Genomic DNA, 56394 nt, shown 5'->3' on the forward strand with positions numbered 1-56394 from the left:
CGAGGTCCAGGGGGGCACGAGGCGTCCGCCCGGGCCGGAGTGTGCTGGTCACGCGACGGGGCCATCCCTCGAACCTGGTAGCCCGGGTCTCCACGTCGGCCGTACCTCAGGCGAAGGGCACCCTTCAGTTCCCGATGTATGGCCGGTCGGGCAACACGTTGGCCGGATACACGACCCTGACCTCGCATCAAACGCCCCTATAGGGATCATGTGCCATATTTCGGATACATCTCCTGACGGAAGGCATGTCATGAAGTTCGCGGTCATCGGCGGTACCGGGCTGATCGGGTCGCAGGTCGTCACGAATCTGAACGCCGCCGGGCACGAGGCGGTGCCGCACTCGCTGTCCACCGGAGTCGACGTCATCAGCGGCCAGGGACTGGACGAGGCGGTGGCGGGGGCCGACGTCATCGTCAACCTGACGAACTCCCCGACCTTCGACGAAGCCTCCCTGGCCTTCTTCCAGACCTCGATGGACAACCTTCTGGCCGCGGGCCAGGAGGGGGGCGTCCGCCACTTCGTCATTCTCTCGATCATCGGCGTGGACCAGGTGCCGGAGCTGGACTACTACCGGGCCAAGGTGCTCCAGGAGGACATCCTCACGGCCGGACCGATCCCCTACTCGATCGTCCGCGCGACGCAGTTCATGGAGTTCATCGACGCGATCCTGTCCTGGACCGCCGACGGCGACACCGTCCGGCTGCCCGCCACACCGATCCAGCCGATCGCCTCCAGGGACGTGGCCGACGCGGTGGCAGAGGTCGCTGCGGGCGCCCCGCTGGGGGGTATTCGCAGCATCGCCGGACCCGAGGTCTTCTCCCTGGACGAGTTGGGCCGGCTCACCCTGTCCCACAAGTCCGACGGCCGCAGCGTCGTCACCGACCCCGCCGCCGGCATGTTCGCCGTCGTCAAGGGTGACGTCCTCACCGACAAGAGCGCCCACCTCGCCCCCACCCGCTACGCCGACTGGCTCTCCTGAACCTTCTCCGAACTGGGTTCTCCAGCTCCTGACGTGGCGTCACAAAGACGGATCCTACGAGCCTCCGGAGCCAGACCGCAGGGGTAGACGACGCAGTCGGAGAGCACCGCGAGCGGGTACATGCCGTCGGCTTCACCATGTTGGCGAGCTTGCGGTGCATGTTGACGCGAGCCTTGGAGATGACGGCGGCGCGGATGTCGGGGCGCCAGGTCGGGCGCTGCATGGCGGGCCACGGGTCGCCGTCGCGGTAGGTGTATCGCGTTGGTCGGTGCGGTAGTGCACCGCCGTCGAGCCGTGCCGGCTTCGGTGCTGCCTCCAGAACGGTGGCTTCGGCGATGCATTCGGGTTCCGGAGTCATGATGTCGCGCGCTGTGGTCATCACAGCCGTCCGGGAGGCCGAAAAAGACTCTTGCCGTGCCGGTGCCTGCCCGCCACCTGTGCGTACACCGGGACGCCCCTGTGCCGCCCCCGCCGTGTCGGCATGGGCATCCGGACGGCGGACGGGTATCTCCACCGGGCAGCGAATGACCTCGGGGTGGCTCCGCAAGGTGATTCGTCTTCTGCGGCGTCGAGTACGGACAGAGCCCAGTAGCGGTCGACGAGGCCGGGGAGCAGGGCCGGATGAGCCATCAGAACGGGGGCGCCTTTCACCGGCGGATCGGTCAAGGGGCCGTTCGCCTACCCTGCCGATCCGTGCCAGTGGCGAACCGTGCCTGCAGAAAGCCGCTTGGAGGGCCGCCGCCGGGGTAGGCGCCAGCCGCGACCGGCCGCTCGTCGGGCGCAGATTCAAGGAGCGATCCCATGCTTCTCATTCTCGGACTGATCATTCTTGTCGTCGCCGCGATCGTCGGACTGGTCGGAATCTTCGGCAACTTCGGAGCATCCAACAGCCTCACTGCCGGCGGTGACTTCTCGGTCTTCGGCTACCACGCCACTGGCTCGACCGGATCCCTCTTCCTCACGGGCATCATCGTCGGCGCCGTGGCCGCCTTGGGCTTGGCCCTGCTCATGCTCGGCGCACGACGCTCTGCGAGTACCCGGCGGGAAAGGCGTGCTTCTCGTCGTGGGACGGCTGTCGTGGACCGTGAGGGGGACGACCCGATCAAAGAGCATGACAACGCCCGTGCCGCCACGGACAGCCCGGCAACGGAGTCTCGCCGACGTCATGGCCGCTGGTTCGGTCATCGTGCTTCACCCCGCTGACCGAACGGCGCACGCCCGGGCTCGCCAGCGTGCGGTGGAGGCCCCGTAGGCAGCCGGCGGAGCGGGCCTGGCCGGCAGGAGTGTGCAGCTCACACGAAGCCGAAGGGCCGGACAGGTCCGCGTCCGCATCCGCATGCGGCCAGAGCGAAGCGGGATCGACGACTCGCTGCCGAGCGGCCACGGCATCGTCTACATCAGAGCGCCCCCGCGGCGAGGCGGAGGTGCGCGACCCCCGGCCAGGAGCTGAGAAGACTCTCCTACGGCCCGGCCAGGGCGCCGGTTCCCCGCACCTGCTTCATGCGCGCCCTCTGTCCTGTACCCCTCGCCGGACCCTGCCCAACGATGGCGGCGGCCGCTTGCCGGAAGACCTCCTCTCCTGTCCGCACCGGACGTGCACCGTCCTCCCAGGGACTCCGCGACCGCCCCGCGCCGATCGAGGTGGGCCCGGGGCACGGTCCCGTCGCAGCCGGGAGGCCAGACCGTACCCCGGTACCAGGCTCCTACCCGCACCACCCCGTCCCAGCGCCCAGCAGCAGCCCCCGCTGGTCCTGGGCCTCGGGAAGGACTGCGCCGTATGGCGGCCGGCCGGGACGGACCCTGGAAGTAGACCGCAGCGGTCCTGCGGGCGCCGTCGCCGGCAAACCTGCGCATACCAGGATCGGCTACGCACGAAACGAGGCGTTCATGTGCGGCCCTGGCCGCGCATGAAGCAGGTGCCGCAAGAAATGTTGAAGGGGAGGACCACTCGGTCGCCCGGCTTCACGACGGTCACGTCCGGGCCGACCTCTTCGAGATGATGACAGCCGACCGTGCCGGTCGCGCAGGGCGGCCTCCAGTGGCTCCAGCCCGCCGACTGCCCGCACCTGCGTGATCATCGGGGCCTGCTCCAAGAGATGGCCGCCCCGGCCTGAGCTAGCGCACCAGCCGGGCGCGCTCCCATGTGCGCGGTGTCGCGGGCCGGGTCCTGAGCTTCCCTGCGAGCGGCCCGATGAACGTACCGCCGGGCCCGGTCGCAGTGGAGGGCTCCGGGTCGCGAAGGGCGCTCACCACGCCGTGAAGGGTCTGCCGGTCGTCGAGGAACTCGGCGCCACCAGCGAACCCGCCACGTGATCATTTGTCGGACAGATCCTGGTGAGCGGGTGCCCAGAAGGCGCTCAGGTGCCCATCACCCGGGGTCAGGTCCTCCCACCCGCCCCGAAGGTCCACCACCACGACGCCCGACGTCGGGAGCTTCTCCCTCAGCCGTTCCAGCAGTTCCGGCGGCCCGGTCCCGCAAAGCGACGTGGCCAGCTCGTGGATGCCCGTATTGTGGCCGTGGCCGACCAGCATCACGCGGCCCAGCCCCGCTCCCCGCTCCGCCAGTACGGTGGCCAACACGTCCGGGGCCGCGTTGTAGAGCTCGTCATCGTAGACGGCGGGCGGAACGTCCGGCAGGGCCGGGGCGATCAGCTCCCATGTCTCCCGCGTCCTTCGGGCCGGAGAACACAGCACCAAATGGGGCTCGAAGCCCGACTCGGCAATCCAACGGCCCGTCTCCGGCGCATCAGCCCGCCCGCGGTCGCTCAGGGAGCGTTCGAAGTCCTCGGCCACATATTTGGGCACGGCCTTCGCGTGGCGGACCAACAGCAATCGACACCCTGTCGCAGAGTCCGCGGACGCGGACGAGGACGCGGACGCGGAAGTGGCGCGTGACGCGGGACCGGAGGGCATGATCATCTCCTTCGCCGCAGCGGGACGGGGGCACGACCACTTGCCTGCCCCGCATCTGGCCGCGTCAGTCGCGGATCCGCCGTACCGGCCCCGTCGGCACCGCTCAGAGGTCCAGCATGATGGCGTAGGCAAGGAAGAAGAGGGCGCAGACCAGAGCCAGCAAGCAGATCATCACGAGGGGAGCCATGGCCCACCCGCGCGTGAGGGGACGGTACGGGCCCGCGCCGGAGCCGGTGCTCGACTCGCCGGGCGGAGTCTCGCCCGGCGGTACGCCGCCGTACGGTCGGGACGTGTTCCGTGCGCCTGGATCTGGAAGCTGTGCGGACATCTCTGCCTCCTCGCCGCGAAGGCCGGACCCGCCCTTCCGGCAGGCCGGCCGCGGCTATCCGGCGGCTACCCGCCGCCCGGCGGCCCAATCCTCGGGACCGCCCGTTCAGACCCCGATCCGAGGCGGCCCGTGGGCACGGCACGTACAGAGAGGGCGCCGCAGGCGATCAGCGGCTGTGGCACACCACTTTCGACGGCACCCGCTGGAGCACGGCACTCGCGCCGACCACCTCGAAGCCGAACTCACCGGCATCGACTACATCGACGTGGACGTGTCGTTCCGAGAAGCGGCCGAGCGGTATTCGGCGTTGATGCGCTGGGCTTCTTCGAGCTGGTCTTCGAGGATGATGATGCGGCAGGCGGCCTCGATGGGGGTGCCCTGGTCGACGAGTTCGCGGGCGCGGGCTGCGATGCGCAGTTGGTAGCCGGAGTAGCGGCGGTGTCCGCCTTCGGATCGGAGCGGCGTGATGAGGCGGGCTTCGCCGATGGCGCGGAGGAAGCCCTGGGTGGTGCCGAGCATTTCGGCGGCCCGGCCCATGGTGTAGGCGGGGTAGTCGTCGTCGTCGAGACGGCCGAACGAGTCGTCTGCTGTCATTGAACCTCTCTGTGGAACGCATGGAGGGGCCCTGGCGCCAATGGCACCAGGGCCCCGAAGGAACTGCTACACCATCTGCCGGCCCTGATACTGCGCCGGCCTTCTGTGTCCGCAGACCCGACCGATACGCCGTCGGGGGTGCGGGGATCGCGGTTGCTTGACCGGAGACCACCTCACGATCGATGTCCTGCGGTACCCGGACTCAAGACTTCCGCCCGGGCGATCCTGATGGCGCCCATTCCTCCGTTCTTCCCTCGGTGATCAACTGCTTACCAAGCGGGGTACTGCGTACTGGCTGGTACTGCCCTGTTACTGCCACTGCGATAACGCGGCACTGCTTGCGGCGGCCCCTGATGACTGCGGGCCACCCGGTCCGGTCGTCAGTTCCGTCGCCGTACTGCACCTGCTCTGGCTTCGAAACTCCACCACCGCACCGTCCTGCGCACTGCAACTGCGGGTACTGCTGCCCGGCAGTTCGTCTCTGCCAGGCCCTGCGGTCTCTCTGGGCTACGAGAGAAACCATAACCACACCACTACCCAATGTCTACTCCAGCCAACATAGATTTTCGGGTGTCAGCTGCGCAGGGAATCAGGTCAGGCCGGGGAAGAAGCTCGGGCCGGGACGTCACACGCCGACGGCAGGGGCGCGCGACGATGCCCACCTCGGACCGCAGCCGTCTGCCTACGCCAGAGCGCCTGGGGATCGACCCCCAGGGCAGGGTCGCATAATTTCTATGCTGACAAGCGTAGGTTTTCTTATTTCTGAGCCGTATGTAATCTCGCTCTGCCACGTCGACAGAGGGGCGCGGCTGAGATTCGACACCGACCTGCTCCCTCCCGGCGCCCGGGCAGGGGGAAGCGATGAGGAGAAGACGTGGGTGACACGGCTTACGTGCAGGCGCTGCCCGACGAGAACGGCACCCGCATCATCGTCTGCTCCGGGGAGTTCGACATCGGCTCCCAGGGCGCCCTGGACCAAGCTCTGCATGCCGCCTTGGGCGACGGCGTCACATGGACCGTCCTCGACATGGCGCACGTCTCCTTCGCCGATTCGTCCGTACTCAACACACTGCTCATGGCCCACAGGCGCCAACACCTCGTCCTCGCCGGGCCCCTCGCACCCCAAATCGCAAGGCTTTTCGCAATGACCGGCGTCGACACGGTCCTGAACATCACCGCAGACCTCACCAGCGCCTGCACCCGATGACGCATGGGTACCGCGATCACGACGGCCGCCAGCGCCACGGCCGCAGCGGCCGTAGCCGGATCGCCCGTGGCCCTGGTCGGCGCCTTGCTCCTGGGCGTTGTCGTGTACGTGGTCGCCCTGCACCCCGAGCCGGCTGGGGCGCGGGTCAGGCGGCGTCGGGCTCGGGCCGGCGCAGTTCGGCCTGGCCGAAGAGGAGGCTCCCCTGCGGCCGGCCTTCAGCGACTGCACCACGCCGCCGGGGAACGGTGACACGAGCGGATCCGACGGCTTCGACGGTGACGGCGGGGTCGTCGGCGCCTGCCCAGAGCCGGTTCGATGGCCGCTGTCGCCCCGACTCCCACTCGCCCGGCGGCTACCGCAAGGAACCCCCGACCAGGTGAAGGGCTGCGTCCTCGAACTCCTTCGAGGGCCGGCCGACGGAACGGACCGGGACAGCCGCCGATCGGTGGAGGTGAGCAGGTTCCCTGCTGCGTCACGACGACCGGCCCGGCCACAACCCGCGTACCCCCGATGCACGCCCTCACCCGTTTTCGGTCCATGCGCGCGTATGGGGTCCGCTGTTCCCGGCCACCGCAGGCCCGGCCGGCAGGCTGTCGTGCCCGCAGTTGGTCTGCTGGCCGGCCTTCGGGCAGGAGGCCGGAAACATGCGGTGCCGGCAGTCGCGCAGCACAGCGCCGACAGCAGAGGTCAGGCCAGGCCCGGTGGCGGGCGGCTCGCGGCCACCCGGGTGACCTCCGACCAGCCCACGGCGCTGTACCGCCGCACGACACGTACACCGGCGCGAGGATGCACGGGCCGGTTCCCCATCCTCGTGGCTGGAGTCATTTCCGTGCTCGAACGCAAGCAGCTCAAGGGCCGTACGAAGGTCACCTTCATCCTGCCCGAGGACACACCGGACGGTCCCGTGAGCGTGGTCGGGGACTTCAACCACTGGAACCCGGCCGCCCACCCCCTGGAGCCCCGCGGCGACGGCACCCGCGCCGCGACCGTCGCCCTCCCCGCCCACAGCACACACTCCTTCCGCTACCTCGCGGGCGGCGACTACTGGTTCGACGACGAACACGCAGACAGCCACGACGGCACCAACAGCCGCCTCCACACCTGACCAGCCCTGCCGGCCACCCGCTCGTCGAAACCCGTGGCCGCCGGCACGTCCTCCCGCTCGGCCGAACCACGGTCGCGGCACCTTGCCGCCTTGATCCCAGGACCTGTCCAGCACCGAGACGAGGCGCCTGTGAGCAGCCCGATCGCTCTTTCGGAGAGTTCTCTTGCTGCCCTGCATCATCTGCGGGAGAGGCGGGAGATCAATACCGTGACGCTTCGCTACGCGGACGTCCCGGGCATCCTGGTCGCCGATTTCGAGGGAAACCTGACCCATGACGAGTTGGTACAGGCTCTGCCGGCGGACGAGCCGAGGCTTGTCGTCCACGTGCTGTCCTTCGCCAGCCCTGAGGGCACACGCAAGAACGCGCAACTGCTGATCTTCTGGATGCCGCCGGACGCCGGCGAGCAGGAGGAGACGTACACAGCCGGGTACGACGCCCTCAAGGAGTACCTCGCCGACGTCCATGTCCACCTCACCGCCCGCCGGGCCGACCAGCTCGGGTACCGAAGACTGGTCGCTCTGGCCGGCTGAGGATCTGCAGCCGCGACCCAGCGCGCGCAGGCGGCCGCCGCGCGTGTCCTGCGCGGCGGCCGCCTGGGCCTGCCCCGGGCGGAACCCGCCCTTGCAGGGGGTTCGGTGGGTACGGTCAGACCTGGCCCCGCCACTGTCCGGTGGCTGAGCCACGGTCTTCGATGAAGTGCTTGAAGCGCTTCAGGTCGCCCTTGACCTGCCGGTCGACGAAGCCGAGCTTGTCACCGATGTTCTCCGCCATCCCCTCGGGATCGAAGTCCATCATCAGCGTGACCTGCGTATGGGTGGGATCGATGGGCTCGAAGGTCACCAGGCCGGACTGCTCGCCCTCGCCTCCGACGGTCACCCACGCCACCTTGGTGTCCGGAATCTGCTCCGTGATCTCCGCGTCGAACTCCCGCTCGACACCGCTGATCCTCGTCACCCAGTGCGTGAGCGTGTCCGTGCGCTGCTCGATCCGCTCCACCCCGTCCATGAACTGCGGAAACGACTCGAACTGCGTCCACTGGTCATACGCCGTACGAACCGGAACGTCGACCTCGATGGACTCCTTGACCTTCGACATGACCTGCTCCTTTGTTTTGGGGTGGTGAATTGGGGTGGTGAAGCGGGAATCGGGCGGTCTCGGGCCTGCCCGACACCCGCAGGGGCACCCGCATCGTTGCCCTCACGCCGTGCGCCTGCCCCGCCAACCAGGTAGCGACTCCCCGAATGAGCCCACTTCCCGGACCAGGCGGACCCCAGCAGTCGCGGCCCGGGCGAAACCCTGAAGGGCTGGTACAGGGAGCCGACCAACCAACCAAGCGGGCACACGCGACCCAGCGGTGTGCACCCGAGGCGGAACGGTACGGCTTCCCGCGCCCAGCTCTGCCCGGCTGCCGCCCACACCGTTTCCCTCTCGCGGAGGCCGTTTGCGGTCCCCCTGCGAGGCCGCTCACCGCTCACGGGATGCCGGGTGAGATGGAGCCGGGCGGCAGCGACCGGGGTTTCGAAGGCCTCATAGCGGCCACACGCGCAGGAGGAACAGACCACGAGGGAAGGAGCACTCCCATGACGGCGATGGTCCTGCTGATCGCGCCAATGATGCTGGCTCTGCTGCTGGTCCACCGCAGGGGCGGACACCGTGCCCGGCACCGGGCGAACCGGTTCTGACAAGCGTCCCGCCCCGTCCGGTCCGACGTCACGCGAGAGCGCAAGCGAGGTGAACGCGGTGTCCATGCGTGCCAAGGGGTGGGCCACTTCCTTCCCCGTACACCGAGGCGTGCGCGAGGCCCGCCGCTGGACCGCGGAACGGCTGGACTCCCTGCGGTGGACGACGGACGCCCCCGACACCGCGCATTCCGTCCTGCTGACGGTGTCGGAGCTCGTCACCAACGCGCACGTCCACGCCCACAGCGGTGCCGGGCTGGTACTCACCTGGGACGGCCGGTGCCTGCACGTCAGCGTCGCCGACAGCGACCCGTGTCTGCCGGCCCCGCGCGACCCCTCACGCGAGGCGACTTCCGGACGGGGACTCGCCATCATCGACGCCCTCGCCGATGCCTGGGAGGCCCATTCCTTCCACGGCGGCAAGACGATCACCGCCTGTTTCCATCCCCTGGTGACACCCGCCCCGCACGCCGCGAGGAGTCACTCGGGGCCGCCCTCCGGCGAATCCCCCGACGCGTGACGGTCCGTCCCCGCGCGGTGGTGGGAGTTCCTCACGCCGGTCATCCGGTCGGTCCGTCCGTGGTCCCGGGCCGACCGGATGTTCCCAAGAGCGGCTCGGGTTCGGTCCCGGAGATCTCGGGCTCCAGTCCCTCCCCGAGGGTGGTCCGACGGCGTCCGATGTCAGCCCGCCAGGCTTCGAAGACGAACGTCGTGGCCGTGACCACGACGAGCCCGAGGAGCCAGCCCCCGACGACGTCGCTGACCCAGTGCACACCGAGCGCGACACGCGTGTAGCCGACTCCGAGCACGCTCGTCACCGCCAGCGCCCAGGGCAGGGGCCGCCAGACGGGCGGCACCAGCGGAAGCAGGACCAGGAGGAACACCGCGCAGGACACCATGGCGGTCATGGCGTGCCCGGAGGGAAAGGAGAACCCGGGCGCGTGGGCGACGGGGTCGGGCAGGTGCGGGCGCGCGCGTTCCACCGCGTTCTTCGTGAGGAACCCGAGGAGGGCGCCGGCCGTCTCGGTGACGGCGGCCCAGGCCGCCAGGCGCCACGCGCGATGCCTCAGGAGCCACACCACCAAGCCGGCCACCAGGAGCCTCAGGGTCACCGGGTCCCACAGCGCATCCGTGAGGAAGCCCAGGACCCGCACCCGCGCCGGGCTTTCGAGGGCGGCACTGTGGAGCCGTTCGGCCGTGTCCCGGTCGAGGCGGTAGAGCGGGGGCCACCGGGATTCGACGAGCACGAGGGCCAGTACGAACGGCACGGTCACGGCGGCCGTCCCCATCACCGTCAGCAGCAGTCTCGTCCCGAAGGCCGTGTCTGGCCCGGAACAGCGGGCCGGGAACGCGCGGGCTGCGCGGCGTCGGGAGCGAGGCGGGCGCTGTGGCATGGGTACGCGGCTTTCGGTCGGGGCCGTTCGGGCGACGGGGCGGACGGTGGTCGTCAGACTCCGGGGTCCCGTGCGACCGGTTGGAGCACCCCGGCTCGTACGGCTTCCAGCTGGGCGGCGAAGGAGAGGCCGAGGAACAGGGCCAGGGAGGTCAGGTAGGACCACAGCAGCAGCGAGACCAGGGCGCTGAGGGGCCCGTACACGCTGGTGAAGGTGCTGCTGGCGCCGACGTACAGGCTCAACGCCCAGGTCGCCGTGATCCACAGGCCCAGGTAGACGACGGCGCCGAAGGCGAGCCAGGTGTAACCCGGCTGGTCGCGGCGCGGTGAAAGGCGGAAGATGGCGCTGGCTGCGAGCACGGCCAGCAGGATCCCGACCGGCCAACGCAGGACGTCGCAGGCACGGATGGCGGCCGGCCCGAGGTGGTAGACCTCGGCGAAGGCGTGGACGAGGTCGGCGCCGAGGACGGTGAGGACGAAGCTGAGCCCCAGCGGAAGACCCGCGAGGCCGGCCATGACGAGCCCGCGGGCGTACTTGCGCAGGAAAGGCCGGTCGCGTTCGTTGCCGTAGATGCGGTTGGCGCCGCGTTCGACCTGGCACAGGCTCGTGGTGACGTTGACGAGGGAGAAGAGCAGGCCCAGCCAGAGGGCGGCCTGGCCGCCGTCGCCCGCGTGGCGGCGGCTCTCGCGCAGGGCCTCGTCGACCACCTCCCGGCTGGGCCCACTGGTGATGCGTCCGATCGTCAGCTCGGCCACGCGGCCGATGCCCTCGGTGTGGAGGACGCTGGACAGGCCGATGGCGGCGATGGCGAGGGGCACGATGGACAGGACGGTCTGCAGGGCGAGGGCGCGGGAGTGGCTGAAGCCGTCCGCGTAGCGAAAGCGTACGAAGGAGTCCCGGACCAGGCTCCATCCTCCGTGGCGGCGCAGCGCGGACCAGGCTTCGTCCGCGGACAGTTCCTCGCCGACGACGTCACGTCTCTGTGGCACTCGGCTCGCGGTTCCCATCGGCTTCCTGACTGTGTGTGGTCCCGGCGTGCCGGGACAGGTTCAGTGGCGCGGAGTGCGGGGTGCGGGGTGCGGGACGCGTGCGCAGGGGCGGAGGCGTGCGCGTTCTGCGTGTCGTGGGTGTGGGTAGCGGTATGCGTGCGTCCGTGCTCGTGGGGGTCACGTCACTCGGAGCGGTTGCCGGGGCCCCGGGAAGGAAGATCCGCAGGGTGCCGGGCTCCACCTCGGCGAACAGCCGGGAGCCTTCCGTCATGGTGTCGCCGTCGACCTCCCGGGCCTGTACGCCGGCGAAGCGGATCTCGATCCGGCGGCCGCTGATGTACTCCAGGGCCCCTCCGGCCACCGTCCGGCCACCGGTCCACCCGTGGGGCAGCGCGTCCGGCGCGCGGGCGCCCGTACGGACAAGCCGGGAGGCCAGGTGTCCTGCCGCGGCGAGCCAGCCCGCCGCGCCGCGGGGGTCGAACAGTACGACCTCCAGCCGTCCGCTGTCCGGCCGTGCCCGGGGCAGGAGTTCGAGGCCGCCCTGGAGCGTGCCCACGTTGCCGACGACGACCATCCGGGCCCGGCGTCGACGGGCCCGGCCCCCGTCCACCCGGACGGCCAGGCGCATGCCCGGGTCTCCCAGGTGGCGGACGGCCGACAGTACGTACGCGGCCCAGCCGAGGCGGGCCTTGAGCGCGGGCGAGGTGTCGCGGACCGTGGCGGCGTCGAATCCGGCCCCCGTCATGACGGTGAACCGTGTCGACGGGAGGCCGTCGCCCCAGACCCGCCCCACGTCCATCGGGAAGACGCCGCCGCCGAGGGCCGTTTCGAGGGCGGCGAGCGGATCCAGGGGGAGGTCCACGTTCCGGGCGAGGAGGTTGCCCGTACCGCAGGGCACGAGCGCCAGTGGTGTGCCGGTGCCGGCGACCACGTCGGCGCAGGCGCGGACCGTGCCGTCCCCGCCGCAGACGACGACCAGGTCGACTCCGGGTTCCGCGCACTCCCCGGGCAAGGTCCCGCAGGGTCGTTCGATGGAGGTGGAGGTCCAGCGCTGGTCGGTGTACCCGTGGCGGTGGAGGCTGAGGCGCACCCGCTCGGCCAGGTCGTCACCGCAGCCGTGCGGATGGCGGACCACGACGGCCCGCTGACCGGAGCGCCCCTCTGCAGGCCCGTCGGCAGGCCCGTCGGCAGGCCCGCATCGCCCGGCTCCACCACGGGCGGCCGGGACGGGGGCGGCGGGGGGCGCCGCGTCCGGTCCGCCCGCCGTGTCGCGGGTGCGGCGGGACAGAGACACCGACCCCACGACGAGCAGAGTGGCAACGCCGTTGACCAGGCCGCCCGCCACGTCGGAGGGGTGGTGCATGCCCCGGTACATCCGGGACAGCCCGACCGCCGGCGGGACCAGTACCAGAGCCGCTGCCGCGACGTATCTCCACGGGCCGCGAAGGCGGGTCCACACCAGCGTGGCCAGGCCGCCGTAGAGGGCCACCGAAGCGCTGACGTGGCCGGACGGGAAGCTCGACGTGGGCGGTGCGCCGTCCAGGCGGGGCACCTCGGGGCGGGGGCGGTCCACACACATCGTCACGACCAGGAAGACGGCCGACTGCACGGCGACCGACGCGCCCAGGAAGACCGCGTCGGCCCAGCGCGGGGTGCGGGGCAGCGCGAGCAGGGAGATGACGCCGATCAGCGTCACGCCGACGATGCCTTCCGTGGAGGCCACGACGGACAGCCACTCCGACAGGGAGCCGGCCCACGGGGTTCGGTGCGCGGCGAACGCGTCCGTGACCCGGTCCTCCGCCGCCTGCATCCGGTGGCCCGCCGATGCGGCGGTCACGAACAGGCCCAGCGCCACCATCACGGCGGCCTGGGCCGGTACGAGCCACAGGAGCCGTGAGGGTCTCGTGTCCGTGCCGCTTCGCGTAGTCATGGCAGCCTTGTTGCCCGAGGCGGCCCGATGATGCGCCCGGGGTGACACGGGCCTGCCGGTCGTGGCGAACGGCCGGCACGGGCCGTCGGCCGCGCGACGAACGTCGTGGTCAGTTCGCCGCAGGACCGCCCACGGAATGGACCATGAAACCCGGCACCTCTACGGGCCGGACACGAACCGGCGCCGAGGGCGATCGCGCAGGGCGCCACAACCGTGGTCGCCAGCACTGGAGCACCCCGGTTGCACTCGTTGCCTGTGTGCCTGGCGTCTCCGATGTCGCTGGTCCACACTCGGGCCGCCTCCCTCCCCACCGGATCGGCCCGTCCTCGGACAGGTCCACATCCTCCAGGCCGGCGCCCGGCGCAGGAGCTCCGACACCTCCGCGGGCGTGAACGCCCGGCCGAGGTCCGCGTCCACGCCGAGCGTGTGCGCGTGCGCGGTGACCTTGCGCCCGCCCTGCGGCGACACGGGGTGGATCACGATCTCAATCCGGTCCGCCTTGCATCCACAGTGCGGCGGGCCGACTCGTACAGCATCCGCAGTGGCCGACGTGGCTGCTCTCGCGGCCGCGAGAGCACGGCAGGACTTGGCGTCCCCTCAGAACCTCTGGAGGGGACGGCGTTTGGGGGAGGGCGGCCGGGACAGACGCGTGGATACCGGAAGCGAACACCTTGCGGGTGGGGCGCTCTCCGGAGCGGGTCCCGCCGCATGCCGCCCTTCCCCCCGGCGTCATGCGGCAGGCCCGCCCGCACGACGGGCTGCCGCCCGGATCCGTACGGCACCCGGACACCCCCGGGTTCCCGGCCCCCTCCCCGGCCGGGGACCCGAGGCCGCCCGGCAAGCCCCCGGCGCCGACGCTCAGACCGCCGCCCCCGGGCAACGGACCCGACGGCAGCAACCCGCCGCATGATCAATATGGAAAGTGCCTGAGCCCTGGGCCGCTCACCCCATCGGGGGGTAGCCGTACATCTGGTCGTACGGCTGGTCGTCCGTCTCACTCGGGGCGACGGGATTTGTCCTCGCATCGTGCACGAGCAGGGAAATGAAAGGGGCCAGGCCCAGGAAGACGCCGCTGCCGGTGAACCACCATCCGGCGGTTGTCAGCCGGGCGTCCGCGAAAGGCCCGGGGGTGTGCTGGAACAGGCCGATGACGATGAGTGCGAGACTGACCAGGACGATTCCCACGAACACCGGCGCCGGCTCGTCGAAGCGGGCCGCCGTGGGCTGCGGAGACGTCCCGGGACCGGCCGCCGCGGGGGGTGGGTCCTTCGGGGGGATCGCGACGCCTGGGGTAGGCGTACCGAAGGCCTCGCCGGCCAGCCCGGCCACCGTCAACCGGGTCGAGCTGCCGTCGCGCTCCTCCAAGTGCTTGAACGAGCGCGCCACGTCCGCGGCGGTCTGCACGGTCTCCAGCAGGTCCAGGAGCTGTTCGTCCCTCTGCCCGGAACTGTCGTTCTCGCTGTTCACCGCGTTGTCCTGGCTGTCCTGCCGTTGCCCCGGGACAGACAGGTCAGCCGCCTCACCGGACTTGTCCGCCGGTTGTCCCGGGACAACCGGCGGCTCGGCCGCCGCAGTGTCGCCACCGGCTGGGGGTTCGAGACCGACCCCCTCGCCAAGCTCGTCGAGCTCCGCGTCCTGGGCCTCCAGCCGCTCCTCGACCACTTCCGGGAACTGCCCGGTCTCCTCCGACCGGGGCAGGGCCTGATCCTCGGCGAGCACGGCCGGCCCAGCCCCCGGCGCCGCATCCCCGCCCAAGTCACGCACCACCGCTTGCCGCTGGACATCTGCGCCGGCAGCCGGCTTGTCCAACACAGGATTGGACACGGATTGGACAGCACCCTGAACAGGGAGGAGGTCACGGATCCCGTCGTCGCCGTCGGGGTCGGGGTCGGGGTCGGGGTCGGAAGGGGCCGTCTGGAGGTCTTCGTCGATCAGGGCCTCGTCTTCGAGGCCTTCGGCGGTGATGTGTTCCAGGCGGGTCTCGAAATCGAAGTCGTCCGGCTCGTCGCGGCGGGCAGGTTCCGGAATCCCCTTCGGGACCACGAGGTCCTGCGCCTCACGCTCCAGGCGGCTGATCTCCTCCTGGGCGGTCAGCGCCTCCGTCGTCCAGAACTCCTGCTGCTCCTCCGCCGTCATCCTGCGATTCCGGGCCCGCTCCTGCTGCACCCGGACACGGCTCAGCCGTTCCTTCGCCTGGCCGAGCTGCCGCTCCACACGTGCCCGCTCCCGCTGGCCGGCCTGCTTCAGGTGGAGCTCCGCGTTCTCCAGCCGGCTCTGCGTGTAGGCGAGCATCGGGCGCAGTTCCGCGAGGTGCTTCTCCGCGTTCGCCGCCAGCGCCTGGTACTTGATGACCTGCTGCAGTGCGTCGTCGCGCCGCTGGTGCGGAGGTACGAGGCCCCCGCCGGACGCGGTGCGCAAGGCGCGGCGCTCCGCGTCGGCCGCGGCCCACAGCTCCCACGCGCGGGTCGCCTTGGCGTTGCGGACGGCGCCGGGCGTGGTGAAGGACTCCACCAGGTTCCCCACGAGTTGTTTCGGGATGAGCTGGGCCCCGTTGAGGTAGTTGCCCCACGTCGAGCTGCTGCGGCCGAACCGGTGCGCCAGCTCACGGACCGTTGCGCCCCGGGTCAGCCGCACCAGGAACAGCGCCAGCCGGCCGCTCGCCGTCTCCTCGTCGATCTCACGCTGCGGAGTCACCGCACCCCTCTCCCGCCGTGCCGTCCAACACCGACCACCCGATGACCAACCCTGCACCCCCTCCCACCAGGCCCAACTACGACCCCCCGCTCTTGGACGGCCCTGTGCCGGTGAATCTCTCCTTACCCCAGTCGGCCCTACTACCAGGGGAGAACACCATGACGCTGTCCACGCTCTACGCCTTCCTCGGCCACGACCTCCTCGGCAACACCCTGGCCGCAGCCCTCCTCACCGGGATCGGATACACAGCCAAGAAGATCCGGGCCAAGGTCCGCAACCGGAACGGCCGAACCCACAACACCCGCCAGTAGCCGGACACGCGGCCCACCGAACACACGGCGGGCCGCGCCGCCGGCTCGGTTGCCCAGGGACACCCCACCCCGGCGCCTCTGCTGCGACGACGTCTGCCGAGCCCAGGCGTACCGGGAGCGCGGGACCGCCGGCCGCATGCGGGGGCTCGGGCTGATGCCGGGTGAAGCGGAGTGGAACGGCGACACCGGCATGGTCCGGCTGCTGACCTGTCCGGTCTGCGGTCGCCTGACCTTCGCCGGAGCAGGCCGCCGTCAGGACACCGTGTACTGCCGGGGCTGGTCAGCGTGGTGGGCGACTTCAACGACTGGCAGCCCGGCGTCCACACCCTCACGCCGCGCAAGGACGGGAAGCGGGCCGTCACGGTCGAGCTGCCCTCCGAGAGCACGCATTCCTTCCGGTATCTGGCGGCCGGGGACTACTGGTTCAACGACGAGAGCGCCGGCGATCGGGACGGCCCCAACAGCCGCCTGCACACCTGACCGGCGCAGCCGGCGTGTCGTACGGCGGCCGCAGGCGTATGAGTCCGCAGCACGTGTGCCGACGGCCCACCACCCCGGGCCGGAATCCGTGTGACGGCCCCGTGGCTTTGTCAGCGAGTCAGTTCGGGAGTCACTGCAGCAGGTCCGTGCAGCGGATCCCGCCACCGGGATGCCACTCCATCACCGGCCCCACCGCGTCGCCGTGCTCACGGCACCCGGCGCTGCAACGCCTCGAAGGACAACCGGCCTGCCTCGGTGTCCCATACGACCAGTTCGCCGTCGAGGACCAGGCCGTGCGGCAACTGTGCCTCGGCGGCCGCCACCAGGTCCGGCCACCGGTCCTGGACCAGCGCTCCGCGGCAGCTCGGCACCAGCACGTGCCCCGGAGCCGGCCGCGGTGAAGAGGAGCGCGCGGTGACCGTCCAGCTTCTGCTCGTACGCCACCCCCGCCCGCAACGCCGCCGGGCCCGGCACGGCTTCCGCGGCCTGCGCCGGCATCGGCTCAACCGGCGGTCTGTCTGAGCGTCACAGGGGCCTCCCTCACGGCTTGCCCGCCCTCTCCCCCATGCCCGAACCTGTGTCCGCGCACCCGACCGGCGCCGTTCCCCAGGCCGGCCGGGCTCCCGCGCCGGCCCGTCCCGCGGCCCGCGGCCCGCGAAGCGTCCGGCGAGACTCAGCCCGCCCGGCGGGCTCCCGATCGCAGGGCCGAAGGCCCGGTCCGGCCCGCGCCGGACGACCCCGCCCGGGCCTACCGTGCGCCCCGCTGCCAAGCCCAAGCCCAAGCCCAAGAAGGGGGAAGGGGCCGGGCCGTACGCCCGCACCGCAGCGCGCGGGAGCCTGTTGGGCCTGTGCGTCCAGCCACAACAGCGGTCGGCCCAGCACCGGGTGGGTTTCGGCAGTTGGGCGGCCGGCCACGGAAGTTCCTTCTGTGGACGCTTCCGTCCGGATCGGCACGCGGATCGGGTTCTTGCGGGCCGCGGATGACCGCCGGGGTACAGCGCTCGGGAAGCGCGGGGAGCCCAGGTCAGCCGCTGCGCGGCGGTGTCAGGCCCGCCTCGTGGGCGGCGACGGCCGCCTCCACTCGGTTGCGGGCGCCCAGTTTCGTCAGGACGGCGCTGACGTGTGCTTTCACGGTGCCCTCGACGAGGTGCAGTCGGCTCGCGATCTCCGCGTTGGACAGCCCTGCGGCGAGCCCCGCCAAGACGTCGCGCTCCCGTTGCGTGAGCCGGTCCAGGGAGCGGTGGGGGTGTGCCGTGCGGTGGGCGCGCATTCCAGCGATGACCCGGCCGGCGACGCGGGGGGAGAGGTAGGCACCGCCGGCGCCGACCGCCCTTACGCCGTTGAGGAGTTCTCTGGGGTCGTCCGCCTTGAGCAGGAAACCGTCAGCGCCTTCCTCAAGTGCTCGGGTGATGTACTCGTCCTGGCCGAAGGTCGTCAGCATGATCACACCGACGGTTGTCGGTTCTCGGCGAAGTCGGGCTACCGCCGTCAACCCGTCGAGGCCTGGCATCTGGATGTCCAGCAGGACCACGTCCGGCCGGTGTCGGCGGGTGAGTGCGAGGGCCTGGTTGCCGTCGCCCGCCTCGGCGACCACGTCGATGTGCGGGTCCCGGGCCAGGATGGCGCATACGCCGGCACGGACCATTGCCTCGTCGTCGGCCACCAGGACACGTACAGGCCGGCCTTTCGGTGTCGTCTCTTCCACGCGAGGAGCCTACGGCCGAGTCACGGCCGTGCCGATGGTGAGCCCCGCGGTTCCGTCCCGGGGCGGAGTGCTCCCCCCGACGAAAGGCAGGATGCGCCTTCCTTTCGGCCCATGGGCGTCGGCGTCGTGCGCTCATAGCGTCCTTGCCGTACGGGGATCGCGGCGGGCTCCCGCCTTCCGTACGCCCTGCTCCGCGTCCCGTGCGCTGAGCCTTCCGACCGACAGCGAAGGGAACTTCGTGATCAGCCTCCGAGGACTGACCAAACGCTACGGCGACACAGTGGCCGTGGACGACCTTACGTTCGACATCCGAGCCGGCCGGGTGACCGGCTTCCTGGGCCCCAACGGGGCCGGGAAGTCCACCACGATGCGCATGATCCTGGGTCTCGACCACCCCACGCGCGGCCGGGCCCTGATCGCCGGCCGGCCCTATGCGGACCTGCGCCGGCCGTTGCGGGCCGTCGGGGCGATGCTGGACGCCCGGGCCGTCCACCCGGCCCGCTCCGGTCGCACGCACCTGCTCGCCCAAGCCCTGGCCAACGGCATTCCGGCACGCCGGGTGGATGAGGTTCTGGAGGCGGTGGGCCTGGCCAAGGCGGCCCGCAGGCCGGCCGGCACGTACTCGCTGGGTATGAGCGGGCGGCTCGGAGTGGCGGGCGCCCTGCTCGGCGACCCGCCCGTACTGATCCTGGACGAACCGGTCAACGGCCTCGACCCAGACGGTGTGCAGTGGATCCGCCGGCTCGTGCGGGACCAGGCGGCGGAGGGGCGCACCGTGTTCCTCTCCAGCCATCTGATGAGCGAGATGGAGGTGACGGCCGATCACCTTGTCGTGATCGGGCGGGGACGGCTGCTGAGCGACTCCTCCCTGGCGGCGTTCCTGGCCGCCGCATCGCCTGCCTCGGCACGGGCCTCGGTGCCCGACCCGGAAGGGCGGTCCACGCTGGTCGGTTGTCTGACGGCGGCCGACGGCGTGAGCGTGGAGACGTCCGCGTCGGGGGAGCTCGCCGTGGACGGCATGAGCGCTGCCGAGGTCGGTGACCTTGCCCACCACTGCAGCGTGCGGCTGCACGCGCTGAGCGACGTAAGGGTTTCGCTGGAGCAGGCGTACATGAACCTGACCGCGCGGAGCGTCGAGTACGTGTCCGGCGCCACTGAGGAGAGGGGACAGCAGTGATCACCGCGACATCGTCCGGGAAGCGGACGGTTGCGCTGTCGCTGGAGGAACACGAGGTTCCAGGACGGAGCACATCTGGTGGTTTCGCCGGGGCCTTGGCATGCGAGTGGACGAAGCTCTGGTCCGTCCGGGCCCCCTACCTCTGTCTTCTGGCGGGGCTCGCGGTCACGGCCGTGTTCACGTTCTACTACGCCTCGATCGCCCGCATCAACGAACAGGCGGTCCAGCCCGTGGGGAACGCGGCGGCCGCCTCCGTCGTCGTCACCCAGTTCGCTGTCGTCATCCTGGCCACGGTCGCGGTGACCTCCGAGTATTCGACGGGGACCATGCGGGCCTCCCTGCTGTGGGTGCCGCGACGGCATCGGGTCCAGGCGGCGAAGGCGCTGGTGACGGGCATGGTCGCATTCCTCGCTGGTGCCGTGTTCGCCGTGGTGGGCACGGTCGTTGCCTGGGTGGCATTCGACGGTCGGGCCTCGTTCGACGCCGGCACGGCCGTCGGTCAGATCCTCTCGATCGGGGTCTATCAGGCGCTCGTGGCCGTACTCACCGTCGGTGTGGCCTTCTCCGCGCGGCACCCGGCCGGCGCACTGTCGACCCTCGCCACACTGCTGTGGGCGCTGCCGAGCGTACTCCTGGGGCTCGGCGGCGACGCGCTCGCGGCCGTGAACGACGCTCTGCCGTACGGAGCGGGCGACCACTTCACGCGTGTCGGCGGCGACGCCCCGTACTCCTCGGCGACAGCCGTCCTCATCGTGGCCGCGTGGTCGGCGGTGGCGCACGTGAGCGGCCTGTACGTGCTGCGCCGCAGGGACGCCTGACAGTGCGTCAGCGCGGTCCGGGCGCCTGCCGACGGCCGGGCACCGGCGGGCGCCAGGCGCACGTCCCGGAGAATCGACGCAAGCACGTCCCGACACCCGGCCGAAAGGACTCCACGCACCATGCGGCACCCTCGCATCCCCCCGGCCAGGCTCGTTCTCGCCGACGGGGCGCTGTGGACCGTGCTCGCCGCCGCCACCGGATACGGGTTCCGGGACGCAGGCGGGGCCGCCTCGCCGGTGGTGGACCTGCTGCTTCCCCTGGCCGTGCTGGCGGTGACCGTACCGCTGTCCCGCAGTCGGCCGGCGGTGGCGGTGCTCGTCGTCAACGGGTTGTGCGCACTGGGGCTGGCCGATTCCGCGACCCCGGCCAACGCCCATGTCCTGTCGCTGGCCGCGCTGAGCTGTCTGCTCGGTCTACGGGTCACACGGGCCCGGGGACCGCTGGTGGTGCTCGCGGCGTGCCTGGGGTTCGACGTCGCGGTCTGCGCCGTGCTGCGGGTGCCGGCCGTGTGGTGGTTCTACACCCTGACGGCGATACCCGCCGCGCTCCTGCTGCCGTGGCTGGCGGGACGCCACTGGCGCGGTCGGCGTGAACTCGTGCGGGACGGATGGAGGCTGGCCCAGAGCCTGGAGGAGCGCCAGCACCTCGTCGCGGAGCGGGCCCGGCTGACCGAACGCGCGGACATCGCGGCCGACATGCACGACTCACTCGGGCATGTCCTGAGCCTGGTCGCCCTGCGCGCCGGCGCCCTGGAACTCTCCCCCGATCTCACCGACCGTGATCGCGCCGACCTCGCCGAGCTGCGCGGCACGATCGCCGACGCCGTCGAGCAGCTGCGGCAGACCGTCGCTGTCCTGCACGAACCGCGGGAGGCAGGAACCGGGACACCGGAGGGCGCGGGCGGGTTGTCCGTCAAGGACACGGTCGCGGACCTCCTCGGCCGGGCGGCCGCTTCCGGGGTGCCGGTGAGCTGGGAACAGCGTGGAGCGGTGCCCGTCCTGCCACCACTGGTCGAACGCGGGATGTACCGGGTGGTGCAGGAAGCCCTCACCAACGCCGTGAAGCACGCCCCGAGCCGCGCCATCAGTGTGAAAATCCACCACGCAACCGACCACACCCGCGTGAGCGTCGTGAACGCCGCCGCGTGGGACGGGCGGGCCGAACAGGCAGGCGAGCAGGCGCCTACAAGCGGAGGCCGGGGACTGACAGGGCTTCGGGAACGGGTGGTGGTCCTCGGCGGCACCTTGCGCACCGGCCCGCACCAGGGCGGTTTCCGTGTCACCGCCGTCCTCCCCCACCAGGCCCCGGCCCGCCCGCTGACGCAGGCAGCCGCCACCGGGCGCAGCGGGCACACCGACCACCGCGCCGCCCCGGAATCCGCCGAACGGCTCGCCTCGGTGCGGCGCACCGCCCGGCGCCGCACCGTTGCCGCATTCGCGGCGCCCGTCACCGCAGCAGCGTTCTTCGTCCCGGCCGCCGTCTATCTGGCCTGGCAGCTGACGACGGGCGTACTCCCGCCGTCCCGGTTCGACGCCCTGGAGCCAGGACGACCCCGCGCCGAGCTCAGCCGTCTACTGCCGGCCAGCACCTTCCCGTATCCGCCCGACCACGCCCGTTCCGCACCCCGGCCGCCGGGTACCAACTGCCAGTTCTACCGCTCCGGTCGCGACCTGCTGGACCAGGTGGACCTCTACCGGCTCTGCTGGTCCGACGGGGTTCTCGTGGCCAAGGACACCCTGGAGGCAAACCGGAACTGACGGGTGGCCGCCTGGGTGAAAACAAGAGGAGGCCGCCCTCCCCCTGGCCCAGGCGGTCCTCACGCCGGCCGTCGTCACCCTTTTTGACCGCTGTCCGGGTCGGCTTCTTTGGCCTGTCCCTGATGCGCAGAGCCCCATTCGTGGTCGAACCCCTGGTCCAGTACGGGGTGCCCCGATCCTGGTGGACCCCGCTCGCCCTGGCCAAGTTCGCCGGCGCGGCCGGTCTGCTGATCGGGTTGGCGGTGCCCGTGATCGCGTTGCTGGCCGGGGCCGGCCTGGTGCTCTACTTCCTCGGCGCTGTCGTCACCGTGCTGCGGGCCCGCTCGTACAAGACCGTCGCCTTCCCCCTGCTCTACCTGGCTCCGGTCACGGCCACCCTCGCCCTGGTCCTCACTGCCTGACACCCGCGCGACGCGACTCGGGCCGAGCCGATACGAGGCGTCGAACACGGGCTGCTGGCCCTGCTCCGGGCGGGCCGCGGCGTGCAGCGTCACCCCGGCCAGGATGTCGGCCGGCCGGCGCCGGCGCAGCCGGTCCACCGAGCGGGAGACCTTCCGTTCGTCGTAGGTGGCATCGAGCTGGGCCACTGATCGCTCCTCGGGCCGGGAGGGCAGGAGATCACTCCACCCGAACCTGACGGAACGCAATCCCCCCGTGCGCAGAGAGTTGATTCGGCTGGAACTGGCCGCCCCAAGCCTGAATCCAGCCCGGGGCGCCACCCACCCACCCACCCGGGGCGATGAGGAATGCCGGGCGGAAGTCCTGCCCGGCTTCACCATCCACGGGATGGACGTCGGCAGATGGCCTGCCGAACAGCGGAAGCCGGAGATGCCGCAGGGCCCACGCGGAACAGCTGGAGGACGGTACCGTGGGTCGAGCTCGCCGTGTTCCTGCCGAACACCAAGACCAGGCGTGCCCCCGCCACCTGCAAGTTCGTCACCCCTGTCGGCCCCGGGCCCGGGTGGGCGGCGTAGCCACGCTGGGGGCACTACGGGGGGTCGTGGCCGAGCCTCCGCTCACGCCTCGGCCGACGCGGCAGGGTTCAGGCCTCGGTCTGCCCTGCGCCCGGCAGCGGCTTCACGATCGTGTGGGTGATGACCTGTCCCTCGATGAACTTCTTCTCGAGAGTCTGCCGACCCTGCTGGCCGGGCTTCGCGGCCTGCTGGGTGTCGGCCTCGTCGGATGCGGCCTCGGTGGGCTGGTCGTCGGACATGAGCGTTCTCCTTCTGAGGGTCGTACTCGGATCGGGCGTAGCCGATCTACCCCACCGACCGCCGGGAGCAATCAATCGATTACCGGCCATGGCGGGCGGGGCGTTGGCCTGGAATGTCGTGCCCGCCCAGCCCCGCCCGGTGCCGGCGGCCCGGGAATCCGGCCACCCCGTAGAGGACGATCCACTCGTACTCCGACCACTCCCCCGACAGGGCTTCGCCGGCTGCCTCATCGATCGCGGCTTCTTGCGCTGGGTCAGGTGCGGCAGCTGCCTCAGGTGCCGGGCGACGGTGCGTGCCCTCACCCTCGCCGATCTTCTGCATGCGGGCGGCCGGCAGCAGCCACAGGCGTGAGCCGACGCGGAGTGGGGCAGCGCGGTAGCTCGCTGGGCTCATAACCCAGAGGTCGCAGATTCAACCCCTGTCCCCGCTACTGCGCAGAAGGGCCCGGCACGTCGGGCAGTCGTTGCCCGGGCGCGGACGGGGCAGTGCTTCCGCCTATCGCCAGGTGCGCAGGAGTTCGGCGATGCGTGCGGTGGTGGTGCGGGGGTCGTACAGCTCGTGGGCGAGGGCGGTGAGCTGTTCGCGGCTGGGGTCGGCGGGGATGCCGCTGGCCGTGAGGTACATGACCGCCGTTGCGCAGGCGACCGTGAGGTTGGAGCGTTCCAGCCAGCGGCAGCGGCCCAGGGTGTGGACGAGGGCTGCGGCCCGGGCGTAGGGGCCGCCGTAGACGGGCTGTTCGAGGAGTTCGGCGCGGTGGCGGGCGACGGCGGCGATCGGGACCCCGAGGTCGTCGGGGGCGGGGTCGCGGTGACCGGAGCGTTCGGCGATTTCCAGGATCCAGGTGAGGTCGACGTGCAGGGACATGCTCACGCAGCCGCGCCCCGGCTGTTCCGCACGGTCGGACGGTGCTGGTCGTCGAGTTCGTCTTCCAGGTTCTGCAGGAAGTCCCCGTGGGTGTCGAGGAGCCGTTGGGCGGCGGCCATACCGGCCGCGCGGGCGCCGGTGGTGTCCTCGGTGATCAGACGCTGTACGTACTGGTTGAAATCCAGGCCGCGGGCGGCTGCGGCATCTTTCCCGGCGGCCAGGATGTCGGGCTCCAGCCTGAGCTGGGTCTGCTTCTTCGCGCTGCTCATACCAGCAAGGTAGCAGGGTGGTAGCACAGAGGGAACCCGGCGCTTGTCACCGCCGGCCGTCTCCGTGCCGGCGCCGGCGGACGACGAGCATGGCCGCGCCCGGGCCCGGCCGGCTCGATACCCGGGCCGCTCTCCCGCCGCCCGAGGGCCTTCCCGCACCGCGGCCGGCGCGCTCCGCCCGCCCTCCGGACCGGGTAAACCTGATTCCGGATCAATCACCCATAAGGGACGCCTTATTGCTAAACGCCGTGGGTACGTTCCGGACGACCAACCAGGTCAGGAAAGCCGAGAGAGGCACCACCCATGAGTTCAGGCACCGTCCTGGGTGACAAGCTCGACCGCTCCTTCGACATGCTCGACGCCGACGGCGACGGGCACATCCGGGAGGCTGACCTCAGCTGCTCGGCCATCTCGACCAGGAGCGCGGCCAACGGCTCGGGCAGCGGCACGGCCGCCTCGCGGACGACGGACAGGTGCACGGTCCAGTCGGCCAGAGGTCCCGCGAGGTCGACGTCTGCTTCGTACAGGGACTGGTCGCCGATCGTGTCCCAGTCCAGGCGATACGGAACCGGGCCCCATCCACATGCGCACACCGCCCGGAGGGCCTCGGCGCGCGGGCGGCGGGCCCGGCCGTCGTAGGCCGACCAGTGCGTGGTCGACGGCACCGCCGAACCGCTCCCGACATCGAAGTACACCGGACCCGGCTCACCGCCGCCGACGAGTGCACCCGCCGCGCCCGCATGCGGCGTGTTTCCGGGTCTGCGGGTGCGGCGGTCAGGCGCAGGCGGGTCTCGAAGAACCGGCCGACGGCCTTCTCGGCGTCCTCCCGCAGCGGCATCAGGTACGGACCCGGCGCCGAGGAGGGTGCGGGGTCCGGGGTGCGGGCCGTGTGGACGGCCTGTCGCAGCGCCCGCCGGGAGCGGGCCGGGACGGGTATGCCGCGGGAGGCGTCGAGCAACGCGGCGGCCAGGACGGTTTCGGTCAGGCCGGCCCCTGCGGCTGCGGCGGACAGGATGGTCTCGGCCTCGCGGGCCGTGGCTGGGGTCGTCGCCATGAGCGTGCCCACGGGGCGGCCGTGGTGGGCTTCGCGGCTTCGGGCGAGGGGGACGGGCGCGGTCATGGGGATCACCTGCTTTCGAGCGCACGCGTTCAGGTGAGGAGGGAGCGGGTGTCGGTGAGGTCCAGGAGCCGCTCGACCCGGCGGCCGGCCGCCGTGATGTGCAGGCTGCGACCGGCCTGGAGGGCGGCGTGGCGGGCGGTCAGGAGGGTGTTGAGGCCGGCGCAGTCGCAGAAGGTCACCCGCTCCAGGTCCACGAGGAGGGTGGCGCGTTGGGAGAAGAGGGCGGCCAGGAGGGCCTCACAGAGGAACGTGGCGTTGTCGAAGTCGATCTCGCCGCTCACCACGACCTGGGCCGTGCCGGGCCGCGGGCCGGGGGTCACCCCGACCTCCAGGCCGGCTGCTCCCGGCAGGTCGGGGCGCTCGTCCTGAACGGTCCCGCTCATCGCTGCCTCCCCACACCTTCTGGGGCCCGTTTCTGCTTCCACCAGCATCGTCGGCAACCATCCGACATACGTCAAGAAATACGTGAAAAACAGGACGTATATACAAAACGGGCGCATGCTGAAGACATGCGCGACGAAGGACTCTCCGGCGGGTCGTGGACGTTCCTGACCAGCCACGCCCGCGTCCTGCTCGCCCTCGCACGCGATCCCGAAGTACGCCTGCGGGAGGTCGCCGAGACCTGCGTACTCACCGAGCGGACCGTCCAGGCGATCGTCGCGGACCTGGAGCAGGAGGGATACCTCACCCGGGTACGCCGCGGCCGCCGCAACCGCTACCGCATCAGCCCCGGGGCACAGTTCCGCCACCCCGCCGAGGCGGGCCGCGACATCGCGGGGCTCCTCGCCCTCTTCGCCGACGACCCGCCTGCGGCCCGGACACCACGGCGGACCTGACCGACACCACGGCAGCCCCGGGTCCGAACGGCGTCGGCCCCGACCGGCCTACGCCTCCCGCCTCCCGCCTCACGGCGGGCGGTGCGGTTTCGCGCGTGGCGCGGTGGCAGGGCGACAAGAGGTCCACGCACGCGGGGCCCGGCCGGTCGACGAAGCCACCCCGGCCGGGCCCCGCCACGGATGCCGGGACACGGATGCCGGGATACTTCGCATTCCCCCGCGCGCCTGCGGCCCGCACCACAGCCGGGAGCACTCCCCCCGTTCACGCCGCCGGGCGGGTGGCCGGCCCGCGTGGGATGTCATCAGCCGCATGCACACCTGGCCGGCCCAACCGGCGTGACGTGCGGCGGCCGTGGGCGTTGAGTCCACAGCACGTGTGCCGCCGGCCCCACCACCCCGGGCCGGAATCCGTGTGACGGCCCCGCCAGACCCGACCGGCGGCGGGGCCGTCGCCACCTCCCCGGCTGCTCTGCGGTTCATGACGGAACGGCCACCCCCTCGCCTGCGAGAGCACGCCCCAGGGTGGCAGGCGGCTTCAGATGTCGCCGGTCCACACCTCGGGGCCGCCACCCTCCCACCGGACCGGCCCGTCCTCGGACAGATCCACATCCTCCAGCCCGGCCCGGCGCAGGAACTCCGACACATCCCCGGGCGTGAACGCCCGGCCAAGATCCGCGTCCACGCCGAGGGCGTGGACCGTGACCTTGCGCCCGCCCTGCGGCGACACGGGATGGATCACGATCTCCGTCCGGTCCGTCATACATCCACAGTGCGGCGGACCGGCCGGCACGGCATCCGGGGCCCCACCCCTGCCGCAGCGTTCACGTGGCGCGAGAGTGCACCCGTCCTTGACGCCCTCTCAGAAGCCTTGGAAAGGCAGGGGGGTTTGAGGGGAGGTTGGTCGGGTTAAACGCGTGGATGCCGGAAGCGCACACCGTGGGGGTTGGGCTTCCGGAGCGGGCCCCGTCCCCGTGACGCCCCTTCCCCCTGGCGTCACGGGGCAGGCCCGCCCGCACAACGGGCTGCCGCCCGGATCCGTACGGCACCCGGACACCCGACGCCCCGGGCTCCTCCCCGGCCGGGGCGCCCGGGCGGCCCGGCAAGCCCCCGGCGCCGACGCTCAGACCGCCGCCCCCGGGCAACGGACCCGACGGCAGCAACCCGCATGATCGATGTCGATGAGTTCGGGAGCCACCGGACGTGGCCGCGGTCATCTGCTCTGCTCGTACGGTACAGGCGCAGATGCGTGCAGCGGATCCCGCCTTCGGGGTGCCACTCCACCACCGGCCCCGCCGCGTCGCCGTGCTCGGCGCACCAGGAAACAGGGACTACGCCGCCGCAGTCGTGCCGCTTGCATACGCAGGCCGCGCCCGGCCCCGGGTACGCGATGCCGTGGCGGACCACCCCACCCGTCGGCCCTGACGCGGCGGTGCTGCAGGCAGGCCGGCCGGTCGGCTGGCGGACCCGATACGAACGCGAGGCTGGACGTGAGCTGCAGGGCAGCCCCGGCCTGGGACGGCTGGTCGGCCGACGGCGTCGCCCAGGACACCGTGCGGTGCACGGGACACCGTGCGGACCAGGAGACATCCGTTGCCCGCGTAAAGGGCCCCGACCGGCCCGGGGGGAGAGGGCCTGGTCGGGGCCCCGACCGGCCCGGGGGGAGAGGGCCTGGTCGGGGCCGCGCCCCGACCGGCGGGGGGGTGCCGGGCGGAGCGGTCAAGGCGTGGGGACGGGAAGGGCGGTCGCCTCGCGGCGGAGCGCTCTGAGGGGCTTCAGCCGAACGATCTTCCCCACAGGCATAGGTCGGGCCCGGGGACACAGTCCCTTCCCGCACCCCACAGGTGAATGAACGGTCAACCAAACCGGAATGTTCCCACCCGCCGGAAGCCCGGCTCTCCACCCCGGTCAGAAGGCAACAGGAACGCCCAGACCGACAGCGACAGCCGCACGCCGGCACCCCGCACGGACGGCAACCAGCTCGGCCCGCACATCCGTACCCGGCCCCTCACCCACAGCCGCGAAGGCCCTGGCGGCCGCCGCGTGCAACTCTGCCCGCGCCGTCGCACCGTCGCCCCCGGGGAGCACCGTGAGTTCGGCGGCGTCCGCGACCGCGGCGACCAGCCGCGCCACCTCCGCCGGCCCCGACACCGACCGGTGGACGTGGACGCCGAGCATCCCGGGCACCCACCCTGCGAGGGCACCCCGGATGTACTCGCACAACCCGTCGACACCCGCATGCGGGCCCTCAGGCGCGTGACCGGCGCTCATCACCCCATGGTCACCGCCACCACCGACAACACGCCTCGGCAGAGGCTCTGCGACGGCAGGGGCGGAACACGTGAGCAGACCGCCACCCCTCGGCGCCCCAGAAGACGGCGGCCCGGAAGAAGAGCTCCTTCGAAGCGCCTGAGGCCGGATCCGCCCGGGCCGCCTCAGTCACCACTACGGCTGACCTGTCGCAGCGAAGCCTGAGCGCTCTCAAAGGAGTGTGAGCGTTGATCTACTGACGGAGGGCGCGTGACGACGCTTGCCCCACCTTCGGCTCGGGCTCCGGCTCGCTCTTCGGCGGCGGCGCCGACAGGTCTTGGAAGGGCAGCCACACCCGGTGCTTCGCGTCTGACTCACAGCATTCGTCGTAGTGGACGCCAACCTTGAAATCGCTCGGCTTCACCGACTCCGGGAGCGGAGCCTCCAGTCGGCAGCTCATGATCAGTCGGCCGTTCGGCGGGAAGTTGGTTCCGTCGCCGTCGTTACGCAGTTCCTCGCAGCCGCTGTAGAACGAGCCGGAGGACAGCTCGCACAGGCCGACACCTTCAAGGGGAAGACAGTCGGGGAACTTCGACGGTCTGACGAAGAAGGCGAAACCGTAGTTGTGACCCACCCACAGGCTGTTCGGAGATGGGATCTCAGGGCGGCGGTCGTCGGTGACGGTCATCTGCACCGTCAGCGTCACGTGCACCTCGCCGGGCTTGTCGTACTGCCCCCCGGAACCCTTGACGTCCACGGAGTAACCCCGCCAGGCATACCCGTAGCGCCAGTCGTCGATCGTGACAGGTGTGAGCCTGGGCGTGACCGGTGTGGGGGACGGCGCACTGGGCGTGGGCACAGAGACCGACGGCGTCGGGCTCGGAGAGGGAACCTCCTGCGTTGCCGTGGCCGAAGGCTTCGCGCCGTCGGCCTTGCTCCCTGATGGGGCGGCGCACGCGGTGGCAGTGACGAGTACGGCGGCGGCCGCGAGGGTGCGGTGACGCACGATGCCCCCTGGTTGTGAACTTGCGGTTGGCGAAGCGTAGCGAGACTGAGGAAGGCGCTCACCCTCTTCCGCCAACTCGGCTCTCCGCTCATGCCGGCGCGGCGCCCAGTCAGTGAGTGACGACCACTGGTGGACCCTGCCCTGAAGCCGGATCCGAGCAGACCCGGGCTGCAGGAGCGCCGTCAGGACTCGCCGCCGACCGGAGCGCTGCCCGCCGGCACGACGCAGCATGCGGAGGACTGCCCCGGTGCCGCCGTCTCCTACGAGAGGGTGTCGTAGCGGCTCGGGTTCAGGCGAGACGGGAGCCGAGGCGGACGCGCATCTCCCCGGCGGCGCGGCGGACCTCCTCGGGCTGTGCGTCGTCGTCGAGCATCCCGAGGAGAACCATCAAAGCCCTCGCCTCGTCCCCGCTGATCAGTTTCAGGCGCGGCCCGGTGACCCCGTCGAGGAGCACGTCCAGCATCTCGTCCATGCCCGGAACAACGCCGGGCCGGCCGGTCCGTCACCCGGCATTGCGGTCGTCCGGGCAAGGCAGGCCAAAGCCCCTGTCGGGCCGGCGGGCCCGACAGGGGCTGATCAGCTGTACGAAGGCTTCACTGTGTGACCGAACCCGGCACGGGGAGTTACGCTGCCGTGTCTCAGGCTCAGCCGGAAGCGGAGCCTGCGACTACGCACCGGCCGGAACCTCCGTCTTCGGGGTCTCCTTGGCCGGGGTTTCCTTGGCCGGGGTTTCCTTGGCCGGGGTCTCCGTCTTCGGGGTCTCCTTGGCCGGGGTTTCCGTCTTCGGGGCGGGCTTTTCGGGCTTGTGCTCGCAGTACACCGTGCCCTGGTAGAACTTGCAGCCCGGCATGTTCTTCACGTCCTTGACCTTGCCGTGCTTCCTGTCCTGGTTCTTCCTGCCGTGCTTCTCACCCTTGTGGCCTCGGTTGTCCTTCTCGCCCTTGCCCCCATGACCGCTCTTCGCGTGGTCGGCAACCAGCGTGGCCGCCTCACCGACCTGCGGCGTGGCCGGCGCAGCGAATGCACTGGTGGGCAGCAGCACGCCTCCCCCGACAAACGCGGCCGAGACGGCGAGCATCGAGAAACGCTGCTTCCGGGAAGTGCGAGCCATGAGAATTACTCCAAGTAAAAGGGGGGCGGGGACCGAAGAACAGTGGCGAAATGTCTGCTTTGTCCTTCTGCTAAAAGACTGGCCCCCGCACTTCACGACGCTGTCCGCCGACTGTCACAGGCGCGTGACAGGCCCCCCTGCCCGGCCGGCACCGGTTCGACCCTCGGTGTCCCCGACGACCGGTTCGCCATCGAGGATCAGGCCGTGCGGCAGGCGGCCGACACCATGTCCGGCCACCGGTCCTGGACCAGCGCTCCGCGGCGGGTCTGCACCAGCACCGTGCTGCCGGGGCCGGCCGCGGTGAACAGCAGCGCCGCCCGGTGACCGTCCAGCTCTGCTCGTACGCCCCCCGCCCCGCCCACAGTGCCGCCGGGCCCGGCACGGCTTCCGCGGCCTGCGCCGGCATCGGCTCCAGGGCAGGGAGCGAACAGCCGCCAGACCGGGATCAAGCTGGAAACGGCCTGCCCCCAGGCGCGTGGGCGCCCATATTTCGGGCCTTTCACCAGATATGGTCCCGGAGTGCACCGAATCGTGCGGGCCCACGTCGGCCCCCGGTGCGCCGCCGGCACGCCGTGCAGGGTGGGACGGGCGGGGTGCGCTCCTGGTCCGTGTCCGGCTTCTCCTGCCCTTCAGCGTGACGTGCACACCAGCTGGAACGAGACCATCGCAACGTCAGGAGTCGCACATGCCCCACGCCATCGAGCCGGTTCAGCCGGTGCTGGAGCCCGCGGCCGCGGCCCTCGCGGAGGCAACCGCACATCCGCCCTACCTGTTCCAGATGGCTCCGGCGGAGGGCCGCAAGGCGGTCGACGAGCTGCAGTCCGGCGATATCGCGAAGCCCGCGGTCGACGAGGAGTGGATCACCGTCCCGGGCGGCCCCACGGGCAGCGTCCGGGTCCGCATCGTCAAGCCCGCCGGCGCAGCCGGCACGCTCCCGGTCGTCCTCTACATCCACGGCGCCGGCTGGGTGTTCGGCAACGCCCACACCCACGACCGACTGGTGCGCGAACTCGCCGTCGGCGCGAACGCCGCGGTCGTCTTCCCCGAGTACGACCTGTCCCCCGAGGTCCGCTACCCGGTCGCCATCGAACAGAACTTCACCGTCGCGCAGTGGGTGGTGGCGCAGGGCGCCACCCAGGGTCTGGACGCCTCCCGCATCGCCGTGGCGGGCGACTCCGTCGGCGGGAACATGACCGCCGCACTCACCCTCATGGCCAAGGAACGCGGCGGCGTTCCGCTGGTCCAGCAGGTGCTCTTCTACCCGGTGACCGACGCGAACTTCGACACCGGCTCCTACGACCAGTTCGCCACCGGCTACTACCTGCGCCGCGACGGCATGCAGTGGTTCTGGGACCAGTACACGACCGACGAGGCCCAGCGCGCCGAGATCACCGCCTCCCCGCTGCGCGCCACCACCGAGCAGCTCGCCGGCCTGCCGCCGACGCTCGTCATCACCGGTGAGGCCGACGTCCTGCGCGACGAGGGCGAGGCGTACGCGAACAAGCTGCGCGAGGCCGGCGTACCGGTCACCGCGGTCCGCCTCCAGGGCGCCATCCACGACTTCGTCATGCTCGACTCCCTGCGCGAGACCCACGCCGCCGAGGCGGCGATCAACCTGGCCGCGCGCACCCTGCAGGCCGCCCTGCACACGGCCTGACCGCGCCACCGAGAGCGGCGTCGGGCCGCGCGGGACAGCCGCCCTGGCCCGACGCCGCCGATCGGCCGACCTTCACCCGGTCACCGGCGAAGGACTCACCGGTGCAACTGCGGGCCCCTAGGGGCCTGTACGGGCAGGCGATGTGCAGCGACGGCCAGGTCGCCCGGCCATGGCCGTCCGGGCGAGTCCGAGGCGGAGACAGGCCAGGCGAGGACGCCCGGGGTGTCCGCTGGCGGCATCCAACGCCTGCCCTCCGGCACCGCCGGCCGGAGGGAAAGCCGGCACGCTCAGTGTTCGCCGTCGAGACGGTGAAGCTGTTGAGGGCCGGGGGCGGTCAGCTGCCTCGCTTGACCTGTCGCGCTCAGCCGCTCAGTGGCAGGCGTTCCGCCGGCCGGCAGCCGCTGTGTGATCCGGTCGAACAAGTCCGTCAGTGGCTCACCGACGTCCTGGCCGAACTCGGTCAGCCCGTAGGTGACTTGGGGTGGCGTCGTCGGCTCGACCTCCCGCCAGACCAGGCCGTCCTGGACCAGTGCGCGCAGTGTCTGAGCGAGCATCTTCTCGCTGATGCCCTGAATGCTGTCGCGCAGCTCGAAAAACCGAAGGTCGTTGCTCCGCAAGGAGATCAGCACCCAGACACCCCACCTGCTGGTGACGTGGTCGACCACGTCGCGCGCAGGGCACTGAGTGTGAAACACCTCATACCGAGTGCCCGCCTCGGCCTGCGTCAGCTGCGCGCCTTCCCTCATGTCCGGAGCTTACCTCTGGGTATGTCCTTACGGAAAGTAAGTCGGACTCCTAGCGTCAATTGCAGCAGTGCACAACGGACTAGGAGCTGAACATGATCGTGGTGACCGGAGCTACCGGGAATGTGGGCCGGCCTTTGACGCAGGCCCTGGCCGAGGCGGGCGAGCAGGTGACGGCGGTGTCGCGGCACGCGGCGGCAGTCCCTGACGGGGTCCGGCACGTGCCGGCCGACTTGACCGAGCCGGCGGGCCTGACCCCCGTGCTGGACGGGGCGAAGGCACTGTTCCTCCTGCTCTCCGGCGACCTGCACGCCCCCGAAGCCAGGCCGACCGACATCATCGACCTGGCCGCGGCCAGCGGGGTCCGCCGAGTCGTCCTGCTGTCTTCGCAGGGCGTGGCGACCAGGCCGCTCGGCCCGTCGCGCATCGCGATGCGCGCGGTGGAGGACGCGTTGAGAGAGTCCGGCCTGGAATGGGCCGTCCTGCGACCGGGCGGCTTCGCCTCCAACGCGTTGGCGTGGGCGGAGTCCGTCCGCACGCAGGGAACGGTCGCCGCGCCCTTCGGCGATGTGGGGGTTCCGATCGTCGACCCGGCGGACATCGCCGAGGTCGCGGCGGCCTGCCTGCTGGACGACCGGCACACCGGCAAAGTCTTCGAGCTGACCGGGCCCGAGGTGATCACACCGCGGCGGCAGGCGCAGGCCATCGCCGCCGCGCTCGGCGCGCCGGTGCGGTTCCACGAACTCACCCGCGAGGAGGCCAAGGCCGCGATGACCCGGTTCGTTCCGCCGGAGCTCGCCGACGACACCCTGGACATCATCGCCGCCCCGAACCCCGCCGAACTGCGGATCAGCCCGGACACGGAACGAATCCTCGGCCGCGCCCCGAGGCCCTTCGACGACTGGGTCACCCGCAACATCGCCGCTTTCCGCTGAGGCACAGCCCAACTGCAGCGCCCGGGCAGCCTCGTGCGGCTACGGCCGCACGGGGCGGCTACCCCGTAGCGCCACCGCCCACCACCAGCCACAACTCAAGAGCCGGAGCGACCCGACCGAGTCCTGCTGGAGGCTCCCTTCGGCTTCGGTCCCGATGAACGGCGTCGAGTTCCGTCCCACTGCCTGGCGCACCACGAGGTTCAGGCCCGGGAAGGGTACGTCTTCACGTTTCCCTCTCCATGGCGACGTCATCCCCTGGCGAAACGGTCCCGCAATCCCGCCCTTCGAACCCCTGTAGTCAGTGCCCGTCCGGCCGGGCAGGACGCTCTGTCTATGCCCCGCCGGGTGCGGCACCTGGGCTGCGAGGCGTCGAAGATCGTCGGGTCGTCCACGGGGTAGAAGGCGGCGCCGTCCCAGAGCACTTCGGCGTACGCGTACACAGTGTCCCCGGACCGGGCCGCGCACGTCCGTACGGTCACCTTCCAGTTGTCCGGTCACGGCCCGTCATGGCCGGTGTCCTCCCTGTCCTTCGTGCTGCTCGCGCACGTGTAGGCCGGAGCCGCCGTGGCGGAGGGAGCGGCCGTGGCGGAGGGAGCGGCCGTGGCGGAGGGAGCGGCCGGCGCCGCCACCGCCACCACGGCCACCGCGGCCACCGCCGCGCGCTTGATGGTGCTCATCCCCGGTCAATGCCGGGCCCTCGGAACGAGCGGCACCCGGGGTCCGGGCGTCGCTCTCCCGTCCGGTCAGCCGGAGGCAGGCACCGCGCCCGTCCAGGCGAGCGCGTCGCGGCGGCGGTCGTCCCCGTCGAGAACGGCCGGCATGTCCGCCGGCCGGCCCGCGGGATCGGCGGCCTTCTCCCGGGGACTCCTTGCGGAGCCAGTGCCAGCAGGCCGGGACGGAGCCGCGCCCGCCTGCCGCCCTATTCCAGGCCGATCCCGTCGCAAGTGGCCTTGAGGGCCTCGGTGCAGATCTCCTCGACGGTGTAGACGTTGTCGAGGACCAGGGTGCTCCTGATGTTGTCGCGGGTCACGGACACGCCGAGGATGAGGACGGCGGGGACTCGCTTGGTGGTGGGGCTGCTGACCACCTGGTTGATGATTCCGTCGATCTTCTCGCCCTGGGCGAGGAGGACGGCGAGTTCGGCCGCGGCCTCGGCCTCACGGGAGTAGGGCTTGTAGACGCTCATGAACTGCTCGCCCGCCACGATTCGCTGCACGGCGGCGAGTTCTGCGTCCTGACCGGTGACCGGCGGCAGGGGGGAGACTCCGGCGGCCTTGAGGGCGGAGATGATGCCGCCGGCCATGCCGTCGTTGGCGGAGTAGACGCCAACGATCTTGTCCTTGCCGAGTGCGGAGATCGCCGCCGTCATGTTGGCACTCGCGTTCTCCCGCTTCCACTCGGCGGTGTCGTACTCCTTGCCGACGTTCACCTTGCCGTCGAGGACGGTGCGGGCGCCGGCCTTGTAGCGGGCGGCGTTGGGGTCGGTGAGGGCGCCGTGCATCATGACTATCTTCCCGTTTCTGGCTCTGTCGCCCAGGGAATCCAGCAGGGTCTTGCCCTGGAGGCGGCCGATGTCCTCGTTGTCGAAGGAGACGTACGCATCGACCGGGCCCTCGGCCAGGCGGTCGTAGGCGACGACCGGGATGCCCGCCGCCTTGGCCTTCGTCACCGCGCCGGCGATCGCCTTGGAGTCCACCGCGTCGACGACCAGGACATCGACCTTGCTCTCGATCATCGCGTCGGCCTGGGCGTTCTGCTTGGCCGCGTCCCCCATCGCGTTGGCGTAGACCACCTTGCCCTTGCCGAGGGTCAGCAGGGCGACCTTCTTCTCCATCAGCGGCTTGTCGAACTTCTCGTACCGCGCGGTCTCGTTCTCGGGGAGCAGCAGGCCGATCCTGACCGTGTTGCCACCGCTCGTGTTGCCCTCCTCGGTGGTGCCGCAGGCGGCGAGGGTGGCGGTGAGCGCCAGCGCGGTCAGAGCCGTGGGGGTGCGCAGATACGGGTTCATGCGGGGGGACCTCCCTGACGTGGCCGTATTCGTACGGCCGAGGTGGCGCGGAACACCGTGTTCCGCTGCGCCGGAGGGTACCGCCCGCGGGAGCGTGGACGGCGCGGCGTCCACGCCGCCGCCGAGGCCTTCGTTGATGCGGGTCGGCCGCGCCGCGACTTCGCGGAGAGGTCCAGTCGCCGAAGCCGTGGTGGGCGAGGCAGACCTGCCGGTGGGGGAGTTCGTTCCACCGGCTCCAAGGGAGACCTTGGTGAGCGGCCCAGAGCGCGCCGGCGTAGCCGGCGGCGGGCGGACAGCTCGTAGGCAACGTCGGCGACGGCCGAGACCATCTCCCGGACGGCCGGCTCGGCCCAGGGGCAGCGCTGGGAGTCGATCGCGGCGAAGGGCCGTCCGCGGACGAGCGCGAGGCCCGGCGCAGGGAAAGGTCCCCGTCCTCATCGTGGCGGGCGAGGTACTGGGACGTGCGCCAGTCGCAGGTGACCGCCGGGGCAAGCCGGTAGCGGCTGTCACCGGTGCCCTGGACCCGCGGGAGTAGGCCTCGCCGCCGCTGTTCTCCCGGAGCCGGGACCTGGTGCGGCTGATCACGGCGTTGCGGAAGCGGGTACCGCTCCGCTCCAGGCGAGGACGTCGTCGCGGCGGCAGTCCTCGCCCAGAATGGCCAGCATGTCCGCCGGCCGGCCCGCGAGGTCGCCGGCCCTCTCCGGGGACTCCCTCCCGAGCGGATGCCGGCAGGCATGCGCGTTGCGGGCCGTACGGATCGTGTCGGCCTCGGGGCGGTACCGGGCCGCCCGGCCGCGCAGGGCGGTCGTGACGAGCAGCTCCGTGGTCCCGTACCAGTCGGTGCGCCGGCAGAGGGTAAGCCAGGCCCGGGCGGTCAGCACGGTGACGGTTGCGGCGTCCTCGCCGAACCAGCAGGCCAGGGCGGTCTCCGGCTTGGAGGCGAAGGCGGCCGCGGCGCCGGCGTCCATCGCCCGGCGCAGGAGGGTCCGCTCCTCGTTCCCCGTCATACCGGGCTCCCGCAGCGCTGACAGCAGGACAGCAGGTAGTCGACGCTGTACCTACCGGGTGGTCAGGTCGGCGTGGTGTGGGGTTGCGTGGTCACGGGATGCCCCGGCGTCGGTGGTCCGAGGGTGGGCGGCCGGCGCCGGGGCGTTCGTCATGCCGGTGTGCGGTTACCGGGGGCCGGGGCGGTGGCCGTGGTCGGGGCGGCCGTGGCCGGGCTTGCCATGATTGGGTTTGGCGTGACCGGGCTTGCCGGGTTTGCCGTGGCCGGGCTTCCCGTGACCCGGCTTGCCGTGGCCCGGGCGGTCGTGGTGCGGGGGCTTGGGCTGCTGCTTCCTGTCGACGGTGGTGGTTGCGGTGGCGATGCTGGTGCCGGTGGCGCCGCCGCCGGTGACGGTGGCGGTGTTGGTGACCTGCTTCGGCGCGTTGGGGGCGATCTGGACGGTGAGGGTGAGGGGCGGGTAGCCGGCGCCGGGGGCGAGGATGCCGCTGCGGGTACAGGACAGCGGGGTGAGGGTGCAGGTCCATCCGGTGCCGGAGAAGCTGACCGGGGTCAGGCCGGTGGGGAGGGTGTCGGTGACGGTGACGGGGCTGCCGTCGGTGGGCAGGTCGCCGGTGTTGGTGACGGTGAGGGTGTAGGTGCCCTGCCCGCCCCGGGTGAACGTCCAGCCGGCGGTGAGCTTGATCAGCGTCAGCTCCGGCGCCGGCCGGGGCACGACCCCGATCGCCACCCCGAACGGGAGGTCGTCGACGGGGACGGTGGCCACGACGGTGTTGGTGCCGGTGTCGATCACGGACACCGTGTCGTCGTTGGCGTTGGTGACGTAGGCGCGGGTGCCGTCCGGCGACACCGCCACCTCCCGAGGCGCATCGCCGACGGGGATGGTGGTGATGACGGTGTTCGTCACCGTGTTGATCACGGACACCGTGTCGTCGTTGGCGTTGATGACGTAGGCGCGGGCGCCGTCCCGCGACACCGCCACCCCCTGGGGCACATCGCCGACGGGAATGGTGGCCACGACGGTGTTGGTGGCGGTGTTGATCACGGACACCGTGTCGTCGTTGGAATTGGTGACGTAGGCGCGGGTGCTGTCCGGCGACACCGCCACCCCGAACGGGAAGCCGCCGACGGGGATGGTGGCGACGACCGTGTTCGTGTTCGTTTTGATCACGGACACCGTGTCGTCGTCGGAATTGGTGACGTAGGCGCGGGTGCCGTTCGGCGACACCGCCACCCCGATGGGAGCATCGCCGACGGGGATGGTGGCGACGACCGTGTTGGTGTTCGTGTTGATCACGGACACCGTGTTGGCGCCGAAGTTGGTGACGTAGGCGCGGGTGCCGTCCGGCGACACCGCCACCCCCAGGGGCTCAAGGCCGACGGGGACGGTGGCGACGACCGTGTCGGTCGCGGTGTTGATCACGGACACGGTGGCATCGGCGCGGTTGGTGACGTAGGCGCGGGTGCCGTCCGGCGACACCGCCACTCCCCACGGCGCATCGCCGACGGGAACCGTGACCACCACGGTGTTCGTCGCTGTGTTGATCACCGACACCGTGTCATCGTTGAAGTTGGCGACGTAGGCGTAGGTGCCGGGCGGCACGGCCTGGGCGGGCTGCGCGGCCACCACGGGCAGGGCCAGGCCGGCCACTAGGACGAGACCTGCCACCAGCGCCCGCAGCAACCCGCCCCACCACGAGCGACGCACTCGAAGACCGGGCGGCGCCGACGGCGGGAGGGCCTCCTGCGCGCCCACCTCCCTCACGGTTTGACGGATGGTCACAGCAATCCTCCCGGCCGGGGCTGATGGAATGGGGCAGATTATGGCAGATCGCCACATTCGGTACGGCGGGGACGCGCGGCCGCCCTGACCATGGGGCGGGTCGGTCGCCTGGACGTTCGTGCGCCCCACCGAGACCGCACCCGGTCCGGTGCCGCGACCGAACCGGAGGATCCGGGACACGGTGAGCACGACGGGCCGGGAGGGGCACCCTCCGCCGGCAATCACTCGGCAGGGGATCGCTCAGGGATTTGTCGACCCGGAGCAGGGTGGTGCACCCACGACGCTTTCGCGCGTGTCGTACGTGTCGTACGTGCCTGACGATCCCTCGGATACCCGTAAGGCACGTGAGAAAAGGGCCACTTGCCCTACACACGGCCAGGGCCAGCGGTGATCGCCCGGATGCACCCGGTCATTCACCCGTACGGAGAAGACGGCTTCGGCGGGGGTCGTGTGCCCGCGGTCGGCGGGCCAGTCGGCCCAGGGAGGTCACGGCGGGGCCATTCGGGGTCGAGCGACGGAGATCAGCCCGCCTTGGGAGCTCTTCGGCTCGGGCAGCTGCTTCCCGGGCTCTCTGATCACAACTGCTCCTGAAGCGATCAATAAGGCACACATTTCTTCATCGCTGCACGGACAGAGGGGCGCTTCCTATTCTGAAGCCCGGTATCACCGCCCGAGGGTGGGGACTGGGGAGGGGGACTCCACATGTCCATGGGACGGCCGGCCGGCGTTCCGCGCGGCCAGGAGCGGGTGGATGCACATTTCGCGCGTGAATGGGCAGCTGTGCAGCAGCAGTTACTGGCGTACGCCCGCTGGGCGACCGGCAGCCGGGAAGAGGCCGAGGACCTGGTTCAGGCCGTCGCTGTGCGTGCCTGGCGCGGTTTCGCGCACTTTCGTGGTGACGCCGCGTTCCTGACCTGGACGATGGCCATCGCCCGCCGGGAAGCCGCCCGTGCCGGCGCTCGACGGCAGCGGCTGAGGACACGCGAGGCACCGCTGCCCCTGGATCCTCCCTGGGCGGCGGAGGCGGCGGAGCCAGCGACGCCAGGACCCGCCGTCGGGCGCGCGAAGGGCGGCTGGCTGGCAGAAGCCGCCCAGGGCGCACACGCACGCGGTGAGGTCAATGCCACCGAACTCGCCGTGCTGCTCGCCCGATTACGTCGGCCGGACTCCACCTGGGCCCAGCTGGGCGACGAGCTGGGTCTCCCCGCCTCACGGTGCGCGGTGGCTCACTGCAGGGGCGTCGTCAAGTTCCGGGTGGCCCTCTTCCTTCACCATCCCGAACTGCTGGGCACGCCTGAGGAGCTGTCAGCTGCGGCGGAGCGGGCGGCGCGCCGTACCCGGAGCGAACCGCTGACTCCCGACGAGGCCGACACGTTCCGCCGGATGGTCCTCGAACGCTCCCCCGGCCACCGGCCTCGGAACTGGGCCGCCCTGCTCCGGGGCGGCTGCGCGAAAGTCGCGGAAGAACTTGCCCGGGATCGGTAATGGCGTCCCGCCCGCCGGGTCCAATGCGATGAAGGCCCGCGCTGCAGCGGGCCCATCAGATGCAGGAGGGGACAGTGGACCAGGCACCACCCCCGGAACCTCACACGGACATCCTGTCCGACATCCACGCCTGGCCGGCCGACGTAGAGGCGGATGTCCCCCACTACTTCGACACGTTGCCCGACGGCACCGAAACCATCGTGGTCGGCGACGTCGGCACCTTCGCCGACCACGCCCACCAGCAGGGCGACAACCCTTACGGCTACCAGGGTACCTGTGGCCTGTGCTCCTGCGAGGGAGTGCTGCGCCAGTTCGGGCTCGACGTCACCGAGGCGGACGTCGTCCGGCACGCCATCGAGAACGGTCTCTGCCAGACCGACGGAAGCCCCGCGGCCCGCGGCGGCACCACCCTGGAGCAACAGGCCCGGCTGCTCGGCGACTTCGGCGTTCCGGCCCACACCGAGCAGGCGACCTCGCTGGAGGACTTGGCCTCACACCTGGAGGAGGGGCGTGGCGTGATCATCGCGGTCAACGCCGGTGTGCTGTGGGACGACGGGAACTACTACGAGGCGGGCCGCCCCAACCATGCCGCGTTGCCGATCGGCGCCGCCCGCGACCCGCTCAGCGGACGGCTCCAGGGCTTCTACCTCAACGACAGCGGCAGCGGAGAGGCCGCCCGCTTCGTGGATGCCGCGACGATGGCCGACGCGTGGCTGCACAGCGGCGGCGGCTGTGTGGTCACCGACCGGGTCCGCGTCACCGAGGCCACGCCCAGCGAAAGGATTGCGCAGTGAACACCCCGCCCGTCCCGCAGACCCCCGGTCGCCCGTACGAGCAGATCCGCAAGGAGTTCGCCGAGCATCCGCTGCGGCGCTCCGAGGTACCGGTGGAGCACTTCGTTTCGCCTCCCCTGCCCACCCTGCGCTGGGGCGTACCCGGCTTCGCCGTCTTCGCCTCGCCCGCACTGCGTCGCCCCCGGCAGCCTCTCCAGGTCGACACACCCGACCGGTGGTGGGCGCTTGCCGCCGGCGGCGGGGCCCTGTTGGTGTACGCGACGACGCGGGCCCTCCCGCTGGCCCCGGGCGCACCGGGCGCACCGGGCGGGCCCGTGACCGTGGCCCCGACAGGCCGGCCGATCTCCGCACTGCGCGAGGACCAGCGGCTGCTGGACGATCTGCTCGACCGTTGCCTGCCCGACTTCTTCGCAGCGAGCAGTGGCGATCCCGGGGACCGCGCGGAGCTGGCGTCGATGCTGCCGCTGCTCCTGGCCTGCGAACTCACTCCTTGGGCGCGGGACCTGACGCCCGATTTCTTCTCCTGGCTGGAGCAGTGATGTCCGACGGCTGGACCGCAGGCACGAATGCCCCGCACGACAACGACCGGAAGGAGACCGCGGCCACGGAGCTGACCGCGTTGGTGGGCGACATCGAGCAGGCCGCGAGCCGGCACAGCTGGCCGACGGTGGCGTACGCCGCCGACAGGGTGCGGGCCGACCGCCCGGGCCTGCTGCTGGCCGTCTCCTCCGAGGCACTGGGCTCCGGGCTGGCCGAAGCGCTGCCGGCCGGAGGGTCGGGTGCCGCGGCCCGGCCCACGGTGGCACTCGCCGACCTGTACACAGATCCTCTGCGGTCCCTGCACGCGGATCGCGTGCTCCTGGCCATGGGGTGTGCCGAGCTGCTCGGCCCGGACGAGCTGGCCGCCGCCGCGGACCTGGCAACGCGTCCCGCCGGCACCATCGCCGTCGTCCTGACCGGTGCCGAGGAACTGGCAGACTCTGCCGACGTCGCGCTGGTGGAGGGCCGCTTCCTGCGGATGCTGGACGACGGGAGCGGAGCTCCTCCGGTCTCGGGGCTGCTCCTGTGGTCGGGGCCGCAAGCCACGCCCACCGCCGACGGAGGACTCGGCGAACGGCTGGCCGCCGACGCCTCCCGCCTCGCCTCCTTCGTCTCTCCCTCTCCTTCTCCCGCCCCCGCCCCCTCCCCCGAGGACACAGCGTCCGGGACCACGCTGCTCGAACGGGAGATCGCCCGCCTGCTCGACCTCGCTGCGGAGGTCGTGGCCGGTCGGCGGGACACGTCCCCCGACGACGGGGCCGGCAAGGCTGCGGCCGCCGCGGCCACCCGTTCCCGCGCCTCGCTGGACGACGCGTACCGCGATCTGCAGCGCGTCCTCGACCACGAGGTCGAGGCCGGCTGCCAGGAGGTCGAGGCGGGGTTGCGCACCATGGAACAGGATCTGCTCCGCGGGCTCGACCGCCACCTGGCGCAGCACCGGGACCGCGTCCCCGACCGTGCCGGCGTCGACGCTCTGGTCTCCGAATACCTCGACCGGGGGATCACCGCGTACGCCGCGACGGCCCGGGCTGCCATCCGGGCCCGCGCCGCCAAGGCCGACCTGGCCCGCGTCGAGATGGAGCACCGGATCGACGCCGCGTACGTCGCCCACGCGATGAGCCCCCCGGACAGGCCGGCCGGCGCCGCGCGGCTCCCACTCGACGAGTCCGCGTGGGAGCCGCGGTCCGGCGCGTCGGCCCCTGGCCGACCGTCCTCGGGCTCGGGAATGCCTGCCGGTGAGGTACTCGCCGGCAGCGTGCTGGGAGCGGCGACCGGGCTCTCCCTCGGCGGCATCGGCATCCTCCTGACGACGAGTGCCGGAGCCGCGGTGGGGGTGGCGGTACACCGCTACAGGACGGAACAGCGACTCGGCCACGCCGCACGCCATGGCAGCCGCGTGGTCCGCGACCGCGTGGACGAGCTGGCCGCTGCCGCGACGGGGGCGATGCGGGAGCTGGGCGGGGCCATGCGGACCGCGGCCGAGGCCGGGTACGCACGGGCCGTCGCCGAGCTGGAAGCAAAGGCGCCGACGGTGCAAGCCGGGCCGCCGGCACCCCGCCGCGCCGAAACCGGAAGCGCCACGGCCGCCGCTGCCGAACTGGCGGACCTGAAGGACAGGTTCGCCGCCCTGACGACACGGCGCTGATCCCCGCGCGGGCCGCCGGGAGGAGCCGGGCCCCGCCGCGCAGAGGCACCGCCGGCAGACAAGCAGGTATCACCGGGCCGACCGTTCACGGTCCCGCCCGGGACACAGGGAGGGAAGAAAGCCGTGTCCGAAACGTTCAGCACGACCGGAAGCAGTGCCGCGCAGACCAGCGGCGCGCAGACCAATGGCGCTCAGGCCAACGGCGCTCAGACCGGCAGCAAACTCGCCGACATGATGCGCCGCGGCGCGGAACAGGCGCGCGACGAGGCCGACCAGGCCATCAAGGGGCTGTCGAAGGTCGCCCGGGAACTGGAGATGCGGGAGACCGCGGGGCGCCTGTCCACCATCGCCTCCCAGCTCCGCTCCGACACCTTCAACCTGATGGTGATGGGCCGCTTCAAGACCGGGAAGTCGACGCTGCTCAACGCCCTGCTCGGCGGCACCACCGGACCCGTCGACCTGGGGGGCCAGAGTGGCCCGATGGTGGTCGACGACCTGCCGGCCACGGCCACGCTGACCGGTGTGTGCTATGCCGAGCAGCCCTACGTCACCCGGTGGGGGTTCGACGGATCCTCGGAGAAGTGGACGCTGGAGCGATATCTGAGGGAGTCCACCCTGGACATCGACGAAGAGGAGACCTCGCGGCGCTTCCGTACCATCCGGGAGTTCGAGATGGGCTTCCCCTCCCGGCTCTGCCAGGCGGGTGTCGTCGTGTACGACTCACCCGGCCTGGACGAGCACCCCACCCGCACGAAGGTGACCCAGGAGGCCACGGCGCGGTGCGACGCCGCCGTCCTCGTCTACCGCAGCGACATCCTGATGGGCCACGGCGAGCTGATGAACGCGGGCGCTCTCGTCAAGGAAGGCACCCGCGTCTTCACGGTGGTCAACCTGTTCAACGGCCGGGCCGTGGACGAGCGGCTGCGCGGCTACGTCTGGAACAAATACATCCGCGACTACCAGGGAGGCCCTGCGTACACCGGCCAGGACCTGACGTCCCGTGACATCTATTTCGTGGACGCGGCCCAGGCCCGCTCCGGGGTCTACGAGGGGAAGCCGGAACTCGTCGAGCAGTCCGGCCTGGCCGCCCTGGAGCGGCGTCTCGGCGACTTCCTGCTGCGGGACCGCCACCACGTACACCTGACCAAGTACACCACGGTGGCGGCCGCTTCCGCGGAATCGGTGGAGCAGCACATCGCGCAGCGGATGCGTGCCGCGCGTACCGACCAGGTACGGCTGCGCGAGACGTACACCGAGCTTCTGCCGACGATGGCGTCGATCAGGAACCGGCCGGCCCTGCTCCCCGCGCTCTTCAACCGCTACCGCACCGAGGCGGAGGCCGTGCTGGCCGTCAGCTTCGCCTCCCGGATCGCGTCGATGCGGGACGGACTGCCGGCCCACATCGATGCCGTCGAGGTGAAGATGAACCTCGCGCTGGGCGTGTTCCAGCAGAAGAAGGCCGCCGCCGTCATCGGTGAGGCCGTGCAGCAGTACGTGACCGACCAGCTCGCGGACTGGGCCGACGTCGAGGCGCAGCGCGTGCTGGAGCCCATCCTGGGCAACCTCGCGCATGACATCGAGGGTGAGATCGCCGCGATCGGTGACGGTTTCGGTGAACTGCATCTGCGGCTGACGGGCTGGGAGACGGAACCGGAGCGGAAACCGCTGGTGGGAACGGCCGAGCGGGTCCTGTCGATGGTCGCGGGGTTCGCCCTGGGCGGGCTGGGCGGCGCGGTCGGCGGGGGTACGTCCGGATTCCGCGGCGCGCTCGGCGGGGTGGGCGGCGTCCTGGGGGCGGGCATGGTGCTCGGGCTGCTCGGAGTCAGCCCGGCCGCCCCGCTGGTGGTGCCGGTGCTGCTGGCCGCCTCGTTGCTCGGCGGCGCCGTCGGCGGAGGGATCAACTTGGAGAAGCGGCTCAAGAGGCGGCTCGCGACGGACTCGGACGGCCTGTTGCGGGATCTGCCCGGCCAGCTCGCGCCGCACCTGGGCGCTCGGGTGCGGGCCTCCTTCGAGGAACTGGAGGAGGTGGTCACCGCCGAGATCAACGGCGTGATCGGCGAGGAGGAGCAGCACATCCGGGCGATGGTCGAGGAGAACCAGCGGGACCAGCACGAACGCGACCTGCTGGTCGCACGTCTCGACGCGGTCCGGTCCACGGTCTCCGGGCACCTGCTGAGGCTCCAGAAGGCGATCAGCACGGCCCAGCAGATCTGACCTGGCCTTGCCCCCACCGGGAGGCGCCCGCCGGCGCACCCATGCCACACGGCGCGGCAGAACTGTCGCACGGACGCCTCCCGGTCACCCCGTCCACCGCACCCCTCCCTGCACCCCTCCCTGTACCCCTCCTTGCACCCGTCCAGCACGGACGACGAAAGCGACAAGCCGTGAACCTTCCGTCCCCGCTCGATGCCGCTCTCGCCCGCCATCACGGTCAGCCCTACCGGGACTCGGTGGCCGATGTCCTCGCCCGGGCCGCCGCGGTGATGAACCGTCCGGCCGTCACCCTGGTCTTCGGTGGTCATTTCAGCGCGGGCAAGTCCAGCCTGCTCAACACGCTGCTGGGCCGCGCCCTGCTTCCGGTGAGCGACTACCCCGAGACGGGCATCGCCTGCATCATCAGTCCCGGCCCCGAAGACCGGGTCACGGTCTGCGACGCGGACGGGCGGCGCGAGGTGCCCGCCACCACCGAGGCGATCACGGAGGCCGTCACGCTCGTCGCCCCGGACGGGTCCTACCGCGTCGAGGTGGTGGGCGCCGCACGGACCGTCACCGTCGAACTCGCCCGTTCCCCCCTGCCGGACGGCGGACGCTGGGTCGATTCCCCCGGCATCAACGACACACCGGCCATGACCCGTCGCGCGGCGGAGATCGCCGCCCAGGGCGACTTCCTGCTGTGGGTCTTCAACTCGCGCCAGCCGATGGCCACCGTCGAGGAGGACTTCCTGCGCGAATACCGCGAACGTCACGGCGCCGAGTCGCTGGCGCTGCTGGTCAACGTCTTCCTCGACGAAGACACGCCCGAGGAGTGGCAGCGCTACCTCGACACCCGCGCCCCGGCCCACCTCAAGCGCCTGGAGTACGCCCTGGACGGCGCGCTGCCGCCGGAAGTGGTGTTCGTCAGCGCCCGCGCCGCCGCCGCGCACCCGGACCATTTCGGGGGCCCCCAGGCCGGTGCCCTGGTGAGCAGGCTCACCGACCGGGCAACGGCGGCGGCCCTCGCCTCCCGCCGTGCCCGCGCGTCCCGGATCCTCGATGCGGCCGCACAGGAAGCCGCCGAACGACTGGACGCGGAGCGTGCGCTGTTCCGGCAGCTGCTGGTCGAGGCGGAGGTGGCCCGTACGGCCATCGACACCTCCCGGCGGCGGTTCCTCGACACCGTCGGCGGTGAACTGGACCGGATGCTGGAGAGGGTGGCGGTGCACGCGCGGACCGCAGGAGACGAGATCGCCGCGGAGCTGGACCAGGGCCCGGTGCTGCGGGACGGCAGCTACGGCGACCGGCTCACCGAACGGCTTCGCACGGCGGCCCGGCAGGAAGCCTTGGGCCTCGCGGAGGCCGTGGCCAGGACGGCCGAACTCAACCACCACAAGCCGCCGGGCACGGACGGAACACGGCGGCTGCTGGACATCCTGGAGCCCGAGCGGGTGTCGGTCGAGGTCACGGGCCGACTGGCGGGAAAGCTCCCGGAGGCCCCCACCGACGGGCTCGGCTCCGCGATCAGCAGCCGGGTGGGGACGATGATTCCGAAGCTGTCCTGGAAGGCCCTGCGGCACATCGACACGGCGGTCACCGTGGCCGCGGCCTCGGTGCAGGCCGCAAAACTCGCCACGGAGGCGGCCATGCCCGACCGGGCCAAGGTCAAGGCGGACATCCGCACGGCAGCGGTCCGGGCCGCCGAGCAGCTGTGCCGGCGGCGCCAGGCGGCACTCGACGAGATCAGCGCGGGCTGCTGCCCGGTGGCAGCCGCGCCGGCCGATCCCGACCCCGCCCCGGTGGACTGCCTGGAGGCGGCACACCGGCTGCTGAGCCGAGAAGTGGAGCAGCTCGTTGCTGCGACCGGGGAAGCCACGGCGCGATGAGCGGATTCCTCGGCCTCGACGTGCAGCACAGCGGCACGGTACCGGCGCTGCTGGAAGGCGGTCGGCCCCTGCCGGTCGGCGATGGGCTGCGGGTGTGGATCCCCCATGCCTACGGCGAGGGTCTGGGGTGGGGAAGTGCGGCGGCCCAGCGTTCCCTGGCCTCGGGGCCTGCCACCGCGGACCGCCTGCTGGAGTGGCGGCGCGATCCGTGGGACGCGGAGTTCCTGACCGGACTGCGCGACCGGGTCGCGCGCTACCTGGGGCTCCCGGAGCGTGCGGGCCCGGCGCCCGGCTACCGGGTGGTGCTGTGTGCCGGACCCGGCACACCTGCCGACGCCGAGGAGTACGTGGAGGAAGCGGGACTGGGCGGCGCCCTGCGGGTCGGACCGGCCGAAGCACTGCTGTGCCGACGGCTGGCCTCGCCCGGGCAGCAGCTGCCCACCGGTGCGCTGCTGGCCGTCGTGGTGGGCGAGCGATGGAGCGTACTCGCCCCCTTCCGTGCGATCCGGTCGGACGGCGGACCCCTCGTCCTCACCCGTACCGGACCGGACACCGTGCTTGCGCACGGCGGGGGCGCCTGGACGGAACTCCTCGTGGGTCAGGTGCTGGCGCGGTGCCGCGAGGACGCCCCTGCCGCCGATCTGCTGGCTCTGGCCGACGGCGTCCAGGAGTGCGCGGCCCGTCTCGCGCAGGCCGACGCCGTCGAGTGGCAGGGCGCCTACGCCGAAAGGCTGTTCGCCCCGCTGGTGGTGCGCGGGGCCGAACTGGCGGCGGACCCGGCCGTGGCCGACGGCCTGCACCTGCTCCGGCAGGCCGCCCGTGCGGCCGTGGCGCACCCTTCCTCGGTGGTGCTCGGCGGGCCGGGCGCCGTCTGGCCGGCGATGCGCTCCGCGCTCACCGATCCGGCGGCGGGGGCGCCGGTGTGGTGCGGCCCCGACCCGGCGACCGATCTTGCGGCCGGCGCGGCCTGGTGGCCGCTGCTGCGTTCCTGTTTCGCGCCCGTGCCGTCCGCGGGGTACGCCGTTCAGGCCGCCCCTGCGATCCCCGCACCACCGGACCGCGGCCCCGACGCGGCCTCGTCCACCGACCGTTCAGGGTCCGGGCCGGGGCCGTTCTCCCCCGATTCCCGCTGCCCCGACCCTCTGGAGGTGCTCCCACCGTGGATGCGTCCATGACTCCCCCGAGCGGGCCGGAGGCCGACGCGGCGCTCCTCGCCGCCCCCGCCACCACCGGACCACCGCGCGCCGTACGGGGAAGCGGCTCCGGATCCGCCGAACCGGCGGACCCTGCCAGCCGACCCGACCAAGACGTGGCCGCACTCCTGCTCAGCCTGCTGGAACGGCGGTACCTGGGTGACTTCGACGCCGCCCGCTGGACCGTGGGAGGGCCCGCGCGATCCACACCGCGCCCGCTTCTGCACCAGGTCGAGGCCTTGGGCGCGCCCGTCCCCGGTGAGGACTGGAACGCGGCTCTGCCCCACGTACTGAATTCCTGCCACAGCGGTGGACACGTACTGAGCGTGGCGGTCCACGGCACCGGTAGCGTGCACCGCGTCCATTGGGGCGGCCGGCGGATCCCCGGGGTCTCGGCCGGCTCCACGGAGGACTTCCTGCACGGGCAGACCGGCGCGCTGCGGGCTCACGTCCCCGGCCTGCGGCTCGGCCCTGCCCACCAGCCCGACGAGGGTACGCACGCGGAGCTGACCGCGTTCCTGCGGACCGCCCCCGCGCTCGCCGTGGTCACCGGCATCCCCTCCCCTTCGTCCGGGCTCTCCCCCGCCGCGTTCCAGTCGCTGGACCGGCTCACCTCCGCCGTCGACGGTCGCTACGCCCTCGTGGTCGCCGCCGAGCCTCTGCCCGCCGCCGTTCTGGACGCCACGCTGGACCACTGCCGCCGGATCCGCGGCGAGATCCACGCCCTGGTCCGGCGTACGGTCAGCAGTACCGAGGGCAGCAGCAGTTCGACGTCCACGCCCCTCCCCCAGGAGGGTGCCGAGGAGCTGCCCGCGCTGCTGAGCAGGATCGCGGTGTTCTGCGCGCTGGCGGCGGCGGTCCCGCCTCTCGCCCCTGCTGCGGCGGTGCTGCGCCCTCTGGGCCGGGTCGGCCCGATGTCCGTCCCACTGGGCGGGCTCGCGAAGTCGATGGCCGTACCGCAGAGCGCCCCCTCGCGGACGACGGGCAGCAACCGGTCGCTCGGCGCGAGCAGCGAGCTGCTCAACGGTGCCGCCGAAGCCTGCGAGCGGCTGCTCCAGCGCCATATCGACCGACTGGAGGCGGCCCGGTCGCAGGGCTGGTGGCGTACCGCGGTCTACCTCGCGGCGGAGAGCGACGGCGTGCTGGAGTCGCTTTCCGGAGCGCTGCGCGGTATCTGCAGCGGCGAGAGCACGACTCTCGACCCGCTGCGGGTGCTACGGCTGCCGCCCGCCCTGCTGCGCGAAGCCGCCCTGCAGGGGCAGGTCCTGGCCCTGACGCCCGCCGACGGCGGCACCGGTCACCCGCTCGGTCCCGCGTTCGACGCGCTGGCCACCAACATCACCTCCACCGAGCTGGCCGTTCTCCTCGCGCTGCCGCGCCGGGCCGTGCCCGGGCTGCCGATGCGCGAGAGCGCCGAGTTCGCGCTCATCGCCCCCGAGGTGGAGCACCGTCCGGTGACGCTGGGCAGGCTGCTGGACAGCCGGGGCGACGTGCACCAGTCGGTGGCCGTCTCCGCCGAGGACCTCAATCGGCATGTGTTCATCACCGGGATGACCGGCTACGGCAAGACCACCACGGCGAAGAACCTGCTGCTGGAGGCGTACACCGGCCTGGGCGTGCCGTTCCTGGTCATCGAACCGGCCAAGGCCGAGTACCGGCATCTGGCAGCGCATCCGGGCCTCCGTGGGCGCCTGCGCGTCTTCGGCATCGGGCCTCAGGCTCCGATGCCCCTGCGGCTCAACCCGTTCGAGCCACTGCACGGCACCCCGCTCTCACGCCACTTGGATCTCCTGAAAGCGGTGTTCAACGCCTCGTTCCCGATGTTCGCCGGCATGTCGTACGTGTTGGAGGACGCCATGATCGAGGTGTACACCGAGCGTGGCTGGGACCTTCAGTATTCCGTCAACGACCTTCTGGGGCGCCGCCCGTCGGCGGCCGACCGTGCTGCGCTGATCCCCTCGGTCGGTGACCTGTACGGGAAGATCGAAGAGGTGCTGGACCGTCGCTCGTACGGGCGTGAGGTCCACCAGAACATGGGAGCCGCCCTGCGGTCCCGACTCGGCAGCCTGCTCGTCGGCACCAAGGGCATGGCCCTGGACACCCGGCGCGGGGTGCCGGTGACCGAGCTGTTCGAGCGTCCGGCCGTGGTCGAGCTGCGCGGGCTGGGAGACGACGAGGAGAAGTCCTTCGTCATGGCCCTGCTGCTGTGCATGCTGTACGAGCATGCGGAGGCCCGGTCCGATTCCGCTGCCGCCCCGTCCGGCGTGGGACTGCGGCACCTCACCCTCATCGAGGAGGCACACCGGCTGCTGCGCGCCTCTCGCGGCCCGTCCGGCGGTGAGGTGGGGGATCCGCAGGCCAAGGCGGTGTCCATGTTCACCGACATGCTGGCCGAGATGCGCGCCTACGGCGAGGGCTTCGTCGTCGCCGACCAAGTGCCGGTCAAGCTGGCGCCGGACGTGGTGAAGAACTCCAACGTGAAGATCCTGCACCGGCTCGTGGCGGCCGACGACCGCGCGGTGGTGTCGGCGGCCGTGAACCTGACGGACCGGCAGAGCCGTCATCTGGGGCTGCTGCCGCCCGGAGTGGCGGTGGTACACGACGAGCGGATCGGATCGGCTGTACTCGTCGCCATGCGCGAGGCGGACGAGGTGGCGGCGGACGAGGTCGTGGCGGCGGGCGGCACGCACGGGCCGGAGACCGACGACGGCCGCCCCGGTGCACCGGCCGAGGCCACCCGCCACTACCTCCACCGGCACGGAGGCTGCCGCCGTTGCCCGTCTCCCTGCACCCTGCTCCACCGGATCGACCGGCCGCCGGCCCGTCGATCGGCGGATGCCGCGTTGGCGCCGTTCTTCCAAGGGCTGGTATTCGGCCAGGCGGAAGAGTTGTGGGAGGCGTGGAGCGCCTGGAGGGCCGAGGCTCCGGCCGACGGCGCGGAAGCGTACTGCGCCTTCGCCCAGGCCGCGCAGCGCCATCTGGCCGCGCTCCCGCGGAGGGTCCCCGTCCGGGCCGTGGCCGCGGGACGCGGTACGGCTCCTGCGGAGCCTGTCCCGTCCGAGACGACCACCGACGAGACCGGCCGTCAGCTGCTGGCACGCGACCGGGCCGCGCGCGTCCTGGCGCAGCTGTGCGAGGACTGGCTGGCCACCACCGAGCTGACCGAACACGCCGTGGCTCGCCTGGAACAGGTTCGCGCCGAGTTCGTGGCGCTGGTGGCGAGCCGGCCGGACCGGGAACTGCCCGGTTGCGGGGACTGTCCCGCGCGCTGTCGCCCCTTCGCGCTTCTCGCCGACAGCCTCCCGGCCTACGCGGCGCCGGTCGCGGCGGCTGCGGACCGCCCCGTCCCGCTGGAGTCCCGTCTGCGGCTGATCGACCGCCTCGCAGACGAGTACGCTCCGGCCGCCCGCGGGGCCATGGAACACGACCGTGCGGCACTGTTGTACTGCATGACGGTCACTGCCAACGCCTACGACCGCGGCCTCGGCGTGCCACCCCCCACGGAAGCCCTCGACGCCCTGCGCTCGGACCGGCCGGTGGTTCCGTAGGGGGAACTCCGGCACCGGACAGGTCACGGCGGCTGGTTCTCTCTCGAAGATGCGCCGCGGCACTCAGGTGACGAGCCGGGAGGCCGCGACGCAAGACGGTCCGCGGCAAGGCAGCGGGGGGAGGGCACACGCTCATGACGGCTCCGGGACCATCCCACACAGCCACATCCGGAAGTGCGTGGCAGCTCGCGGCAGGGAGCAACGCGGGCTCGCGCGCAGGCCGGCTCTGGGGGTGGTGAGTGAGGTGGCCGCCGGGGAGCTGCCCTTCTTCGAGCAGCGCGCCGGTGTCACAGCTGGGGGACGTACGGGGCGAGGCCGACGATGAGGATGGACCGTTCGCCCGGCCCTGGCTCGGCGCCCGCGCGGACCGGGCCGACGTAGTGGCTGACTCTGTGATCGTGGACGGCGTAGCCATCCAGTGGGTCGGTGAGGGTGAAGTCGGCGTGGATGTCCGCCCACGGGTCCTCGGGCTGCAGGCCTGCGCTGCCCGGTGTGGCGATGACGTTCTGCCCGCCGGTGACGTTGGTACGGCTGATCAGGTGGGCGAAAGTGAACGTGCTGGCGGAACCTCCGTCCTGGTGGAGGCAGTTCGGGGAGGAAACGGCCTCCTGGCCGGGACCGTCGACGCCGAGCCTGATCAGGTGGACGCCGGCCCACAGCGGCCGTCTCCCCAGATCCTTCAGGGACAGGACCTGCTCGATGTCCCAGCGCAGGAGCCGCAAGAGCAGAGCGTTGCCGCGCAGCGCCTCGGGGATGTCGGGGAGCACGCGCCGCGTGCGCGGGTACTCAGAGTCGTCCTCGCCCTGGGAGAAGTCGGTGACCGTACCGTGTACGGGGTCGGGGGTTCCGGGAATCCAGGACAGTTCGTCCTTCCACGGCAGGTACACGGCATGGGAGTACCGGCGGAACCTGTTCGTTCCCGGAGCGTACGGGTCAGGCGGCAGAGCCTCGAAAACCTCCCGGATCCCGGCCAGGTCCCTCGCGGCGGAGCCGACCGGAAGGATGCCGAGTTGCCCGGCGTCGTAGCGGACGAACCCGCGCTCGCGCAGATCATCCGTGCCCTTCCCCGGACTCCCCGCATCAGAGTGCGATCGCCGCTGGGGTTCGGCCTTTTCCACGTGTTCCTCCAACAGGTCACCACAAGGGCTGTGGTGCGGGCGGCCCGTGCCGGCCTCACCCACGCCTCCCCCGTCACGCCCCGGGCTTGACACGCCCTGCGATACACGCCACAACCCTTGAGGCGTGCTCGTCGAACGGCCGCGCCTACGGGCTCTCCGGCTGCTGAGCGTCCTACGGGTCGCCGTAGGACGCAAATCCGATCTGCGAGCCCGACCGGGAAATCACCATTCACGCAGGCCTTCCTCAGCTCCGTATCGGTGAGCGAGTCGTCCAAGGCCGATAGGGCGGCGTCCCGGTGTTCGCGGCCCGGACCCCCGAAGCTCCCGATCGCGCAGGACCTGACGAACGCACGGTCCGGCGACGCCGCGCTCGGCCGGCACAGGTACGGGCCGCTGGCGCCCTACCCGGGGGGATCCCTGGACGACGGCCTCCGTTGCTGCCTAGTGACCTCCACCTGGCCGGGGCCAGGCCGTCAGCTCCGTGCCTTCGGACCCCTACGGGAACGGCGGCGGGTCCTGGCAGGTCACGTCCGCGGCAGGCAGCCGGCCCGTGGCGAGGTACTTGTTGACCGTGGCGTCGGCGCAGGAAGCCGGTTCGGAGAGGTACACACCGTGCTTCTCGCCGCCCAGCGCCAGCACCATCCGTGAGCCCTTGAGCGCCTTGTGCAGGCCCTGGCCGCTGGCCAGCGGGGTCTGGGAGTCCCACTCGTTCTGCACGGTCAGCACGTCGGCCCGGGTCTTCATGGGCGTCGCGGGCTCAACCGGCCGCTGCCAGAAGGCGCACGGCTTGATGTTCGACGCGAAGTCCCCGTACAGCGGATACTTCGCCTTGTCCCGCGCCGCGTCCCGCGCGTACTGATCGGGGTCGCGCGGCCAGGCGTCCGTGTCCCCGCACACGACGGACCAGTAGGCGGCCATGCCTTCGCCAGCGGAGTCGGCGGCTGCCGCGCCCGGCCCCGCGGTGTTCAGCTCGGAGGCGTTCGCCCCGGAGGACCGGGACCCGGCGAGCAGTTGCTTCAGATCCGGCGCGTCGCCGTCCGCCGGCCGGGGCCCGTTCTCGGCCAGGGATTTGAGGAACTTGATGACGGCCGAGGCTCCGTACGGGGAGAAGAACAGCGAGGGGTCTGCCCTGAGGTAGTCACCCGTGATCTTCTCCCCGTCGTGGACGATCGGGTCCCTGTCGGCCCGGGCCACCAGGCCCCAGAAGGTGGCGGACACCTCTTCGGGCGTGGTGCCGAGCCCGTATCGGTCCGAGCGCTCCGCCGCCCACCGTGTCCACCGTGCGAAGGCGGGCTCCGCTTCGGTGGCCCACACCTGGATCATGCCGCGCCAGACGCGCTGGGGATCCACCCCGCTGTCCAGCACGAAGCGGTCGGTGCGCTGCGGGAACATCTGGGAGTACACCGCCCCGAGGTAGGTCCCGTACGAGTAACTCAGGTACGAGATCTTCCGCTCGCCGAGCGCCGCGCGGATGACGTCCAGGTCGCGGGCCGTGTTGCGGGTGGTGATGTAGGGGATGACGTCGCCGGACTTCTCCCGGCACTTGTCGGCGACGGTTCGCGCCCAGGCCACGTCCGAGGGGAAGGTCTCGGGCCGGTACGCGCCGCCGATGCCCCGCTCGGCCGCGCTCAGCCCGCCACAGGAGATCGGGCTGCTCTTGCCGACCCCGCGCGGGTCGAAGCCGATGAGGTCGTACTGGTCCCGTACGTTCTTGGGCATCCTCGTGTTCAGGTTCACCGGCCGGAACAGCCCCGAAGCGCCGGGGCCGCCAGGGTTGAAGAGCAGGACCCCGCGCCGCTTGCCCGGGTTTTCGGTCTTGATCCGGGATATCGCGAGGTCGAGCATGCGGCCCTCGGGATGCTGGTAGTCGAGCGGCACCTTGAGGGTCGCGCACTCGTACGTCACCGGCTGGTCGGGGCTGCAGCGGTGCCAGTCCGGCTGCTGGCGCATGTAGCCGGGGGGCTGGGCGGCAGCTGCCTGGGGGGCCGTCAGCAGGGGCATGGAGGTCGCGACGAGTCCGACCGTGGCGAGCAGCGGTGCGAGGCGTTTCATGGGAGGCGTGCCATCCTTCTTCCGGTGAAATCGCTGGTGTGACCAATGTGTTGCATCGGTGGGCAGCAGCGAATCCCCATGAAGAGCCGTCCCTGGTCCCTCTCCCGTACCACGCGATATCCGGACAGTTGGCGGAAACCCGGCTCCCGAATGCGCCGCTCCATGTTTCGGGCGCGACCACGGCACCGGCCTGACACAGGCATGATCATCGCTGGTACGCGGGGTCCTACGACCGGCTCGGCGCGCCCGGCGGACACCGCCCGCGCCCGGGTAGTCCGCTCCCCCTCAAGTAGGACGTTGGTTGATCGGGCAGGGCGGAATCGAGGCGGTGCCAGAGCCGCGTGCTCCCCGCCAGGTGGAGCAGGGGTTCGTTACCTCACGCTGCGCAGGGAGTTGTTGATCATGCGTGAGGATTCACGCGGCTTTGTTCCCTGAACGACTCCTGAAGGGTGTCACCGCATGCAATTCACCGGAAAGTCGGTGGCAGCGGCGGCCGCGGCCACCGCTGTCGCTGCTGTCCTCTCCATGCCGACCGGGGCCGTCGCCGAGCAGCGCAGCGAGCCCGTCTCCTTCGAGATCAAGCGCAACACCAGCTCCGGCAGCCACGAGGCGCAGCTGCTCTTCTACGGCAGCGTGACGTGGAACGGTGAGGGGAACCGCACCTACACGGTGAGGGGGACCCTGGAGGCGCGTTGCACCACCGGGTCGCGGACCACGGCCTGGCTCCAGTACGCCGCCAACAGCGAGTCGTGGAAGGAGTCCCGGGAGGTGGAGTGCTCCGACTCGGTCGGCATGGTGAACGAGCTGCCCATCGAGGTGACGGGGACTGTGCGGCCGGGCGATACGCTGGCGATGCGGCTGGGCAGCTGGAAGTTCAGCTCGTGGGTGTACTCGGAGCGGAAGGACCTGCCGCACCCGGCCGCATAGGGCCACCGGCCCCTGAGTTCGAACCATCCGCACGCAACAGGGCATCTGAACACCTGAAGAAGAGGGACACTGCGCGTACGTGCGGGTCGGGTCGGATCGGACCGGGATCAGGTTCCGCTGGGGCCTGGCCTCCGACGACCGCGAGCGCGAAGCGC

General features: G+C 71.5%; 52 protein-coding genes, 1 tRNA gene and 2 pseudogenes (1 of these 55 running past the window's edge). 25 read left to right on the forward strand and 30 right to left on the reverse strand.

The genetic code is table 11. From position 1 onward, the window contains the following. Positions 1–18, reverse strand: the beginning of a protein-coding gene (locus tag ACFY0D_RS29045; RefSeq protein ID WP_390800976.1) for a hypothetical protein. 528 nt of this gene lie to the left of the window's left edge; only the first 18 of its 546 coding nucleotides appear in the window; its start codon is at positions 16–18; its stop codon lies beyond the left edge, outside the window. A gap of 232 nt (positions 19–250) precedes the next feature. Between ACFY0D_RS29045 and ACFY0D_RS29050 the strand changes: the two genes are divergently transcribed. Together ACFY0D_RS29050 and ACFY0D_RS29055 are read left to right on the forward strand one after the other, a co-directional pair. Then, the gene (locus tag ACFY0D_RS29050; RefSeq protein ID WP_390800977.1) at positions 251–979 is read left to right on the forward strand and encodes an SDR family oxidoreductase; all 729 of its coding nucleotides are present in this window, start codon (positions 251–253) and stop codon (positions 977–979) included. A gap of 801 nt (positions 980–1780) precedes the next feature. Continuing rightward, complete coding sequence (locus tag ACFY0D_RS29055) at positions 1781–2182, forward strand: hypothetical protein (protein WP_390800978.1); 402 nt, start codon at positions 1781–1783, stop codon at positions 2180–2182. Positions 2183–2873: 691 nt separating this feature from the next. On the opposite strand, the pseudogene ACFY0D_RS29060 reads toward ACFY0D_RS29055, so the two are convergent. The 5 genes and pseudogenes from ACFY0D_RS29060 to ACFY0D_RS29080 all read right to left on the reverse strand — a co-directional run. After that, a pseudogene (locus tag ACFY0D_RS29060) lies at positions 2874–2975 on the reverse strand (hypothetical protein); the annotation flags it as partial. Next, a pseudogene (locus ACFY0D_RS29065) lies at positions 2962–3268 on the reverse strand (MerR family transcriptional regulator); the annotation flags it as partial. The pseudogenes ACFY0D_RS29060 and ACFY0D_RS29065, both read right to left, overlap by 14 nt. Before the next feature lie 24 nt (positions 3269–3292). Next, a complete protein-coding gene (locus ACFY0D_RS29070; RefSeq protein WP_390800979.1) occupies positions 3293–3811 on the reverse strand; it encodes a SixA phosphatase family protein in 519 nt (172 codons plus the stop codon). Between the two features lie 184 nt (positions 3812–3995). After that, the gene (locus ACFY0D_RS29075) at positions 3996–4220 is read right to left on the reverse strand and encodes a DUF6480 family protein (protein WP_390800980.1); all 225 of its coding nucleotides are present in this window, start codon (positions 4218–4220) and stop codon (positions 3996–3998) included. Positions 4221–4475: 255 nt separating this feature from the next. Then, positions 4476–4814: a MerR family transcriptional regulator gene (locus ACFY0D_RS29080; protein ID WP_390800981.1), complete on the reverse strand. Its 339-nt coding sequence runs from the start codon at positions 4812–4814 to the stop codon at positions 4476–4478. Positions 4815–5688: 874 nt separating this feature from the next. Here ACFY0D_RS29080 and ACFY0D_RS29085 point away from each other — a divergent pair. The 3 genes from ACFY0D_RS29085 (at position 5689) to ACFY0D_RS29095 (ending at position 7657) form a co-directional block, all read left to right on the forward strand. Then, positions 5689–6021, forward strand: a complete 333-nt coding sequence (locus ACFY0D_RS29085) for an STAS domain-containing protein (RefSeq protein ID WP_390800982.1) — start codon at positions 5689–5691, stop codon at positions 6019–6021. A gap of 829 nt (positions 6022–6850) precedes the next feature. After that, on the forward strand, positions 6851–7126 hold the full coding sequence (locus ACFY0D_RS29090; protein ID WP_390800983.1) for an isoamylase early set domain-containing protein: 276 nt from the start codon (positions 6851–6853) through the stop codon (positions 7124–7126). A gap of 129 nt (positions 7127–7255) precedes the next feature. Next, a complete protein-coding gene (locus tag ACFY0D_RS29095; protein ID WP_390800984.1) occupies positions 7256–7657 on the forward strand; it encodes a cofilin family protein in 402 nt (133 codons plus the stop codon). Between the two features lie 115 nt (positions 7658–7772). On the opposite strand, the gene ACFY0D_RS29100 is transcribed toward ACFY0D_RS29095, so the two are convergent. Beyond that, a complete protein-coding gene (locus tag ACFY0D_RS29100; RefSeq protein ID WP_390800985.1) occupies positions 7773–8222 on the reverse strand; it encodes an SRPBCC family protein in 450 nt (149 codons plus the stop codon). A gap of 651 nt (positions 8223–8873) precedes the next feature. On the opposite strand from ACFY0D_RS29100, the gene ACFY0D_RS29105 reads away from it, so the two are divergent. Continuing rightward, positions 8874–9326 (forward strand): ATP-binding protein, encoded by a 453-nt coding sequence (locus ACFY0D_RS29105; RefSeq protein WP_390800986.1) that lies wholly within the window; start codon positions 8874–8876, stop codon positions 9324–9326. Positions 9327–9366: 40 nt separating this feature from the next. Here ACFY0D_RS29105 and ACFY0D_RS29110 read toward each other — a convergent pair whose 3' ends face one another. The 4 genes from ACFY0D_RS29110 to ACFY0D_RS29125 form a co-directional block, all read right to left on the reverse strand. After that, on the reverse strand, positions 9367–10200 hold the full coding sequence (locus ACFY0D_RS29110; protein WP_390800987.1) for a phosphatase PAP2 family protein: 834 nt from the start codon (positions 10198–10200) through the stop codon (positions 9367–9369). 53 nt (positions 10201–10253) lie between these two features. Next, positions 10254–11207, reverse strand: a complete 954-nt coding sequence (locus tag ACFY0D_RS29115) for a YihY/virulence factor BrkB family protein (RefSeq protein ID WP_390800988.1) — start codon at positions 11205–11207, stop codon at positions 10254–10256. Further along, positions 11173–13119, reverse strand: coding sequence for a diacylglycerol kinase family protein (locus ACFY0D_RS29120; RefSeq protein WP_390800989.1), 1947 nt, complete (start codon positions 13117–13119; stop codon positions 11173–11175). Before ACFY0D_RS29120 ends, ACFY0D_RS29115 begins: the two co-directional genes overlap by 35 nt. A 942-nt stretch (positions 13120–14061) precedes the next feature. Beyond that, positions 14062–15813, reverse strand: a complete 1752-nt coding sequence (locus ACFY0D_RS29125; RefSeq protein ID WP_390800990.1) for a hypothetical protein — start codon at positions 15811–15813, stop codon at positions 14062–14064. 158 nt (positions 15814–15971) lie between these two features. Between ACFY0D_RS29125 and ACFY0D_RS29130 the strand changes: the two genes are divergently transcribed. Together ACFY0D_RS29130 and ACFY0D_RS29135 are read left to right on the forward strand one after the other, a co-directional pair. After that, positions 15972–16124: a hypothetical protein gene (locus tag ACFY0D_RS29130; protein ID WP_390800991.1), complete on the forward strand. Its 153-nt coding sequence runs from the start codon at positions 15972–15974 to the stop codon at positions 16122–16124. A gap of 288 nt (positions 16125–16412) precedes the next feature. After that, positions 16413–16604 carry a hypothetical protein gene (locus ACFY0D_RS29135; protein ID WP_390800992.1) on the forward strand — a complete coding sequence of 64 codons (192 nt, stop codon included), beginning with the start codon at positions 16413–16415 and terminating at the stop codon, positions 16602–16604. Between the two features lie 206 nt (positions 16605–16810). Here the strand turns inward: ACFY0D_RS29135 and ACFY0D_RS29140 are convergent, their stop codons facing one another. Together ACFY0D_RS29140 and ACFY0D_RS29145 are read right to left on the reverse strand one after the other, a co-directional pair. After that, complete coding sequence (locus ACFY0D_RS29140; protein WP_390800993.1) at positions 16811–16981, reverse strand: hypothetical protein; 171 nt, start codon at positions 16979–16981, stop codon at positions 16811–16813. Between the two features lie 647 nt (positions 16982–17628). Continuing rightward, positions 17629–18309, reverse strand: a complete 681-nt coding sequence (locus ACFY0D_RS29145; RefSeq protein WP_390800994.1) for a response regulator — start codon at positions 18307–18309, stop codon at positions 17629–17631. A gap of 238 nt (positions 18310–18547) precedes the next feature. On the opposite strand from ACFY0D_RS29145, the gene ACFY0D_RS29150 reads away from it, so the two are divergent. The 4 genes from ACFY0D_RS29150 (at position 18548) to ACFY0D_RS29165 (ending at position 22463) form a co-directional block, all read left to right on the forward strand. Next, a complete protein-coding gene (locus tag ACFY0D_RS29150) occupies positions 18548–19486 on the forward strand; it encodes an ABC transporter ATP-binding protein (RefSeq protein WP_390800995.1) in 939 nt (312 codons plus the stop codon). 95 nt (positions 19487–19581) lie between these two features. Further along, on the forward strand, positions 19582–20304 hold the full coding sequence (locus ACFY0D_RS29155) for an ABC transporter permease (RefSeq protein ID WP_390800996.1): 723 nt from the start codon (positions 19582–19584) through the stop codon (positions 20302–20304). Between the two features lie 120 nt (positions 20305–20424). Continuing rightward, positions 20425–22062: a sensor histidine kinase gene (locus ACFY0D_RS29160; protein ID WP_390800997.1), complete on the forward strand. Its 1638-nt coding sequence runs from the start codon at positions 20425–20427 to the stop codon at positions 22060–22062. Between the two features lie 83 nt (positions 22063–22145). Next, positions 22146–22463: a DoxX family protein gene (locus ACFY0D_RS29165; protein WP_390800998.1), complete on the forward strand. Its 318-nt coding sequence runs from the start codon at positions 22146–22148 to the stop codon at positions 22461–22463. A 641-nt stretch (positions 22464–23104) separates the two neighbouring features. Here the strand turns inward: ACFY0D_RS29165 and ACFY0D_RS29170 are convergent. Beyond that, a complete protein-coding gene (locus ACFY0D_RS29170; RefSeq protein ID WP_390800999.1) occupies positions 23105–23275 on the reverse strand; it encodes a hypothetical protein in 171 nt (56 codons plus the stop codon). A 357-nt stretch (positions 23276–23632) separates the two neighbouring features. Between ACFY0D_RS29170 and ACFY0D_RS29175 the strand changes: the two genes are divergently transcribed. After that, a tRNA-Met gene (locus ACFY0D_RS29175) sits at positions 23633–23706 on the forward strand. Positions 23707–23771: 65 nt separating this feature from the next. On the opposite strand, the gene ACFY0D_RS29180 is transcribed toward ACFY0D_RS29175, so the two are convergent. From ACFY0D_RS29180 to ACFY0D_RS29195, 4 genes are all read right to left on the reverse strand, one after another. Further along, entirely contained in the window at positions 23772–24140 is a 369-nt protein-coding gene (locus tag ACFY0D_RS29180) for a fic family toxin-antitoxin system, toxin component (protein WP_390801032.1), read from the reverse strand. 2 nt (positions 24141–24142) lie between these two features. Then, the gene (locus ACFY0D_RS29185; RefSeq protein WP_390801000.1) at positions 24143–24409 is read right to left on the reverse strand and encodes a hypothetical protein; all 267 of its coding nucleotides are present in this window, start codon (positions 24407–24409) and stop codon (positions 24143–24145) included. A 239-nt stretch (positions 24410–24648) separates the two neighbouring features. Further along, on the reverse strand, positions 24649–25074 hold the full coding sequence (locus tag ACFY0D_RS29190; protein WP_390801001.1) for a hypothetical protein: 426 nt from the start codon (positions 25072–25074) through the stop codon (positions 24649–24651). 484 nt (positions 25075–25558) lie between these two features. Next, entirely contained in the window at positions 25559–25912 is a 354-nt protein-coding gene (locus ACFY0D_RS29195) for an STAS domain-containing protein (RefSeq protein ID WP_390801002.1), read from the reverse strand. Positions 25913–26038: 126 nt separating this feature from the next. Here ACFY0D_RS29195 and ACFY0D_RS29200 point away from each other — a divergent pair, with 126 nt between their 5' ends. Then, positions 26039–26365: a MarR family transcriptional regulator gene (locus tag ACFY0D_RS29200; RefSeq protein ID WP_390801003.1), complete on the forward strand. Its 327-nt coding sequence runs from the start codon at positions 26039–26041 to the stop codon at positions 26363–26365. 535 nt (positions 26366–26900) lie between these two features. On the opposite strand, the gene ACFY0D_RS29205 is transcribed toward ACFY0D_RS29200, so the two are convergent. The 5 genes from ACFY0D_RS29205 to ACFY0D_RS29225 all read right to left on the reverse strand — a co-directional run bounded on the left by ACFY0D_RS29205 (position 26901) and on the right by ACFY0D_RS29225 (position 31091). After that, positions 26901–27125, reverse strand: a complete 225-nt coding sequence (locus ACFY0D_RS29205) for a hypothetical protein (RefSeq protein WP_390801004.1) — start codon at positions 27123–27125, stop codon at positions 26901–26903. 1740 nt (positions 27126–28865) lie between these two features. Next, positions 28866–29618, reverse strand: coding sequence for a hypothetical protein (locus ACFY0D_RS29210; RefSeq protein WP_390801005.1), 753 nt, complete (start codon positions 29616–29618; stop codon positions 28866–28868). A gap of 289 nt (positions 29619–29907) precedes the next feature. After that, a complete protein-coding gene (locus tag ACFY0D_RS29215) occupies positions 29908–30090 on the reverse strand; it encodes a hypothetical protein (protein ID WP_390801006.1) in 183 nt (60 codons plus the stop codon). A gap of 195 nt (positions 30091–30285) precedes the next feature. After that, positions 30286–30729, reverse strand: coding sequence for a hypothetical protein (locus tag ACFY0D_RS29220; RefSeq protein WP_390801007.1), 444 nt, complete (start codon positions 30727–30729; stop codon positions 30286–30288). Positions 30730–30926: 197 nt separating this feature from the next. Beyond that, a complete protein-coding gene (locus ACFY0D_RS29225; RefSeq protein ID WP_390801008.1) occupies positions 30927–31091 on the reverse strand; it encodes a hypothetical protein in 165 nt (54 codons plus the stop codon). Positions 31092–31414: 323 nt separating this feature from the next. On the opposite strand from ACFY0D_RS29225, the gene ACFY0D_RS29230 reads away from it, so the two are divergent. Further along, positions 31415–32386: an alpha/beta hydrolase gene (locus ACFY0D_RS29230; protein WP_390801009.1), complete on the forward strand. Its 972-nt coding sequence runs from the start codon at positions 31415–31417 to the stop codon at positions 32384–32386. A gap of 287 nt (positions 32387–32673) precedes the next feature. Here the strand turns inward: ACFY0D_RS29230 and ACFY0D_RS29235 are convergent, their stop codons facing one another. Continuing rightward, complete coding sequence (locus ACFY0D_RS29235; protein ID WP_390801010.1) at positions 32674–33132, reverse strand: winged helix-turn-helix transcriptional regulator; 459 nt, start codon at positions 33130–33132, stop codon at positions 32674–32676. A gap of 92 nt (positions 33133–33224) precedes the next feature. On the opposite strand from ACFY0D_RS29235, the gene ACFY0D_RS29240 reads away from it, so the two are divergent. After that, positions 33225–34064: an SDR family oxidoreductase gene (locus ACFY0D_RS29240; RefSeq protein ID WP_390801011.1), complete on the forward strand. Its 840-nt coding sequence runs from the start codon at positions 33225–33227 to the stop codon at positions 34062–34064. A 494-nt stretch (positions 34065–34558) separates the two neighbouring features. Here ACFY0D_RS29240 and ACFY0D_RS29245 read toward each other — a convergent pair whose 3' ends face one another. The 4 genes from ACFY0D_RS29245 to ACFY0D_RS29260 form a co-directional block, all read right to left on the reverse strand. After that, a complete protein-coding gene (locus ACFY0D_RS29245; protein ID WP_390801012.1) occupies positions 34559–34741 on the reverse strand; it encodes a hypothetical protein in 183 nt (60 codons plus the stop codon). 242 nt (positions 34742–34983) lie between these two features. After that, complete coding sequence (locus tag ACFY0D_RS29250; protein ID WP_390801013.1) at positions 34984–36072, reverse strand: sugar ABC transporter substrate-binding protein; 1089 nt, start codon at positions 36070–36072, stop codon at positions 34984–34986. 581 nt (positions 36073–36653) lie between these two features. Next, on the reverse strand, positions 36654–37079 hold the full coding sequence (locus tag ACFY0D_RS29255; protein ID WP_390801014.1) for a hypothetical protein: 426 nt from the start codon (positions 37077–37079) through the stop codon (positions 36654–36656). Positions 37080–37244: 165 nt separating this feature from the next. Further along, positions 37245–38858: a cytochrome D1 domain-containing protein gene (locus tag ACFY0D_RS29260; RefSeq protein WP_390801015.1), complete on the reverse strand. Its 1614-nt coding sequence runs from the start codon at positions 38856–38858 to the stop codon at positions 37245–37247. Between the two features lie 780 nt (positions 38859–39638). On the opposite strand from ACFY0D_RS29260, the gene ACFY0D_RS29265 reads away from it, so the two are divergent. From ACFY0D_RS29265 to ACFY0D_RS29300, 8 genes are all read left to right on the forward strand, one after another. Next, complete coding sequence (locus tag ACFY0D_RS29265; RefSeq protein WP_390801016.1) at positions 39639–40343, forward strand: RNA polymerase sigma factor; 705 nt, start codon at positions 39639–39641, stop codon at positions 40341–40343. Between the two features lie 74 nt (positions 40344–40417). Continuing rightward, positions 40418–41137, forward strand: a complete 720-nt coding sequence (locus ACFY0D_RS29270) for a hypothetical protein (protein ID WP_390801017.1) — start codon at positions 40418–40420, stop codon at positions 41135–41137. Then, the gene (locus ACFY0D_RS29275; RefSeq protein WP_390801018.1) at positions 41134–41676 is read left to right on the forward strand and encodes a hypothetical protein; all 543 of its coding nucleotides are present in this window, start codon (positions 41134–41136) and stop codon (positions 41674–41676) included. Before ACFY0D_RS29270 ends, ACFY0D_RS29275 begins: the two co-directional genes overlap by 4 nt. Continuing rightward, positions 41676–43322: a hypothetical protein gene (locus ACFY0D_RS29280; RefSeq protein WP_390801019.1), complete on the forward strand. Its 1647-nt coding sequence runs from the start codon at positions 41676–41678 to the stop codon at positions 43320–43322. The genes ACFY0D_RS29275 and ACFY0D_RS29280 overlap by 1 nt, the downstream gene beginning before the upstream one ends. Positions 43323–43445: 123 nt before the next feature. Then, positions 43446–45536, forward strand: coding sequence for a dynamin family protein (locus ACFY0D_RS29285; protein WP_390801020.1), 2091 nt, complete (start codon positions 43446–43448; stop codon positions 45534–45536). A 170-nt stretch (positions 45537–45706) separates the two neighbouring features. Then, a complete protein-coding gene (locus ACFY0D_RS29290) occupies positions 45707–47401 on the forward strand; it encodes a dynamin family protein (protein ID WP_390801021.1) in 1695 nt (564 codons plus the stop codon). Further along, positions 47398–48576 (forward strand): hypothetical protein, encoded by a 1179-nt coding sequence (locus ACFY0D_RS29295; protein ID WP_390801022.1) that lies wholly within the window; start codon positions 47398–47400, stop codon positions 48574–48576. Before ACFY0D_RS29290 ends, ACFY0D_RS29295 begins: the two co-directional genes overlap by 4 nt. Then, positions 48573–52142: an ATP-binding protein gene (locus tag ACFY0D_RS29300; protein ID WP_390801023.1), complete on the forward strand. Its 3570-nt coding sequence runs from the start codon at positions 48573–48575 to the stop codon at positions 52140–52142. The genes ACFY0D_RS29295 and ACFY0D_RS29300 overlap by 4 nt, the downstream gene beginning before the upstream one ends. Before the next feature lie 287 nt (positions 52143–52429). Here the strand turns inward: ACFY0D_RS29300 and ACFY0D_RS29305 are convergent, their stop codons facing one another. Both ACFY0D_RS29305 and ACFY0D_RS29310 read right to left on the reverse strand, forming a co-directional pair. After that, positions 52430–53353, reverse strand: a complete 924-nt coding sequence (locus tag ACFY0D_RS29305; RefSeq protein ID WP_390801024.1) for a 2OG-Fe dioxygenase family protein — start codon at positions 53351–53353, stop codon at positions 52430–52432. Between the two features lie 402 nt (positions 53354–53755). After that, positions 53756–55312 (reverse strand): alpha/beta fold hydrolase, encoded by a 1557-nt coding sequence (locus ACFY0D_RS29310; protein ID WP_390801025.1) that lies wholly within the window; start codon positions 55310–55312, stop codon positions 53756–53758. A gap of 459 nt (positions 55313–55771) precedes the next feature. Here ACFY0D_RS29310 and ACFY0D_RS29315 point away from each other — a divergent pair, with 459 nt between their 5' ends. Then, the gene (locus ACFY0D_RS29315; protein WP_390801026.1) at positions 55772–56239 is read left to right on the forward strand and encodes a hypothetical protein; all 468 of its coding nucleotides are present in this window, start codon (positions 55772–55774) and stop codon (positions 56237–56239) included. Positions 56240–56394: the final 155 nt, after the last annotated feature.

Source organism: Streptomyces sp. NPDC001502 (genome assembly GCF_042894785.1).
Lineage (GTDB): Bacteria > Actinomycetota > Actinomycetes > Streptomycetales > Streptomycetaceae > Streptomyces > Streptomyces kutzneri.

Excerpts from the sequence above, each read along its gene's own strand:
- ACFY0D_RS29050 (WP_390800977.1), top strand. The coding sequence starts at position 251 with ATGAAGTTCGCGGTCATCGGCGGTACCGGGCTGATCGGGTCGCAGGTC.
- ACFY0D_RS29055 (WP_390800978.1), top strand. The coding sequence starts at position 1,781 with ATGCTTCTCATTCTCGGACTGATCATTCTTGTCGTCGCCGCGATCGTC.
- ACFY0D_RS29075 (WP_390800980.1), bottom strand. The coding sequence starts at position 4,220 with ATGTCCGCACAGCTTCCAGATCCAGGCGCACGGAACACGTCCCGACCG.
- ACFY0D_RS29080 (WP_390800981.1), bottom strand. The coding sequence starts at position 4,814 with ATGACAGCAGACGACTCGTTCGGCCGTCTCGACGACGACGACTACCCC.
- ACFY0D_RS29100 (WP_390800985.1), bottom strand. The coding sequence starts at position 8,222 with ATGTCGAAGGTCAAGGAGTCCATCGAGGTCGACGTTCCGGTTCGTACG.
- ACFY0D_RS29105 (WP_390800986.1), top strand. The coding sequence starts at position 8,874 with ATGCGTGCCAAGGGGTGGGCCACTTCCTTCCCCGTACACCGAGGCGTG.
- ACFY0D_RS29110 (WP_390800987.1), bottom strand. The coding sequence starts at position 10,200 with ATGCCACAGCGCCCGCCTCGCTCCCGACGCCGCGCAGCCCGCGCGTTC.
- ACFY0D_RS29115 (WP_390800988.1), bottom strand. The coding sequence starts at position 11,207 with ATGGGAACCGCGAGCCGAGTGCCACAGAGACGTGACGTCGTCGGCGAG.
- ACFY0D_RS29120 (WP_390800989.1), bottom strand. The coding sequence starts at position 13,119 with ATGACTACGCGAAGCGGCACGGACACGAGACCCTCACGGCTCCTGTGG.
- ACFY0D_RS29130 (WP_390800991.1), top strand. The coding sequence starts at position 15,972 with ATGACGCTGTCCACGCTCTACGCCTTCCTCGGCCACGACCTCCTCGGC.
- ACFY0D_RS29160 (WP_390800997.1), top strand. The coding sequence starts at position 20,425 with ATGCGGCACCCTCGCATCCCCCCGGCCAGGCTCGTTCTCGCCGACGGG.
- ACFY0D_RS29170 (WP_390800999.1), bottom strand. The coding sequence starts at position 23,275 with ATGTCCGACGACCAGCCCACCGAGGCCGCATCCGACGAGGCCGACACC.
- ACFY0D_RS29180 (WP_390801032.1), bottom strand. The coding sequence starts at position 24,140 with ATGTCCCTGCACGTCGACCTCACCTGGATCCTGGAAATCGCCGAACGC.
- ACFY0D_RS29185 (WP_390801000.1), bottom strand. The coding sequence starts at position 24,409 with ATGAGCAGCGCGAAGAAGCAGACCCAGCTCAGGCTGGAGCCCGACATC.
- ACFY0D_RS29195 (WP_390801002.1), bottom strand. The coding sequence starts at position 25,912 with ATGAGCGGGACCGTTCAGGACGAGCGCCCCGACCTGCCGGGAGCAGCC.
- ACFY0D_RS29200 (WP_390801003.1), top strand. The coding sequence starts at position 26,039 with ATGCGCGACGAAGGACTCTCCGGCGGGTCGTGGACGTTCCTGACCAGC.
- ACFY0D_RS29205 (WP_390801004.1), bottom strand. The coding sequence starts at position 27,125 with ATGACGGACCGGACGGAGATCGTGATCCATCCCGTGTCGCCGCAGGGC.
- ACFY0D_RS29215 (WP_390801006.1), bottom strand. The coding sequence starts at position 30,090 with ATGGACGAGATGCTGGACGTGCTCCTCGACGGGGTCACCGGGCCGCGC.
- ACFY0D_RS29220 (WP_390801007.1), bottom strand. The coding sequence starts at position 30,729 with ATGGCTCGCACTTCCCGGAAGCAGCGTTTCTCGATGCTCGCCGTCTCG.
- ACFY0D_RS29230 (WP_390801009.1), top strand. The coding sequence starts at position 31,415 with ATGCCCCACGCCATCGAGCCGGTTCAGCCGGTGCTGGAGCCCGCGGCC.
- ACFY0D_RS29235 (WP_390801010.1), bottom strand. The coding sequence starts at position 33,132 with ATGAGGGAAGGCGCGCAGCTGACGCAGGCCGAGGCGGGCACTCGGTAT.
- ACFY0D_RS29240 (WP_390801011.1), top strand. The coding sequence starts at position 33,225 with ATGATCGTGGTGACCGGAGCTACCGGGAATGTGGGCCGGCCTTTGACG.
- ACFY0D_RS29245 (WP_390801012.1), bottom strand. The coding sequence starts at position 34,741 with ATGAGCACCATCAAGCGCGCGGCGGTGGCCGCGGTGGCCGTGGTGGCG.
- ACFY0D_RS29250 (WP_390801013.1), bottom strand. The coding sequence starts at position 36,072 with ATGAACCCGTATCTGCGCACCCCCACGGCTCTGACCGCGCTGGCGCTC.
- ACFY0D_RS29255 (WP_390801014.1), bottom strand. The coding sequence starts at position 37,079 with ATGACGGGGAACGAGGAGCGGACCCTCCTGCGCCGGGCGATGGACGCC.
- ACFY0D_RS29280 (WP_390801019.1), top strand. The coding sequence starts at position 41,676 with ATGTCCGACGGCTGGACCGCAGGCACGAATGCCCCGCACGACAACGAC.
- ACFY0D_RS29295 (WP_390801022.1), top strand. The coding sequence starts at position 47,398 with ATGAGCGGATTCCTCGGCCTCGACGTGCAGCACAGCGGCACGGTACCG.
- ACFY0D_RS29300 (WP_390801023.1), top strand. The coding sequence starts at position 48,573 with ATGACTCCCCCGAGCGGGCCGGAGGCCGACGCGGCGCTCCTCGCCGCC.
- ACFY0D_RS29310 (WP_390801025.1), bottom strand. The coding sequence starts at position 55,312 with ATGAAACGCCTCGCACCGCTGCTCGCCACGGTCGGACTCGTCGCGACC.
- ACFY0D_RS29315 (WP_390801026.1), top strand. The coding sequence starts at position 55,772 with ATGCAATTCACCGGAAAGTCGGTGGCAGCGGCGGCCGCGGCCACCGCT.